Source organism: Roseovarius sp. AK1035 (genome assembly GCF_003288315.1).
Classification (GTDB): Bacteria; Pseudomonadota; Alphaproteobacteria; order Rhodobacterales; family Rhodobacteraceae; genus Roseovarius; species Roseovarius mucosus_A.
In genome coordinates this window covers 1,185,051-1,241,891 of sequence record NZ_CP030099.1, presented here as the reverse complement: position 1 = coordinate 1,241,891, position 56,841 = coordinate 1,185,051, and the positions used below count along the sequence as shown (strand labels likewise).

Here is a 56,841-nt window from a genome sequence, read left to right as displayed (position 1 = left end):
AGCGTAAAGACCGCGCCGCCGCTGACCACACCGTAATCATCGCGCGCGCCAAAGGGCTGGCTCATTTGCCCGTCAAAGGCAGTGCGGGCGTCGCGCTCGATGACCTCGACCGTCGGGGCCGCATCGGCGAGCGCTTGGACGGCCCAACTCCGACCGCCCGGCCCGTCAATGCGCAAGTCGCCAGTGCGGGTAACGTCAAAGTTCTGCTCTGGATCGGTGATTGCGGCCTCGGTGCTACCGCCTGACACTGTCTCAAACAGGCTGAGCGCCCCCACCTCGCCATAGAACCGCAAGGTGATGCGGCTGCCCTCGGGCACTTCGATCACCGCGCCCTGATCGGCCAGATAGAGGCTCGGAAGCCCGGTGTAGGCAGGCGGCTCTATCCAGCCTTCCCATGTCGGACCAGAGGCCAGCGCCGCCGCACCCCCACCTGGCACCATTTGAACGACAGACCCCGCGCGCCAGACCGAACCAAAAAGGAGGGCCACGATAAGACCCAAAAGCGCGATATAGCGGACGCCAAAGGGGTCTTGTCGTGACAAACGCAAATCCGGCTCGACCGCGCGTGCCTGCGCCGCGCGTGCCGCCATGCGCGCCTGATGCGCCTGCCAGAGTGCTGCCGACCCGGCATCGCCCGCGCCAATCGCCTGCACATCGCCAAGTGCTGCCAACGGCCTGCCGGGCATCGCTTCATCCAGCCGCGCCAGGGCCTCGGCCCGACGCGGGAACCGAAACCGGGCCATGCCCAGCACGCCAAAGGCGAGCACGGCTAAAGCGGCCAGCATAGCCGCACCCCAGACCACCTCGAATGCGGCCATATCCTGAAGGCCCAGCATCAGCGCCGCTGCGCTCAACGCGATCACGCTCCAGACCGGCCAAAAGGCGCGCACCAACCGCTCGGCGATCAACCCCGCCCATGTCAGCATGAGCGGTCGCCGCAACCGCGCGGTCATCACCTTCAAGGGGTTTTCGGTCGCAGCCATGCGCGGCACCTCATCTCGGCCCCGCGCGCCCATCGCGTCAGAGCCATTCAGGAATGGTATCGCGATTTATCATTTCGTCAAAGGTCGGTCTGCCCCGGATCACGGCAAAGTCACGCCCATGCACCAGAACTTCGGGCACCAGAGGCCGCGTGTTATACTCGCTCGACATCACCGCGCCATAGGCACCAGCACTGCGGAACGCCACCAGATCACCTTCGGCCAATGGCGGCAGCATGCGCCCTTTGGCAAAAGTATCGCCCGATTCGCAGACCGGCCCCACCACATCATAGGGGCGTTGCTCGACCCCCGGTGCCGCCTCGTGCAGGGGCACGATATCATGATGCGCATCATACATTGCCGGACGGATCAGGTCATTCATCGCGGCATCGAGGATCAGGAAATCCCGCCCTTCGCCGGATTTTACATAGATCACTTGGCTCACCAGAATCCCAGCATTGCCAGCGATCAAGCGGCCCGGCTCGATCTCGATCTCGCAGCCCAGATGCCCCAGCACCTCGCGGATCAGCGCGCCATATTCCGTGGGCAACGGCGGGGCCTCGTTCGAGCGGGTATAGGGTATACCCAGACCGCCACCCAGATCGAGGCGACGGATATCATGCCCATCGGCGCGCAGAACCTGCGTGAGTTCGGCGACCTTTTCATAGGCAAGGCGGAACGGTGCCAACTCGGTCAGTTGGCTGCCGATATGAACGTCGATCCCGATCACCTCGAGCCCCGGCAGGGCCGCAGCCTGCGCATAGACCTCGCGCGCTCGGGCAATCGGAATACCAAATTTATTCTCGCTCTTGCCGGTGGCGATCTTGGCATGGGTCTTGGCATCCACATCGGGATTGACACGAATTGTGATCGGCGCACGAAGGCCCAATTCCAGCGCCACGGCATTGAGCACCGCCATTTCCGGCTCGCTCTCGACGTTGAATTGCCGGATGCCGCCGATAAGCGCCATGCGCATTTCGTCCCGCGTCTTGCCCACACCCGAGAACACGATGCGCTCGCCCGGCACGCCTGCGGCACGCGCGCGCGCATACTCACCGCCCGAGACCACATCCATGCCAGCGCCCAAACCCGCCAGCGTCTTGAGGATCGCTTGATTGCTCGCCGCCTTCATGGCGTAGCAAACCAGATGATCCATACCTGCCAGCGCCTCGTCAAACAGGCGGAAATGCCGAGACAGGGTAGCCGTGGAATAGCAGTAAAACGGCGTGCCAACCGCCTCAGCGATCTCTGAAAGCGGCACATCTTCGGCGTGCAACACGCCATTATGATAGAGAAAGTGATCCACGCGCCATCCTGCCCCGTTTCATCGTTCCAAAAATACTCAAATGTCGCGTAGGCCGCCCCGCGATGCCCGCAAGAACAAATAGAGCGGCAAACCGCAACTCACCCCAATGCAGAACGTCGCCGGAATGGCGATCAGGCCCAGCCAGTGCCGGTGCTTTACGGCCTCGGCAATCACCCAAACGGTAAGCGCCACGGCAGCAATCGTGAGATCCCAGACCAGACCCGAGCTCGCGGCGTTGGCGTGCCAGGCATCAACCATACCCATGAGATCATATCCGTTTTGCCCGAACCATTGCAGGAACCAGTACATCGGATGAATAGCGCCCCATATGGCCAGCGCCGCAAAAACCCATCTCACAGACCCAACCCCACGCCAAGATTAACGCCGCCGACGCGAACACCACCGCCGACACCGACATTGACCCCATTGGTGCCAACACCAACGTTCACCCCCGCCGATGGGCGCACCGGCTCTCCATCGACGCCGCAACCTGACAGAATCGCTAGGCCTAGCAAAGCAAATCCAAGTCGTTTCATCCCAACCGTTCCTTCCACCGCGCCACTTGCGCGCGCACCTGTGACGGTGCCGTACCCCCATAGCTTACGCGTGAGGCAACCGAATTATGCACGCCCAAGACATCATAGACCGACGCGGTGATTTCGCCATGCACCTCTTGCATCTCGGTCAAGCTCAGGTCTGGCAAATCGCACCCCTTGGCCTCTGCCTTGGCCACCAAGGCCCCTGTCACGTGATGCGCCTCGCGAAATGGCATATCGAGTACCCGCACCAACCAATCCGCAAGATCGGTTGCGGTCGAAAAGCCAGACCCGGCTGCGGCCTCTAGATTATCCGTCCGCGCCGCCATGTCGCGCACCATGCCTTCCATCGCGGCCAGCGCCAGCATCAGGTTGTCGGCGGCGTCAAAGACCTGTTCCTTGTCTTCCTGCATATCCTTGGAATAGGCCAGCGGCAGGCCCTTCATGACCATCATCAGTGCCACATTGGCCCCGAAAATCCGCCCCACTTTGGCGCGGATCAACTCTGCTGCATCGGGGTTCTTCTTTTGCGGCATGATGCTTGACCCGGTGGAAAACCGATCGCTCAGCGCCACAAACCGAAACTGCGCCGACGACCAGATCACCAACTCCTCGGCAAAGCGGCTTAGATGCATGGCACAGATGCTGGCCGCGCCCAGAAATTCCAGTGCGAAATCGCGGTCGCTGACAGCATCCAGGCTATTGGCGCAGGGGCGGTCAAAGCCCAGCGCCTTGGCTGTCATCTCGCGGTCAATCGGAAAGGACGTGCCCGCCAGCGCCGCCGCGCCCAAGGGGCATTCATTCATCCGCGCCCGTGCATCGCGCACACGGCTTAGATCGCGGCCAAACATCTCGACATAGGCCATCATATGATGCCCCCATGTCACCGGTTGTGCGGTCTGCAAATGGGTGAACCCCGGCATCACCCAGTCTGATCCTGCCTCTGCCTGCACCAGAAGGGCATGCATCAACGCCTGCAACGCCTGATCCACCGCATCCAGTTGATCCCGCACCCAGAGCCGGAAATCGGTGGCCACCTGATCGTTGCGCGACCGGCCGGTGTGCAGCCGCCCAGCAGGCGCGCCGATCAAATCCTTGAGCCGCGCCTCGACATTCATGTGAATATCCTCAAGCGCCGTGGAAAAGGTGAATTCCCCCGCCTCGATTTCTGACAAGACCGTGAGGAGGCCTTCCCTCATCGCGGCGGCATCACTATCACTGACGATACCTGTTGCCGCCAACATCGCGGCATGGGCCCTCGAGCCGGCAATATCCTGTGCCGCCATCCGCTTGTCGAATGAGATCGAGGCATTAATTGCCTCCATGATCGCATCCGGCCCAGCGGCAAAGCGGCCGCCCCACATCTGGTTCGAGGTCTTGTCAGTCATGTCTTTGGCCCTTCGGAGGGAATTATGAAACGCATTCGTCAGATCGTCCTTTATATGGCCGTGGCCCTTGGTGCAAATGCTGCCATGGCCGATATTGCCACGCTTGAGGCGCTGCGAGACGGCGACATGAAAAAACTGAATTTCCACTCTTCGCCCGCGCCCGTTCCTGAGACAGAATACACCCGCGCTGATGGCACCATCGGAACGCTCGCCGATTTTCAAGGGCGTCATGTCTTGCTGAATTTCTGGGCCACGTGGTGCGCCCCCTGCCGCGCCGAAATGCCCACGCTCTCGAATCTGCAAACTGAAATGGGAAGCGAGGATTTCGAGGTTGTGACCATTGCCACGGGCCGCAATGCGCCCACCGCCATGGCCAAATTCTTTGACGAGATCGGTGTCGACAATCTGCCACTGCACACCGACCCCAAGAGCGCGCTCGCCCGCGCCATGGGCGTCTTTGGCCTGCCCATCACGGTCATCATTGATCCGGAAGGCCATGAGATCGCGCGCCTGCAAGGGGATGCGCATTGGGACTCGGAAAGCGCCAAGGCGATCATTGCGGCCTTGGTGGAAGGCGATAGCGGCAGTTGAGCTTGGGCCGGAAGTGTGGCTAGAATCGGGGATTGCAGAAAGGTAACTCTCCGATGAACACCCGCATAGCATCATTGATCAAGGTGGTCTCTCTGGGACTGCTGGCCGCCTGTGCCACGCCGCGAGAGCAATGCATCTCTGGTGCAACCGAGCAATATCGCAGCGTTGAGGCCGCTATCGCAACCGCCCAGGGAAATATCGCGCGCGGCTATGCGCTACACACGCAAACGGTGCCCTACACGGTGCCGTCGACCTGCTATCGTAACGATCCGTACCGGAACATCGTGATCCCCTACCCCTGCCCCACAACGCAGTACCGCACCCAGACCACGCCAGTCGCAATTGACGTATCTGAGGAGCGCCGCAAATTGGCGGATTACCAGAAAATCCTCCCGCAACTGAGAAAGCAGGCGCAGGTTCAGGTCCAGCAATGCGTGGCGCAATTCCCTGAAGAATAAAAGCCCGATTGCTGCATTGTGCTGAAAGGTCCTTTGCTCTGCAAAGGTCGGTTTCAGACACTGAGCCTTCGCAATCGCGCGATATGCCGAAATCGGGCAGGTGGCATGCCGTAAACGCATGGATTTTCGCCAAAATACCCATTGTGCAAACGCAGAAATCTATTATGTGCGCCCTGTGATCGTGAAAGCGATCCGGGGACGCAACGCTATAACGGAGGCAAGCCGATGACCCGCGACGAATTGAACCGCGAACTGCGCGCGCATAGTGCCTCTTGGCAGGCAGTGGTGATCGTCTATGGCGCGATCATCGGCACGTTCGTTTTCTCTGCCATGGCGATCCTGTAACGCCGCATCATCCATAAATCAGCGCATAGTGGCGCGGAGGGAGAGCCCCCTCCGCACCCGATGTAATATCAAAGGTTCGCACCCGAGACCTTGGGATCGTTTGGATCGATTCGCGCTGCGGCGGCATCGCCGACATTGTCTATCCCGCGCTCTTCGAGCAACGTGGTTAGCCAATTGGGGTCCATCTCTGGCACCGAGCTGAGCAGCAGATCAGTGTAGGGGTGGTGTGGCGGTGTGAACATCTCGTCCTTGGGGCCCTGCTCAACCACTCTGCCATGCTGCATCACCACCACCTCATCGGCGATGGAACGCACCGTTGCGAGATCATGGGTAATGAACATATAGGCCAGCCCCAACTCGTTCTGCAGCCGGTCGAGCAGGCGCAGGATACCTTCGGCGACCAGCTGATCAAGGGCCGATGTCACCTCGTCGCAGACGATAAAGGTTGGTTCCGCCGCAAGGGCGCGGGCAATACCGATCCGCTGCTTTTGGCCGCCAGACAATTCAGGCGGATAACGGTTGTAATATTGCGAGGGTTCCAACTCGATCAGATCGAGCAATTCGTCCACCCGGTTCTTAAGCGCGACCCCTTTGAGCCCCGAATAAAAGGCGGCCGGACGCCCGATGATCTCGGAAATCCGGACCTTGGGATTGAGCGCGGTATCCGCCATCTGATAGATCATCTGGCACTGGCGCAATTGATCCTTGGTGCGGTCCTTGTAGCTGGGTGGAAAGGGTTTGCCCTTGAACAACACTTCGCCCTTGGAGGGCGGCAAAAGACCTGTGATCACCCGCGCTGTTGTGGATTTACCCGAGCCGGATTCACCCACCACCGCAACGGTCATGCCTTCATAAATGTCGAAACTGACATCATCCAGCACCTTGGCCCCGCCGGTGTAGGAGGCATCGACATTGCGCACTGAAATCAGGGGCACGCCATCCTTGGGGCGATGGCGTTGCGGGCTTTGAAAGCTGCGCACAGCCCAGAGGGATTTGGTATATTCTTCCTGCGGATTGTCGAGCATCTGCTTGGTGGGCGCTTCTTCGACCTCGCGCCCTTTGAGTAGCACCTTGATCGTGTCGGCCATCTGCGCCACCACGGCAAGGTCATGGGTGATGTAGATCGCGGCGGTGTTGAATTGATCGACGATGTCGCGAATCGCGGCCAAAACCTCGATCTGCGTGGTCACGTCGAGCGCGGTTGTGGGTTCATCAAAGATGATCAGATCAGGCCGACAGGACATGGCCATCGCGGTCATTGCACGCTGCAACTGCCCGCCAGAAACCTGATGCGGATAGCGAAAGCCGATTTCCTTGGGGTTGGGCAGGCGCAACCTCTCATAGAGGTCCATGGCATCCTCTTGCGCCTCTAGCCGCTTTTTCAGACGGTATTGCAGCGGCGCTTCGGTGTGCTGGTCGATGATCTTGTGCGCCGGATTAAAGGAGGCCGCCGCCGATTGCGCCACATAGGCAATGCGCGAGCCGCGCAGCATGCGCCGCTCACCCTCGGAGGCGGTGGTCAGTTCCATCCCGTCGAACTCGATCGAACCGTTGGAAATGCGCGTGCCATCGCGGGCATAGCCCATGCAGGCCGCGCCGATGGTCGATTTACCCGCACCCGATTCACCGATCAGGCCCATCACCTCGCCACGATGGAGGGTCAGGTCCACGCCCTTGATGATGTCCACCCAGGTTTCGTCGGAATAGCCCTGAATTTTCAGGTCACGGATTTTCAGAAGTACGTCTTTGCTCTTGATCATGGGGTCACACCTTCAGGCCGGAGGAACGGTAGAGCATCCAGTCCACCACGAAGTTAACCGCAACGGTCAGAAGCGCGATGGCCGCTGCGGGGATGAGCGGGGTGATATCGCCAAACGAGATCAGCGTTGCGTTCTCACGCACCATAGAGCCCCAGTCGGCGGTGGGCGGCTGAATGCCAAGCCCGAGGAAAGAAAGCCCCGCGATAAGCAAGAACACGAAGCAGAATTCAAGACCGAATTCCGCGATCAAAGGGGCCGTGGAATTGGGCAGAATCTCGCGGCGGATGAGATACCATCTGCGTTCGCCACGCAGTTTCGCGGCCTCGATGTAATCCATCACAACCACATTGCCCGCCACCGCCCGCGTCAGGCGGAAAACGCGCGGGCTATAAATGACCGCGACCACAAGAATAAGGATGATCTCAGAGGGGTTGAAGATCGTCAGCATAAAGCCACCAAACAGTGCCGCGACCCCCGCAAGGATCGCAAGACCAATGACCCAGCCCATCAGGCTGCGCTCTGCAATTGCCGAGACGAGCAAAAGGCCCGTGATCCCGGTGAACGTCGAAAGCAGCCAAAAGCTGGTGGTATCGTTCGCAAGGTCGCCACCAAAGATCGACAGCATCAGCAGGGCAAAGATCAGGGACGGAATCGACATGATCACATCCGAGGTCCGGGCTAGGAATTGGTCGAACCAACCACCCGAGGTTGCGGCCATGAGACCGGCGAGCGCCCCCAGAAGAAACGCCATGACCGTGCCCGCCAGTGCCAGTGCCACTGTGTTGCGCGCGCCATAGACCAGCCGGCTAAAGATGTCGCGGCCCAGTTGATCCGCGCCAAGCAGCATGTTTGCATCCGCCGGGGCAAAGGCCGAGGTGATAACCTCTGCCTCGCCATGGGGTGCGATGAGCGGAGCAAAGATCCCCGCGACGGCAACGGTAAAGATCACAAACATGCCAAAAGCCGCCGTGAGCGGCGCCGTGCGCAATTCCTTGGCAAGGTTCTTGGACGCTATCGCGACCAGAAACTCGCGGAAGGCATAGGAAACCATGGCCGAAAGGGCCAAGAGCCCCGCGAGAATGGCCACGATGCGAAGAGCCGAAACGCCGCCGATGATGCCCAGAACAAAGGAGACCAACGTCAGGGAAAAGAGCAGCAAAAAGGCCGACCGCTTGTTGAAATAGGCTGCAAGGCAGGATGCACCGAGCAACAGGGTATAGTAGGCGATGACGAATACACTCATATCTCTAGACCCTTACTTCGGATGCCGCAGGCGCGGATTGGTCAGGATTGAGCCCACATCCGCTGCGAGGTTGAGAAGGATGAAGGTCGCGGCAAAGATCAGGCAACACGCCTGAACCACGGGGAAATCCCGTTTGCTGACCGCATCGACCAGCGCCTGACCAATGCCCGGATAGACAAAGACAACCTCAACCAGCACCACGCCGGTGATGAGATAAGCCAGGTTGAGCGCCACCACGTTGATGATCGGAGCCCAAGCATTGGGCAGGGCATGTTTGACAATGACCTTCCAGGGGGGCGCACCCTTGAGGCGGGCCATTTCGATATAGGGCGACGCCAAAAGGTTGATGATCGCCGCGCGGGTCATCCGCATCATATGCGCAGTCACAACCAGAACGAGGGTCAGCGCCGGCAGGAATGTGCGGTAGAGCAGGTCACCAAAGCTCATGTCATTGCTGAGGCTGGCGATTGCGGGAAACATCCCCGTCTTGACCGCGAGATAAAGAATAAGAATGTAGCCCAAAAAGAACTCTGGGCTTGAAATCGAGGTGAGCGTCGCAACATTCGCCACCCGGTCAAAGATCGAGTTGCGCAGAAGCGCCACAAGGACACCCAGCACAATGGAAATCGGCACGGCAATCGCGGCGGCGTAGGCGGCCAGAAAAAGCGTATTGGCAAAGCGCTCGCCAATCGTTTCGGCCACGCTGGCCCCCGTCACGATGGAATTGCCGAAATCGAGCATCACCGCCCCAGAGAGCCAATGCAGATAGCGAATGATTGCGGGCTGATCGAGGCCCATTTCCTTGCGCAGTGCCGCCAGATTCTCGGGCGTTGCGCCCTGTCCCAGCACCGCCTGCGCGATATCGCCGGGCAAAAGCTCGACCATAAAAAATATGATCACGGATATGACCAGTAGAATGATCAATCCCAATCCGAGCCGTTTTGCGACGAGCCCAAGGATATCCCCCATCTTTCCCTCCTGCTGTTTTTGCCTTTCGCCTTGTCACGTGGCGCGGCCTTTATGGCTTAGGCTAACAGTGTTTTGGGTCTCGGCGGAAAATATTTCCGCATCAGACCCATCGCAGTGACGCAAAATGCCGAAGCGGGCTTGCCCAAGCTTCGGTGGTTGAAAACCCGGCACCCTATGGTGCCGGGTCTTGAAAGTGGCGTCAGGCCTCAAACCACCAGCGGCTTGCGGCGCGTGCGCCGTCACAGCCCCAGCTTGCCGCAACCTGTTCCGGGCGCTTGACGCCCTTGCCGCGCGCATAGACCCAGTTGTTGAAGAACGGAAGAAGGGTGCCACCGTCGTCGCGCATCAAAAGGCACATCTCACGATACATCTCGGCGCGCAGGGTCTGATCCAGTTCGGCCTTGGCCTTGAGCAGCAATTCGTTGAAGCGCTCGTTCTGCCAACGGCTTTCGTTCCAGGCGGCATCGTTCTTGTAGGCCAGCGTAAACATAACGTCGGGCGTCGGGCGTGCGCCCCAAGACACGGCGCTGAACGGCTTTTTCAGCCAGACATCAGAATAATAGCCATCGCTTGGCTCGCGCACGACCTTGATGTCGATCCCTGCCGCCTTGGCCTGTTCGGCATAGAGCACGCACATATCAACCGCGCCCGTATAGACGCTCTCGGCCACCGAGAGATTGACGGAAAGCCCCTCTTGCCCTGCCTCTTTGAGCAGTGATTTGGCCTGATCCGGATCATATTCCCGCTGCGGGATATCCTCGGGCCAATAGGGCTGGACCGGCGAAAGATGGAAATCGTTGCCCTTGGTCGCGGCGCCAAAAGCAATCTTTTCGATAATTTCATCCCGGTTCATCGCAAGTTTCAGCGCGGTGCGCACGCGCACATCGCTAAAGGGTGCCGTGTCGCAGAACATCGGCATCGTGATTGCGCCGCCAGAGGGGATGTTGTCGACCGATATGTCGGGATTGCGCTGCAAGAGCGCCAGCGTCTTAAGCTCGATCAGCGACACGCAATCCACATCCCCCGTCACTAGCGCAGTTTGGCGTGCATTGGGATCGTTGAGGACGATCATCGTTACCTTGTCAAAATAGGCACCATCGCCGTGCCAGCCATCGTGGCGCGTCAATTCCCAGCGAATGCCGAATTCGCCAGAGTCGATCTTGTAGGGGCCAGAGCCGTCACCCGACTGCCAATCAATCGTGCCATCGCCATTCGAGGGACAGATCGCAAAGTGATAGTCGGTCATGAGCCAAGGCAAATCGGCATTGCCACGGGCAAGGCTGATTGTAACCGTGTGGTCGCCATCAGCGGTGATGTCGGTCACATCCGTCAAAAGCGCCTTAGCGGCCGAGGTCGAGGCGTCGCCCCGGTGATGATTGAGGCTGTCGATCACATCCTGCGCCGTCACCGGCTTGCCGCTATGAAAGGCAGCATCTGGGTTGAGCGTGAAGGTCCACTGCATGGCGTCCGGCGTCGCCTCCCATCCGGTGGCCAAATCGCTACCAAGAGAGTTGTCCGGCTCAATCAGGGTCAGATAGCTGCGATGTGTGTGGGCCAAAAAGATCATCTGACGGGTCACATACGTCCCCGGATCATGGGTGTCCGAGGTGTTGCCATCGTGAATGCCCCAGCGGAATGTGCCGCCCGGTGTCGGGTTGGCGGCGGCGGATGTGCCCCAAAGGCCGGTCGCGGCAGAGGCGGTCAGACCCGCAGCAGAGGCAAAATGCAGGAACGACCGGCGAGAGATTGCGCCGGTGCAAGCAGCCTGCGCAAGCCGGTCCAGAAGGACTTGATCAATATTCTTTTTCATAGGGTTTCCCTGTCTTGTTTTGTTTCTTGGATTTGCGAAGACGCGACATCAGCCCATCCAGAAACCTTGGGTTTCGGAGGGTCAACAAGGATGCACAAAAGCGACATTCTTATAATGAAACACGAAACGCGGCGCGTTTCCAGACCTTAATCGCACCCTGCCTGTAGATAAAAAGGTCATAAATTCTGAGGTTTTATTGGTTTCCTCAGGTGCGACGCAGACGGAGCTTGGCGAAATACTCGAGTCGTTTTTTGAGCTCGCGTTCGTAACCGCGCTCGACCGGTTGATAGAGAACCGGGCGTTTCATGCCATCCGGAAAGTAGTTCTGGCCAGAGAAACCATCCTCGGCGTCATGGTCGTAGGCATAGCCCTCTCCGTAGCCCTGTTCCTTCATCAACCGGGTGGGAGCGTTGAGAATATGCTTTGGCGGCGGCGCGCTCCCGGTCTTTTTCGCCTCGCGCAGCGCGGCCTTGTAGGCTGCGTAACCTGCGTTCGATTTGGGTGCGAGCGCGAGATAGGCCACCGCCTGACCCAATGCTAATTCGCCTTCGGGGCTGCCGATCCGCTCATAGGTTTCCCACGCATGCAGGCAGATGGATTGCGCCTGCGGGTCGGCGAGGCCAATATCCTCGATCGCCATGCGCAGGATGCGCCGTGCAAGATAGCGCGCGTCCTCGCCCCCTGTCAGCATGCGCGCCAGCCAGTAGAGCGCTGCATCCGGGTCCGATCCACGCACGGATTTATGCAGCGCAGAGATGAGGTTGTAATGTTCATCTCCCGACTTGTCATATTTGGCGGCTCGCTTCATCAAGCGCGTGGCCAGAGCGGCGCTGTCCAGCTTGCCTTCGACTTTCCACGCGGCGACTTGTTCAATCAGATTGAGAAGCGCGCGCCCATCCCCATCGGCCATGTCAAGCAGCGCCTCTCGCGCCGGACCGTCGAGCGGCAAGGCGCGGCCCAACTCTTGTTCGGCGCGCTGTGCGAGGCGTTCCATATCTGCCAGAGTGAGGCGCGTCAGCACCAAAACTTGCGCGCGGCTGAGCAGCGCGGCGTTCAACTCGAAACTCGGGTTCTCCGTCGTGGCGCCAACCAATAGGATCGTGCCATCCTCCATATGCGGAAGGAACCCGTCCTGCTGCGCCTTGTTGAAGCGGTGGATTTCATCGACGAAAAGCAGCGTACCCCGGCCCTGAGTGCGGCGATGCTTTGCCTCGTCGAACACTTTGCGCAGGTCTGGGACGCCGGTGAAGATTGCGCTGATCTGAACAAAATGCAGGTCCGTCTCATCCGCCAAGAGCCGGGCAATGGTGGTCTTGCCCACACCGGGTGGTCCCCAGAACACCAGCGACGAAAGGCTTCCTGAGGCGAGCATCACCCCAAGCGGGGCCTCAGGGCCAAGCACCTGTTCCTGTCCGATTACATCCACCAGACGGCGCGGCCGGAGCCTGTCTGCCAGCGGACGGGGGCCAGTATCCGGGCGAGGCGTAGCGCCGCTATCGAAAAGATCTGCCACCACTTAGATCCTAAACCGCAGCGCCATGCGCCGCCCATCCCGCAAGACATCGAGGCTAAGGGTGGTCATCGCCTCTTCCAGCGCGTCCTTTGCGGCACGGCTGGTGCCGACGGGCACGCCGTTGACCGCGCGGAGAATGTCGCCGGGCCGCAATCCGGCCCGCGCGCCAAATGGGCCGGGATCTTCCACCAATGCGCCCTCTGACATCAGCGGCAGCCGATATTGATCAATCACGACCGGATTGATGGTCACAAGGGTCAGTTGCGGGATTGCGGCGCGCGGACCGGTTTCCAAAGGGTCGCGCGGCGGGCTGTCGGGCGCGGCGATCATCGCAATCTCGATTTCCTGCTCTGTCCCCCCACGCAGGCGGGTAATATTGGTCGTTGACCCAATACCAGCGACTGACATGCGATAGATCACCTCGGCCGGGCTGTTGACGGGCTGGCCACCGACACGGGTGATCACATCGCCGGGGCGAATATCAGCGGCAAAGCTGCTTTGGGGATGTACCTCGGAAATCACGACACCATCAGGGCGGGCGATACCCAGCCCCTCGGCCATGTCGGGCGTCACGGGCTGGCCCCCCAGACCGGCCCAAGGCCGCTCAAACTCCGTTTTGCCCGCGCGTGCCTGTGCCACGAATTGCGCCACAAGGCCGGCGGGGATTGCGAAGCCGATGCCGTTCGAACCGCCTGAGCGCGACAGGATCGCCGTGTTAATGCCGATAAGGTCGCCGTTCACATCGACCAGCGCCCCGCCGGAATTACCCGGATTGATCGGCGCGTCAGTCTGGATGAAGTAGCCGCGCGCATTGCCCGTAGCCGTGCCCGACCGCGCAAGACCCGAGACTATGCCGCTTGAAACGGTCTGGCCCACACCAAACGGGTTGCCGATGGCCAATACCAATTCGCCCACTTGAACGGTGTCACTGTCGCGCAGGGTCAGGGCAGGCAGACTTGGGGCATTCTCGACCTGCAACAGCGCCAAATCCGCCTCTTCATCGGCCAATAGGACGCGGGCGGCATATTCACGGCGGTCGTTCAATACCACGCGGATATCCGTAGCCTCACCCACAACATGATAGTTTGATACGACGATACCATCCGCCGAGAGGATCACGCCAGAGCCCAGGGAATTTTGCACACGTGGGCGGGTGCTGCCGAAATCGTTGAAGAAGCGCTCAAAAAACGGATCTCCGCGAAATGGGCTGCGGCGTGCCTCGACGATGCGACTGGCATAGATATTGACCACCGCCGGAGCGGCCTCTTGCACCACCGGAGCAAAGCCGAGCTGGATTTCAACCTGCGAGGTTGGCACGCGGGTTTCGGCGCGCGGCAGGCCGGGAAGGGCCAACAGAACAAGGCAGAGAAAGCGGAACATGACAGGCTCCCCAAGGATTTTCTTGGCCTTTGAGATATGCTGGGAGTGACGCGGCAATGCAAGGCTTTGCGGCGCCTAGTGGTGGTCTGTTCCCGATGCCAGACATGCAAAACCCCCGCCGGTGAGGGCGGGGGTTAATCTGTAACCATCTGAAATGGTTATGATCTTATTCGTCGTCTGCCATCTCAAAGGCCGCATTGCGGGCCTTGTCCGATGCGCCTTTGGCATCAACGTCACGGTCCACGAATTCGATGATCGCCATCGGTGCCATGTCACCATAACGGAAGCCGGCCTTGAGCACACGGACGTAACCGCCCTGACGGTCCTTGTAGCGGGGTCCGAGAATGTCGAACAGCTTGGCCACATAGGCGTCTTGCTTGAGTTGGCTTGCGGCCTGACGGCGGGCGTGCAGGTCGCCACGCTTGCCCAAAGTGATCAGCTTTTCGATGATCGGGCGCAGTTCCTTGGCCTTGGGCAGGGTGGTCTTGATCTGCTCATGTTCGATGAGCGAGCCAGCCATATTCGCCCACAGCGCCTTGCGGTGCTCATGGGTGCGGTTCAGGCGGCGGTAGCCTCTTGCGTGACGCATTTTCTATCTCCTTAGCGTGTTTTGCTTTGTCCGGCGGTCTGATGCGTGTCAGCCGCTCTCCTTGGGGCATTGGCCCGTATTTTCCCCGGCATTCCGGGCATTACCCCACCCTACGAAGCTCTCCGTAGGGTGGGTGTATCGCACGCGTATATCAGAACGCGTCTTCGAACTTCTTGGCGAGGTCCTCGATATTGTCTGGCGGCCAATCCTCGACATCCATGCCAAGGTGCAGGCCCATGCCCGAGAGCACTTCCTTGATCTCGTTGAGCGACTTGCGGCCAAAGTTCGGCGTGCGCAGCATCTCGGCTTCGGTCTTTTGGATCAGATCGCCGATGTAAACGATGTTGTCGTTCTTGAGGCAGTTGGCAGAACGGACCGACAATTCCAACTCGTCCACTTTCTTGAGCAGGAGCGGGTTGAATTCGAGACCGTCATCGTCATCCTGACGGCTGGCCGACTCGGGTTCGTCGAAGTTCACGAAGATCGACAGTTGATCCTGCAGGATGCGCGCGGCATAGGCCACGGCATCATCCGGGGTGATCGATCCGTCAGTTTCGATTTTCATCGTCAGCTTATCATAGTCCAGAACCTGACCTTCGCGGGTCGGTTGAACCTCGTAGCTGACGCGCGAGATCGGCGAATAGATGGCGTCGATCGGAATAAGGCCGATAGGCGCATCTTCAGGCTTATTCTTGTCAGCCGACACATAGCCCTTACCCTGATTCACGGTCAGTTCCATGAAGAGGTCAGCGCCTTCGTCGAGGTGGCAGATCACATGATCCTTGTTGAGAATCTCGATACCCGCGCTGTCAGAGATGTCACCGGCAGTGACAACGCCCGGACCCTTGGCATTGACCGAAAGACGCTTGGGCCCTTCGACTTCCATGCGGATCGCAACACCCTTGAGGTTAAGAACGATGTCGGTCACGTCTTCGCGGACACCGGCCACCGAGGAGAACTCGTGCAGCACATTGTCGATCTGCACGGCGGTGATGGCCGCACCTTGCAGCGAAGACAGAAGAACGCGGCGCAGCGCGTTACCCAGCGTGAGACCAAAGCCGCGCTCGAGCGGCTCGGCGATCAGAACCGCCTGACGCAGCGGGTCATTGCCGGGTTTTACTTCAAGCTGTGTCGGCTTGATCAATTCAGCCCAATTCTTGTGGATCATGCGTCCCTCCATTCTTGCCCTGTTCCCATGTCCAAAGGTTCAGAGCGCCCGAGGATGTAAAATGACGAAAGCGGGACCGCGCCAAGGCGCGGCCCCACCAAGAGATGTATCGGATCAGACCCGGCGGCGCTTCGGTGGGCGGCAGCCGTTGTGCGCCATCGGTGTCACATCACGGATCGACGTGATGTTAAAGCCGACAGCTGCCAAAGCGCGCAGCGCCGATTCACGGCCCGAACCCGGTCCCTGAACTTCGACGTCAAGCGAGCGCATGCCGTGTTCCTGTGCCTTGCGGCCAGCATCCTCAGCGGCCATCTGCGCCGCGTAGGGCGTGGATTTGCGCGAGCCTTTGAAGCCCATGGTCCCAGCCGAGGACCATGCGATGGCATTGCCCTGCACGTCCGAGATCAGAATCTTGGTATTGTTGAAGGAAGAGTTCACGTGAGCAACGCCAGTGGCGATGTTCTTGGAAACCTTTTTCTTGGTGCGTTTGGTATCGCGTGCCATATCTGCTGCCCTCCCTTATTTCTTCTTGCCGGCAATGGCTTTTGCCGGGCCCTTGCGGGTGCGGGCGTTGGTGTGGGTCCGCTGACCACGCACCGGCAGATTGCGACGGTGACGCAGGCCGCGGTAGCAGCCAAGATCCATCAAACGCTTGATGTTCATCTGGGTGTCGCGGCGCAGGTCGCCTTCGACAGTGTAATTCGCGTCGATATGTTCGCGCAGGGCCAGAGCCTCGGCATCCGAAAGCTCGTTTACGCGACGCGAAACGTCGATGCTGAGCGCTTCGCAGATGGATTTGGCCGAGGCATGGCCGATTCCGGTGATGTAGGTAAGGGCGATGGGAACCCGTTTGTTGGTCGGGATGTTGACGCCGGCGATACGTGCCAAGTGTAGCTTCCTTTTTCGTTGCGGTTCCGTAGCACCAGAACCTTTTTTCACAACGTAAGCCCGAAGCGATCACGCACCGGGCCGCGGCTGATTCCAAATGAGTGATTCGCATACCGGGTGCGACCCGGAACCAGAATCAATCTCGTGTTCGAGATAGGGCTGGTTATGGGGAAATGGTCGGGGCGTCAAGGCCCCGAACCCCTATCAATCGCTATTTGTCAAGCGCTTCTGCAATCTCAGCCTGCACCGCGTCAATCTCAGCCAGACCATCAACCGAGGTCAGTTGACCATGGGCATAGTAATAGCCAAGCAGCGGCGAGGTTTTCTTGTAATATTCCATCAGACGATTCCGCAGCGCGTCTTCGTTGTCATCCGCACGGCGTTTGACATCTGTAGAGCCACACTTTGCGCATTTGCCATCCGCAGGCCACGGCTTGGTGATGTCGTTATAGACCTCGCCACACCCACCACAGGTTGAACGCGCCGTGATGCGCTGAACGAGCGCTTCGTCATCGACGCGCAATTCGATCACGGCCACCAAGGTCTCGCCGGTTTCTTCGAGCAGATCGGCCAAGGCATCCGCCTGCGCCAGTGTGCGTGGGAAGCCGTCAAAGATGAAACCGCCTTTGCGCGCGCCTTGCAACTGCTCGCGGATCAGGCCGATCACGATTTCATCGGTCACCAGATCGCCGCGCGCCATGACATCTGCGACGATGCGCCCCATCTCAGAGCCGCTGTCCTTGGCGGCGCGCAACATGTCGCCGGTGGAGAGCTGGATCATATCCCGGCTTTCGACAAGATAATGCGCTTGCGTGCCCTTGCCTGCGCCCGGCGGTCCGAGAAGGATGATATTCATCGCCGCGCCGGTGCCTTTCTGCGGCTGCGTTTCTTGCCCTTGCCGCTCAGTTGGGATTTCTCGATCAAGCCCTCGTATTGATGGGCCAGAAGATGCGACTGAACCTGCTGAATAGTATCCATCGTCACGGAAACGACGATCAGAACCGACGTGCCGCCAAAGTAGAAGGGAATGGCGAACTGGTTACGCAGGATCTCTGGCAGAAGGCAAACCGCAGCGAGATAGGCAGAGCCGATGACCAGCACACGGTTCACAACGAAATCAAGATATTCCGCCGTCCGTTTGCCCGGACGAATACCGGGAATAAAGCCGTTCTGGTTCTTGAGGTTCTCGGCCACGTCATCGGTTTTGAACGCAACGTTGAAGGTGTAGAAATAGGCAAAGAACACGATCATGATCGTGAAGAACAGCAGATAGAGCGGCTGTCCAGGGCCGAAATAGGCCATCACGGTCGAGAGAACCGGATTGGTGGTATTTCCGGAGAACGTCGTGATCGTGGCCGGAAGAAGAAGAAGAGACGAGGCAAAGATCGCCGGGATCACGCCCGCCGGGTTGACCTTGACCGGCAGGTGCGACGAGCCGCCATCGTAGATCTTCATACCGACCTGACGGCGGGGATATTGAATGTGGATCTTGCGCAAAGAGCGTTCCATGAAGACCACAAAGGCGATCACGGCCACGACCATCAGCATGACACCCACGATCACCGCAGGGCTGACCGCACCAGACCGGCCCGATGCGAAAAACTGTGCCAGGGCCGCGGGAACTTCGGCGATGATACCGACAAAGATGATCAGCGAGATGCCGTTGCCCACGCCGCGCGCGGTAATCTGCTCGCCCAGCCACATCAGGAACATGGTGCCCCCGATCAGCGTGATCATGCAGGACGCGATAAAGAACATGCCGGGATTGGAGACCATATCGCCCGACTGCAGCGATACGGCAAGCCCGTAGGATTGCAGCGTTGCAAGCGCAACCGTACCGTAGCGGGTATATTGGTTGATCTTCTTGCGACCCTGCTCGCCTTCTTTCTTGAGTTGCTCAAGAGCAGGCACCATTGCGGTCATCAGCTGAACAATGATCGACGCCGAGATATACGGCATGATGCCCAGAGCAAAGATGCCCATCCGTCCGAGCGCGCCGCCGGTAAACATGCTGAGCATGCCGCCGATTGAGGCCTGCGCGCCCTCCATGAATTCGCGCAGCGCCACACCGTCGATACCCGGAACCGGGATGAAGGTGCCCAGCCGGTAGACGATCAGCAGGCCGAGGGTGAACAGGATTCGTTTGCGCAGTTCGGTGGCTTTGCCCAGCGCGGACCAGCTGGTGTTGGCCGCCATTTGCTCTGCTGCAGATACCATTCGCGGGTCTCTTTCATTTGACAACGCCGCCTTGGGCTGTTTTCCAGCTCAGGCGGCGTCAAAGGAAAACTTGGGCTATATGTAAGCGGCACAGATGCCGCTCACAACCTCTTATTCAGCCGCTTGCGCGGTTGTGACCGAGAGGGAGCCGCCGGCCTTTTCGACCGCTTCAATCGCAGCGCGCGAGGCACCTGTGACCTGAATGGTCAACTTGGCGGTCACGTCACCCTTGTTCAGGACGCGGATACCATCAAGTTTGCGACGTACGAGACCCGAGGACACCAGTGTTTCTTCGGTGATCGGCGCAGAGCCGTCAATCTTGCCAGCCTCAACGAATTTCTGGATCAGGCCAAGGTTGATGACAGCAAAGGATTTGCGGTTCGGCTTGTTGAAGCCGCGCTTGGGGAGACGCTGATAGAGCGGCATCTGGCCACCCTCGTAGCCACCGATCGAAACACCCGAACGGGATTTCTGCCCCTTGATACCCCGGCCAGCGGTTTTACCCATGCCGGAACCCGGACCACGGCCAACGCGCTTCTTGCGCTTGGTGGCACCGGGATTGTCGTGCAGTTCATGCAGTTTCATGTCGCTATCTCCTTGCCGGATGCGGCCCCCAGCGACGGGAGCGGCCGAACGCGGCGTGTGTGGGTTGAGTCGGACCCCAGTACGAGGCCACCGGGGGCGTATAGACGGTGCCGAGGTCCTTGACAAGAGCGGCGCATCGCGTCCGAAATCGCGGTACCCTCGCTGGAAATTCTCGCGATAACCCAGACTTTGCGCTATCCGTTGAACGCAACGCAGGCAGGAAAAGACAAGCCACTGAGCCAGTCGGCGGTCGCGCGGGTAGCCTGATCAGCGGAATACCAGACTCCTCGATTTTGTCGCGGGCTGTGTTCGCTCAACAGAGCTTGGGGTCGAAATCGGACCATTTGGAGGCCCCCTGCTGACCGGACCGGATTGGAATGTGCGCTACGCCGATGTCAGCACCACAAACGAGCTGAGACGCCTTGCCAAGAGCAGCCCGCTGAGGCGCGCAGATCGGGTGGTTGAGGTCGATTATGTGCTCTGGAACATCACCCTGCCGCAGGCAATTCCGGGCGCAGGGGTGCGCTTTGTCTTTGGGTCCCATGTTTATGAGCATATAGCCAATCTGCTTGGGTTTTTTCGGCAGCTTGCGGCTGAGATGGGTCCGGGCGGTGCCATCATCGGGGCGTTTCCCGACCGTCGTTATACCTATGACATTGATCGCCCCAGAACGACACTTGGCCAGTTCATCGACCGCGAGACGCGTGATGTCGCCAGCCCGGACGCTCAGACGGTTTTTGACCATTTTTATCATTTCAGGCCGGTCAAAGCAGGACAGGTCTGGCAGCACGGCGCCAATCATGGTGTCGCGCGCCAGTTCTCGTTGGCCCATGCGCTTAAGATGAAGAAAACCTCCGCACCAGCTATGTCGACGTGCATTGCAACATCCCGACGGATCAAGAGCTTGTCGAATTGACCGAGACGTTTCCAGAACTTGGCATCAAGCTTAGTCTTCACAAAATGGTCGAAACCTTTCGACCGATGAACGAATTTCATTTCTGCCTGAAAGTCGTGTGACCGGTCGGAGAAAGCCCGTGCATGCTGCGCAAGTTTGGCAGGGTCAGTTCTCTGGACATATGCTGAGACCGCGATAGGCTAAGGGTGCGATCCTGAGACCGGAGGCCCCTGATGCGCGCGATTGCTCTCTGCCTAGCCCTCGCTGTTCTGCCGGGCCCAACGCCACAGGCGGCCACGGGCTGTGCCGCTGATGCGATGCTGGTATTTGACGGGTCTGGGTCCATGGCCGAGGTCGGACATGATCCAACTGCCGCAACCCGGATCATCGAGGCGCGCGCGGCACTGCGGCGCGTGATGCCCGACGTTGCGCCCTATCGGCGGATTGGCCTCTTGTCCTATGGGGCTGGGGGTAGTCATCCCTGTTCGGGGATCACCCGGCATTTTGCCCCTATGCCGGATGCGGCGGCTGCGGTGGTGGTGGCGGTCGACGCGCTGATGCCCGGCGGCCTGACCCCGATTGCCGCCTCGGTGGCGGCGGCGGCAGAGGTGTTAGAGTATCGCACACAACCCGGGATCGTGGTCTTGGTTACGGATGGCAACGAGACCTGCGGCGGTACGCCCTGTGCGCTTGGGGCCGCTTTAACCGCAGAGGCGCGCGATTTGACGGTGCATGTGATCGGATTTCGCGTTGTGCATGACCCGTTCTCGTGGAACAGCCCCGAGGCGCAGGGCTATGACGGGCAGACCGTCGCAAAATGTCTGGCAGATGCGACGGGGGGAGTTTTTGTATCGACCGAAACAGTCGACGAACTGGTCGAAGCCCTGCGCGAGACGCTTGGTTGCCCGCTGATTGGTGGGCTTGGGGCAGGCGCCCCGCCGCGTGGGCGGGGCTGATCGTTCAGGCCGTCAGGCCCTCTGGCTCGGCCAGACCATTGGCGCGGCAGCAGGCGGTGAGGGTATTGGCCAAAAGGCAGGCGATGGTCATAGGGCCGACACCGCCCGGCACTGGGGTGATCGCCCCGGCAACAGCGGCGGCCGAGGCGTAATCGACGTCGCCGACCAACACAGTCTTGCCGTCCCGTTCGATCCGGTTGATGCCCACGTCGATCACGGTAGCCCCCGGCTTGATCCAGTCGCCCGGCACCATTTCAGGGCGACCGACGGCAGCCACGACGATATCGGCGCGACGGCAGACATCGGCGATATCCTTGGTCCGGCTATGAGCAATCGTGACAGTGCAGCTATCGCCCAAAAGAAGCTGTGCCATCGGCTTGCCCACAATGTTCGAGCGGCCAAGCACCACAGCATCCATGCCCGCCAACGAGCCGTGATGGTCGCGCAGCATCATCAGGCAGCCCAAGGGCGTGCACGGCACCATGGATTTCTGGCCAGTGCCCAAGAGGCCGACGTTGGAAATATGAAAACCGTCCACATCCTTGGCCGGATCAATAGAGTTGATCACCAGATCGGAATCGAGATGCTTTGGCAGCGGCAATTGCACGAGGATGCCGTGCACGGTGGCGTCTTTGTTGAGACGGTCGATCAGTGCCAGAAGATCAGCCTCTGACGTGTCAACATCCAGCTTGTGCTCGTAGGAATTCATGCCCACTTCGACGGTCTGCTTGCCCTTGGAGCGGACATAGACCTGACTGGCCGGGTCTTCGCCCACAAGCACCACCGCGAGGCCCGGCGTGATGCCGTTTTCCTCTTTCAGGCGCGTCACATGCGAGGCCACCTTGGTCCGCACCTCTGCGGCAAAGGCTTTGCCGTCGATCACTTTAGCCGTCATTCCCAGCCCTTTCATCGTGCTTTAAATCGTTCTGCGCAACGCGCAAGGCCGCCCAGAGCGCGATACTCTGGGCGGCCTTATTTGGTGAGGTTTAGAACAGGCCTTCGATTTGGCCGTCGTCGTTGAGACGGATCGTCTCGGCAGCAGGTTTGCTGGGCAGACCCGGCATTGTCATGATCTCGCCACAGACGACGACGACAAAGCCAGCACCGGCCGAAAGACGCACTTCGCGGACCGGTACGGAATGGCCGGTGGGCGCACCGCGACGGTTCGGATCGGTGGTAAAGCTATACTGCGTCTTGGCCATGCAAACTGGCAGATGGCCATAACCCTGCGCTTCCCATTCCTTGAGCTGGCTGCGGATCTTTTGATCGGCCAACACCTCGTCAGCGCGATAGATGCGCTTGGCGATGGTTTCGATCTTTTGGAACAGCGGCATGTCATCGGGATAGAGGGGCGCGAAATTGGCATTCCCGGCCTCGGCCACTTCGACCACTTTGCGCGCCAGAGGCTCAGAGCCTTCGGAGCCCAGTTCCCAATGGCGCGACAGCACGGCTTCGGCACCATGATTGGCGACAAAGGTTTTGACGGCCTCGATTTCTGCTTCCGTATCGGTGACGAAATGGTTGATCGCCACAACCACCGGCACGCCGAAGGATTTGACGTTCTCGATGTGGCGCCCAAGGTTCGGGCAACCCGCCTTGACCGCATCAACGTTCTCGGCACCCAAATCTGCCTTGGCGACGCCGCCGTTCATCTTCATCGCACGCACGGTGGCCACGATGACCACGCAATCGGGGGCTAGGCCCGCCTTGCGGCATTTGATATTCATGAACTTTTCTGCACCAAGGTCAGCGCCAAAGCCCGCTTCGGTCACAACATAATCGCTGATCTTGAGCGCGGTCGTGGTCGCGATGACCGAGTTACAGCCATGCGCGATATTGGCGAAGGGTCCGCCATGCACGAAGGCAGGGTTGTTTTCCAGCGTTTGCACAAGGTTGGGCTGCATCGCATCTTTGAGAAGCACGGTCATCGCGCCTTCGGCCTTAATATCGCGGCAGAAGACGGGGCTGCGGTCGCGGCGATAGGCCACGATCATAGACCCAAGACGCTCCTCAAGATCCTTAAGGTTCTTGGAGAGGCAGAGGATTGCCATGACCTCGGACGCGACAGTGATGTCAAAGCCATCTTCGCGCGCAAAGCCGTTGGAAACACCGCCCAGCGACGAGGTGATCTGGCGCAGCGAGCGGTCGTTCATGTCGACCACGCGACGCCACACTACGCGGCGGGTGTCGATGTTCTGCTCGTTACCCCAATAGATGTGGTTGTCGAGCATGGCGCTGAGCAGGCTGTGTGCGCTGGTGATGGCGTGGAAATCGCCGGTGAAGTGCAGGTTCATGTCCTCCATCGGGACAACCTGTGCATAGCCGCCGCCGGCTGCGCCGCCCTTCATGCCAAAGTTTGGCCCAAGGCTGGCCTCGCGGATGCAAACGGTGGCCTTCTTGCCGATGCGATTCAGGCCGTCACCAAGACCAACAGTGGTCGTGGTCTTGCCTTCGCCTGCAGGGGTGGGGTTGATCGCAGTCACGAGGATCAGCTTACCGTTCTTGTTGCCCTGAACGGAGTCGATGAATTTCTGGCTGACTTTTGCCTTGTCATGGCCATAGGGCAGAAGATCGTCGTTCGAGATGCCCCGCTTTTCGCCGATCTCTTGGATCGGTCGCTTCTTGGCCTCCCGTGCAATCTCGATGTCGCTCTTGTAACCCATAGTCGTTTCCTTCCCTCGTCTGTTGGGCTTGATCTGACCACGGTGATAGCCAATTCTCGGCATCCCACAGCATGCGAATCCGACACATGGGCCTGTGCTTGCGGCGGATCACCGCAGACGGTGTCGGATCGGAAACCGAGAAAGGGGAGTCAGAGCAACGTGGCGCGCACACGCGAGAGTTCGGACCAGACCGGCTGATCGGGAATATGCAGGCGCAGCATTTGACCCAAGGCCAGCCGCCCCTCACGCTCGACCCAAGCAGTGACACCGCGCCGCCCGAGAGCCGCGCGCTTGAACCGTGCACCAAAGCCCGGGGCGTGGGTCTCGATCACCTTGGCAGGCAGGTGACAGGGGCGATTTTCCATATCAATCACCAGCGTCACCCCATCCGGTCCTTGCAAGCGCGATGAGGGAGGTAAATGGCTGAGGTCGGGAATACCACTGATCACCAGCGAGGCACCCAGCCAGCTTGGTTCAAGCCGCGCAACACCCATGGTGGCGGCGATGGCTGTCAGCTCTTCGTCTGAAAGGACAGAAAATTGCCGCGCATTGCGGATTTCGGTGCCTCTGGGGTGCTGGGAAATAACGCGGCTACATGAAGGGCGGGTCAGGCCCGCGTGCTCTTCGCCCGCGACACCGGCAAAGGTCACGTCGACCGCGTCGAGCGGTTCGGCTGCCAGAGACGCATCGCGCTGCGCCACTCGGCCCAGCCAAGTGATTCGGCCCTCATACTCGGTTGGCATCAATGCGGGCATTGATCTTTGCGCCCCGTTTCTTCTTGGTGGAAAATACTCGCCCCGCAGGGCCGTTCAAATTCAGGTCAGACGGTCAGGGTAAAGAACATGCGGCGGAACGGGAACAGCACAGTACCATCGGCACGAACCGGGTAGGCGCTATGCATCACCTCTTCGTAACGACGAATGAGATCGGCCTTTTCATCCGGCTCGAGCGCGGCCAGAACCGGACGGGCATAGGTGCTTTCGGTATAGCGGCGCACCGGGTGGCTCCCGGGTTCGGCGGTCAGCCTTTGATAATAATCCGTTTCCCAGAGGCGGAATTGACCGAGCGGCGCCAGAAGTTCCTCGTATTTGATCGGAGACATCACACCGGGGGTGCCCATCTTTTCGATCCGCCCGGCAAAGAGTTCCTCTGCCAGCGAGAGCCAGACACGGTGCGAGGGGGCCTTGTTCTGGTGCGGCATCTGCACAGCCAGCGTCCCGCCCTTGCCCAGCATGCGGACGAGCCGGGGCATAAGTGCTTCGTGATTACCAACCCAATGCAGGGCCGCGTTGGAATAGATCAGGCCCGGCGCGCGGCGCGGGTGCCACTCGGCGATATCGGCCTGTTGGAGGGCATCATAACCCGTCCCTTGTGCCTTTTCGAGCATGGCGGGGCTGGCATCGACCCCCACAACCGCGCGATTGCCCGCGCGGGCACGCAGGGTTTCGATCATCACGCCGTTGCCGCATCCAAGGTCCACCACATCGCCCGCGCCCATCTGACCGACGGCGTTCAAAAGATCGAGGGCAGGCCGCAAGCGTTGATCCCGGAACCTTGCATAGGCTCCGGGATTCCAATCCTGTTTCGCGGCATTCGTGCTCACGTTGAGGGCTCTGGCTCCAGCCCGCCGTCGCCGGGCGTGGATTTGGGCTTGGTTTTCGGGATTGCGGTGACAGAGGGCTTGCTGGCTTCGGCACTGCCGTCGTCATCGTCATTCGCCGAGGGAAGTTCGCCCCGCATCACGCGCTTGATCTCGTCTCCGGTCAGTGTCTCGTATTCCAAGAGACCCTGCGCCAGACGTTCCCAATCTTCCTGACGATCAGTCAGGATTTTCTTGGCCCGAATATAGGCCTCGTCGATCAGGCGTTTGACCTCTTCCTCGATCAGCTCTTTGGTATGTGCGGAAATCGAGAAGCCACCGGCACCATTGCCCATGTAGCCTTCGTGCGCCTGCTCATAGTCGATATTGCCAACCTTGTCGGACATGCCCCAGCGCATCACCATGGCGCGCGCAAGGCCACTGGCCTGTTGAATATCGCCAGCAGGGCCGTTCGACACGTTATCCTCGCCGTATTTGAGGATTTCGGCGGCTTTGCCTGCCATGGTCATGGCCAGCTTTTCCTCGCACTCGGAGCGGTGCCAATTGAGCCGGTCAATCTCGGGCAAGCTCACAACCATACCGAGGGCACCACCGCGCGGAATAATCGTAGCCTTGTAGACAGGGTCACATTTGGGCAGGGCAAGACCCACCACCGCATGCCCGGCCTCGTGATAGGCGGTCTTTTCCTTTTGATCGTCGGTCAGCACCATCGAACGGCGCTCGGCCCCCATCATCACCTTGTCTTTGGCGTTCTCGAAGTCGACCATAGTCACAAAACGTCGACCGACACGCGCAGCCATCAGCGCCGCCTCGTTGACGAGGTTGGCAAGGTCCGCGCCAGAGAAACCGGGCGTGCCGCGCGCAATCAGGCGCAGGTCCACATCGGGGCCAAGCGGTGTCTTGCGGGCGTGAACGTTAAGGATTTTCTCGCGGCCCTTGATGTCGGGATTGGGCACGGTCACCTGACGGTCAAAACGACCGGGGCGCAGAAGTGCGGGGTCAAGAACATCCTTGCGGTTGGTGGCCGCGATGATGATCACGCCTTCGTTGGCCTCGAATCCGTCCATTTCAACAAGCAGTTGGTTCAGCGTCTGTTCGCGCTCGTCATTGCCGCCGCCATAGCCCGCCCCACGGTGGCGGCCGACCGCGTCAATCTCGTCGATAAACACGATACAGGGCGCGTTTTTCTTGGCCTGCTCAAACATATCGCGCACGCGGGATGCACCCACACCCACGAACATTTCCACAAAGTCAGAACCAGAGATGGTGAAGAAAGGAACGCCCGCCTCACCCGCAATGGCGCGGGCAAGCAGCGTCTTACCAGTACCCGGAGGGCCGACAAGCAGCGCGCCCTTGGGGATTTTACCGCCAAGCCGCGAGAATTTCTGCGGGTTGCGCAGGAATTCCACGATTTCCTCAAGCTCTTCCTTGGCCTCGTCGATGCCTGCCACATCATCAAATGTGACGCGACCGTGCTTTTCGGTCAGCATTTTGGCTTTGGACTTGCCAAAACCCATCGCGCCACCTTTGCCGCCGCCCTGCATGCGGTTCATGAAATAGATCCACACGCCGATCAACAGAAGGAAGGGCAGAAGCGAGACAATGAAGGTCTGAAAGCCGGATTGCTGCTGGCTCTCGGCCTTGACCGGAATACCCGCATCAATCAGACGTTGGGTGATTTCTGCATCCTCAGGCTTGATCGTTGCATAATCCTGCCCATCCGCGCCGCGATAGCGCACAGTCTCGCCATCCAGCGTTACCTGGCTCACACCGCCACTGTCCACTGCCGCCACAAACTCGGAATATGGCACTGCGCGGCTCTGGAGGGTGTTGCCCGACCCGCTGAACAGGTTGAACAGCGCGAGGATCAAAAGGAACAGCACCAGCCAGAAGGCGATATTTCTTGCGTTACCCAAGGGTTCTCTCCCAAAATTCGTATCCCCGTGCGTCTAGCACAGGGCGCATGGATCATAAATAGAGATCACGGCCCTATCTTCAATGACATAATATGGACATCAGCAGATTGTCCTGCTCAGGCTTGAGGATCAGCGCCCAGCCATTCGGGTGACCCATGAGCGGGGCGGCGATCAGAGTATCCCCTTGCCAGAGGCCAGGGGCGCAGAGCGCAGAGGCATGCGGCAGGCCACTCTGGCGCCAATCCGGGCAAGCCTGCAGTCCGTTGGGTCCAAGCGCGGCTATCTCGACACCGGGGGATGCGGGGCCGCTCGCCTGCCAGCGATTATCCCAGAGGGTGTTTACGGGCGCGCGCAGTCCCTTGACCGCGGCATATTCCCGCGTGAGGCGAAGCTGGCCGTTCTTGGGCGGCAGAAGAAGGCAGCCGTGCAGGGGCATTGTGTGGCCATCACGGGCGGCTTTGATAAAACTCGCGAGAGCGGTGCCGCGCGGCGGATACTCCTCCCCCGCAAGCCATTGCAGCATAGCCTGCATGAGACGGCGCGCGATTTCCTCAGGGAGATCATTAAATCCGGGGTGGTCGATGAGAATATCCCCAGACTGCACCTGAAGAAGTGCGCGGGCGGCGGTCAGAGTGGCATGATCCAGCGCCGTGCGAACCCCGGACAGGGTGCGCGCCACATCGGCCAGCGTCGCGGCACCAAGCCCCATGGGCGCGAGGGCCATGAGACTCTGACGTGCGCGGGGGCGCAGGTAGGTGGTATCATCGTTGGTTGGATCATCGATCCACGATTGACCAAGTCTGCGCAGATGATCGCGCAGGGCCTCGCGGGATAGGTCGAGTAGCGGGCGGTGAAAGGTCACCCCCGACTGCGTCCAGCGCGGGCGCATCGCCGCAAGCCCATCCACACCCGCGCCGCGTGCAAGACGCATCAAAAATGTTTCGGCGACGTCGTCTTGGGTATGGCCAATGGCAATATCATGTAGGTCATTTGCGCGTGCCCAGTCAGTGAGGAGCGCATAGCGCGCCCGGCGGGCGTGGTCAGGAAGATTTCCGGAGCCATCCCAACCTTGCCAACGCACGGTGTCGTGCGGGATCGCCAGACGGGCGCAGATCTGTGCCACGTCCACGGCCTCTTGCGCAGAGGTGGGGCGCAGCCCGTGATCAACGGTGACAGCGGCGGGCGTGGGGCCACCCACAAGGGACCAGCCGTGAAGAAGGTGCAAAAGCGCCAGCGAATCGCTGCCGCCGGACACGGCAACGCCCAGCCGGGTAGGGATATGCCCCGCGAAATGCGCCGCGAGGCTGCTTTGTAACGACGCGTCTGGCGGGATCACGAACAGCCCAGACGGCCCATCTCGGATTGCGCCGAAGAGACCGCCGCCGCAGTGGGATAGCGGGCTTCGACCTGGCCCAAAGTCACGCAGGCCTCTTGGGTTTGGCCCAGACGACCCAGCGCACGCCCTAGACGAAAGAGCGCCTCTGGGGCCTCTGACCCGTCAGGGGCTGCGCTGAAACTGTCAAGATAGGCGCGCGCGGCCTCGCTCTGCTGGCCAGCCGCCTCGAGCGCCTCACCGCGCAAAAGACCTGCGCGGCCAGACAACGGGCTGCCCGGATAGGTCGACAGGAAGGCGGCAAAACCTGCCGCCGCCTCGCTGTTATTGCCTGCCTGCAAGGCAGCTTCGGCGCGGTCGAAATCGTCTCGCTCTCCGATGGCAAGCTGCGGATTGTCGCCGGTGCTGACCTCTGGGGTGGTCGGAAGTGGAACCGCCCCGCCACCCGCCGTCACAGGATCGACCCCGCCTAGCGTGCTGCCGGGTTCCAGCGTGGCAATGTCACAGCTGGGTTCCAGTTCGCAGAGGCGGAATTCTAGATCGCCGACGCGATTGGTGCCATCGGACACCACGCGATCAATGCGAAATTCCAGCTCTTCAGTCTTGGAGGTGAGGCGCTGCACCTCGCTTTCAATCGCATTCACGCGGTCCACCAGAGACCCGCCGCCACTCAGTTGGCCCGCAGCACCGGTGGTGCTGAGTTCACGCTTGAGATGCTGCAAGGTGACGAAAAGCACTGACAGTTCCTGACGGATGTCGGCCAGCGTCTGATCCGTCTGCGCCGGAGCAGTTTGCGGCGCAACAAAAAGACCTGCTGCCAGAATGAACGCGAAACGACGCATGGTGCGGCCCTCTTCCTAGGTTAGCTGCCTAGACCGGCGGCCAGCACAGTCACGGCGCGCCGGTTCTTGGCATAGCACGCCTCGTTGCTGCAAATCTCGATCGGGCGCTCCTTGCCGTAGCTGACCACGCGCAAGCGGTTCGGGGAAACACCGCGACCAATCAGATATTCCTGAACCGCGTTGGCGCGACGCGCACCAAGGGCAAGGTTGTATTCGCGGGTGCCTTGTTCGTCGGCGTGGCCTTCGATCACGGCAGTGAAATCACGGTTGGTGGTCAGCCAGTTGGCCTGACCGTCAAGCGTGGCTTGTGCGTCTGAGCCGAGCGTGGATTGATCGACGGCAAAAAGCACGCGATCCCCCACCGTCTGCTGGAAATAGGCCGGCGAGGTGGGATCTTGCGCCGAGCCGGCAAAGCCAGCCCCAGAGTTCGCGCCATTGTTGAGATCGACAGCACTGCCGTCGTCAAATCGGTTGGGATTGGTACAAGCGGCCAGTGCCAGCCCTGCACAGAGGATCAGTGTCTTGCTCAGATAGGTCATTTTAGCCCCATTCGTTTCTGCCTTGGCCTGTCATATCACAGCCCGCGTCCCAAGGAAACGCGGGCCTTGTGGGTTCAATTCTGAAGCGGTGACCACGAAGGATCGCTGGCCCCGGTATTGGTCGGGACCTGTTTTAGATTACGCCCGGTGATATCCACCGAATAGAGGCTGGCCTGACCCTGTTCGCCTTGGGTTTCGCGGGTGAACATGATCACGCGGCCATTGGGGGCCCATGTTGGGCCTTCATCGAGGAAGGAGGCGGTCAAAAGACGCTCTTCGCTGCCATCGGTGCGCATGACGCCGATGTGAAAGCGCCCCTTGGACTGTTTGGTAAAGGCCACAAGATCGCCGCGCGGCGACCAGACGGGCGTGCCGTAGCGCCCCTCGCCAAAGCTGATGCGCCGGGCCTCGCCGCCACCTGCGGACATGATGTAAAGCTGCGGTGTTCCGGAGCGGTCGCTCTCGAACACGATCTGGCTGCCATCGGGGCTATAGCTGGGTGCGGTTTCGATAGAGGGGGCGGTGGTTAGCCGGGTACTGGCACCACTGCCGATGTCCATCGTATAAAGATCGGTATTGCCGCCTTGGGTCAGCGAATAGACCACGGTGCGCCCATTGGGGGCAAAGCGGGGCGCAAAGCTCATGGTGGCGTCCTGTGTGGGCAATTCGCGACGCCCCACATTGGCCACGTCGAGCACATAGATGCGCGGAAAGCCAGTTTCATAGCTGGTGTAAAGCACCCGGTCGCCGGTGGGGGAAAAGCGGGGTGCCAAAACAATGCTGGTGCTGTCGGTCAGATACTGCACATTGGCACCATCATAGTCCATGATGCCCAGCCGCTTGGCGCGCTGATCCTTGGGGCCGCTCTCGGCAACAAAGACGACACGGCTGTCGAAATAGCCGCCTTCGCCGGTGATGCGGCTATAGACCTGATCAGCAACCTTGTGGGCAATACGCCGCCAGCCGTCCTGTGTTCCGACAAGCTGTTGACCTGCGCCCAGTTCCTGACCGGAAAACACGTCATAGATGCGGAATTTGGCGATGATGCGCCCGGCACCATCCGTGCTGACCGCGCCTGTAATCAGGGCCTGTGCATTGATCGCGCGCCAGTCGGCATATTGCACCGGGCTTTCAAAGCTGGTGATCCGGCTGATGTGGGCGGAACTCGGGATCTGGCGAAAGAGCCCTGTGCCGTTAAGATCGGCGGCGATCACGCTGGCGATGTTGCGGCCAAGTTCCTGACCCGCCGCACTATCCGAGACGAAATCGGGCACGGCAAAGGGCAACGGTTCGATCACACCTTCAGTGATCTCGATCCGAAGCGGGCCATTGCCCTGCGCCAGAACGGGCATGGCCCAGAGTGTGAGGGCCGCAAGGAGGGTCATCATAAAGCGCATCATTTGATCCTCATACTCTCCGGATTGAATGTCATTTCGATGTCACGCCACTGGTCGTATTTTTCCGGCGGCAAGTTGAAACCATTGGCGCCGCAGCGGATGATCGCCCGCCGTGCGGCCTCGAAAGCCTGACGCGCTGCCGCATCGCCCCCGCCGGAAAAGCTGTCCATACGGATCGAACCATTGTCCGGCCTGCCATCCTCGCCCATACGCACCGAAACCACAACCGTAGTGCCCAGCGCCTCGGTGCTGAGCGAGCCTACGTTCCAGCATTGCTGCACAGCGACACGCAGCGCATCCTTTTCGCCAGACGTGAGCGGCGGGCCGCTGGGGGCGGTGTCGGTCTGCTGACCGGTACCAAGGGCGGCGGCCAGTGCATCGTTGACGGCGCTCTGATCGGTCGCGGGCGCAGCGGGTCTGGGTGTTTCGGTGGTAGCTGGCGCCGGAGTTTCGGTGGGCGTTGGTGCTTCGGCCTGAGCAACCGGGCGCGCGGGGCGCGGTTTGGGTCGCAGAGAGGACGTGGGCGCGGCGTCTTTCGACTCTTCCGCCTCGGTCACGATCTCGGTTGCCGCCTCTTCCTGTGCCGTAGCCTCGGCGGGCTCTTGCGGCACTTCGGCACCTTCCTCGGGCGCGACCTCGGACTGGGCCACCTCATCAATGCGCACATCCGGTTCCGGCGGTGCCACGGCCTCGGGAGCAACGCGGGGCGCGGGGCGCGGCTTGGGCCGGGGCGAAACCTGCGGAACCACGACCGCCACATCCTCTTGCGGGGTTTCAAGCACCGGCGCTGTATCCGTCACCTCGGCGGGCGCAGGCGGGGTGATTTCCGAGACATCGGGCGCGGGATCAGGGGGCGCGGTTTCCTGTGCCGGGGGCGGCGTGCTCTCAGGCGGGGTATCGGGGATAGAGGCAAGCGGCGGCGCAGAATCGCCGGGCGCGGGCGGCTCTGGTGTGTCGACATTGGCGACAGCCTCGGGGGCGCTCTGACGTGCGAGCAGGGCCGCGAATTCCTCAGAGGAAATAGTTGTGGCCTCCACCACCTCGAAGGGGGGCGGATCAGAGCGGAACACGCCCCCAAGCAGGGCCCAGCCGATCAATGCCAGATGGCCCGCGCCCGATATGATCTGTCCGGTGTTCACCAGATGCGCCCCTAGCCGCCCTGCCCGTCAAGTGCTGGACCGCCAGCATCTGTCACCAGCCCAATATTCGCAAAGCCGCCGTTGTTGAGTGCGCCCATGACCTGCATAACGTCTTGATAAGGCACTGACCCATCGGCGCGCAGGAATACGCGGGTACTCTCGCGTTCTGTCGCAATGGCGCGCAGACGGGCGACCAGTTCTTCGCGCGGCACCTCAGAGGTCTGGATCATCACGATACCCTCGGCGGTGACAGTGACGGTCAGCGGCTCTTCTTCTTCGCTGGGAAGGGAATTGGCGGCGGTTTTGGGCAATTCCACCGGCACGCCCACCACCATAAGGGGGGCGGCCACCATGAAAATGATCAAAAGCACCAACATCACGTCCACAAAGGGCGTGACGTTGATCTCAGACATCGGGCGCGAGCGGCCACGCCCGCGCCTCCGACGCCCTGAATCGCCTGATTTCTGAACGACACCCGCGCCCATGGTCTAGCTGTCCAACTGTCGGCTGAGAATGGTCGCGAACTCGTCGGCAAAGGCCTCGTATCCCGCTACAATCCGGTCGGCATCGGCGCTGAGCTTATTGTAGAAGATAACCGCCGGAATGGCCGCGATGAGGCCGAGGCCGGTGGCCAAGAGTGCCTCGGCGATGCCGGGTGCGACAACGGCAAGGTTGGTATTCTGCTGCTCGGCAATTTCGACGAAGGCATGCATGATGCCCCAGACGGTGCCAAAAAGCCCGATGAACGGCGCGGTAGAGCCGACTGTCGCCAGCACCTGAAGCCCACTCTGAAGGCCCTCGGATTCTTTGGCGATGGCCACGTCCATACTGCGGTCGATACGCGCCGTAGCCCCAGCGATGAGATTGCCGTCATTGCGATGGCTGCGCCGCCATTCTGTCATGCCGGCGGCAAAAATCCGCTCGGATTGACCCGCGGGTTCTGGCCCGATTTCGTCGAACAACCCATCGAGCGGCTCACCGGACCAAAAGCGGCGATCAAAGATTTCAGCCTCAAGCTGTGCCTTGCGATAGATGATGATCTTTTGAATGATGATCGACCAGGCCCAAAACGAGGACACGATCAACATGAACATCACCAGTTTAACGGTGAGAGTGGCGCGTGCGAAAAGCGCCCACATGGAGAAATCTATCTCCTGTGCCAATGCCAGGGTTTCTGCTTCCATTTGCCTGCTCTTTGTGTGTCTGGCCGTTCTCCGGCCTTATTGCAGAGCAAACTATCCTATTTGAAACGGGAAAGCCAACACCATCCGCAAGCCAGCGCTGGTTTACAGCGGAATTCGCCTCAGGATCGGGCGGATATTTGCCGGAACGTGGCGGCGGGGTCAGACTTCGTCCAGCATTTGCGCTTCGAGGAGCATATAACCTCGACCATGAACGGTCTTGATGCGGCGGTTTCCTTCCTCGCCCGCGAACAACTTGCGACGCAAGCGGCTGATGATGCCATCCACGGAACGGTCGCTGATCGACCACTGATCTCCGCGTACCGATTTGATAATCTGGTCGCGCGACAAGATCGCATTCGTATGGGCCACCAGCACCATCAGCACGTCAAATTCAAAGGTGGTCAATTCAATGGGCTGCCCACCAATTCGAACAGAGCGACGCACGCCGCAGATTTCCACATTTCCTACCCGGCGCAACGACGGGCTTGGCATTGGACGGGTCCCATCGGCATCGGGTGCCGCAGCCGCTATCCGTCGCACCACAGCCCGCACACGGGCGCAAAGTTCGCGGGGGCGCACGGGTTTGACCATATAGTCATCTGCCCCCATTTCCAGCGCAAGAACGGCGTCGATCTCGTCTTCGGAATTGCCCAACAAGATTAGCCCGGCACCGGATTTGTGGCGTAACTGGCGCACGATATCATAGCCATCTACGCCACGATACCGGGCCCCCACCACGCAGATGTGTACGTTGTTGCGCTCTACCGCGTCCAAAACAGCAGAAATATCCGGACACAGCACCGTTTCGTAACCCTCTTCGGCAAGGCGCTCTGTCACAAGAAGCTTGGTTGCGCGGTCCTCTTCAAGAACCATGGCCCTTAGTGGCATATTGTCTCGCATCGATGTCTGGGGATGAATATATCGCGAGGCGAAAACCAAGGACGACTGCGCGGGGTGAATTGGGACCGAACCAAAAATCCCATGCACTCAGGACATTTAGAAGAGTACTATCAAAGTCACCTTTTAGACACAAGCATCTACGACCGATGGGCGATTTTTGTGTTAAGACATAACGTTAAATGCCTTTGCCCGATTTTAAACACATTTGGTTTCAATCCTCTCACTGTTGCAGGCATCAACAACTTTCAATCAGAGGACGATGGGGCGCTGGCATGACCATACAATTCTTTACTCCACGCGGGCCGGGAAACGAGGTTTTGAAACTGCCCAGCTCGTTGCGCAAAACTGTAAAGTGGCTGCCGCAGATCGGAGACCTGTTTCCCGATTTTGCTGTCGAGACCACACAGGGGACTTTGCGCTTTTGGGATTGGGCTGAGGGCAGTTGGGTGCATCTGTTCAGCCATCCCGCCGCATTTACGCCGGTCTGTACCACCGAGATCGCGTCACTGGCCAGCTATTCAAGATCCTGGACTGCGTGTGGGATCAAGAACCTAGCCCTGACTGCCTCTTCGATCGCAGAACAGCAAGCGTGGCATGCAGAGATCGAGGATATGTTCGACGTGAAAGTCGATTTCCCCTGTGCCTGTGATCACGGCATGCGACTTGCGCGGATATTCGGCATGGTCCACGAAAAGGAATCCTCGGAATGGCCCATTCGCAAGAGTTTTCTGATTGATCCGGCGCAACGGATACGGATGATTTTCGAGTATCCTGTATTTGTTGGCCGGAATACCGACGAGGTTCTGCGTGTGGCCAAGGCGCTGCAACTGCGAGACAGGACCGGCGCGGCCACCCCTGCGGATTGGTATGATGGGGATATAGCGATTATCTCTGACAACCGACCAGAGGCAGATGTGATCCGCGAGTTTGGTGTGGGTTCAACGCAGTTACGCCCGTATTTACGGGTAGTCGGTCAATGCCCGTGACGCGTCGAGCGGGCGCGCTCAGCCGGTCGTACGCAGAGGCGCAGGCAGTTTGACCGGCTTTCCCGCAAGGGTCAGGCAAGCGATCGTGACCTGCGCGGTAAAGATGACATCGGTGCCGCGCAGCACAGATTGCTCGATCACCAACCGCGCGCCAGTTCCGGCAACGGCGCGCGTTTCAACCGTAAGCCGATCATCAAGCCGCGCGGGGCCAAGATAATCAGCCTCGACCCGGCGCACGGCAAATATGAGGCCGTCACGATCGCGCATGGCGTTCTGATCAATGCCCTTGTCGCGCACCCAGGCGCTGCGGGCGCGTTCTATGTATTTCAGATAATTTGCGTGATAAACGATCCCGCCCATATCGGTGTCTTCGTAATATACGGTAATAGGAAAGCTATGTAGGGGGCTGGTCACTGTCGGATCCTGTGTTGGGTGCGCTTGCAGCAGAGCATCCCAAGGACCTGCGTTCAAGCGTCGCGGTTTCACGAGGTGGAAAATCGTCACAAGCTGGGTTGTGGCGCGGCAATGCCGCCGTATATTACGCTGGATCAACTGAAACGGCACGTAAAATGCACCCGCGACGTGGTGCCAAGGCCGAGGCAGAGAACAGGGAGAGGGGCGGGAGACGGATGGACAATGCCGCAGGATTTTTGCCGATCATCGCGGCGTTGCCGTTTTTGGGAGCTTTGTTTCCCGGCCTGATGATCCAAGCCGGGCGCAACACCTGCGCCGCCTTTACTGCAGCGCCCACGATCCTTGCGCTCATATTGCTGCTGCTTTGCGCGCCTGCGGTGATGCGGGGCGAAGTGCTGACCTTTGGCATCGAGTGGTTGCCGTCGCTTGGTCTTAACGTCAATTTCATGCTGGATGGTCTGGGGCTGCTCTTTGCCGGGATGATCCTTGGCATCGGCCTTTTGATCATCCTCTACGCGCGGTTTTACCTGTCACGCGAAGATCCGATGGGGCAGTTTTATACCTATCTGCTGCTGTTTCAGGGCGCGATGGTGGGAATTGTCCTGAGCGACAACATTTTGTTATTGTTGATTTTCTGGGAACTGACGTCGCTGTCATCCTTCCTTTTGATCGGATATTGGAAACACCTGCCCGAAGGGCGGCAAGGCGCGCGAATGGCGCTGACGGTGACGGGCCTTGGCGGTCTTGCCATGATCGCGGGCATGTTGATCCTTGGGAATATCGCCGGAAGCTATGATCTCAGCGTGATCCTGACGCAGAAAGACGCGATTCAGGCGAGCCCGATGTATCTGCCGGCCCTTATCCTGATTTTGCTTGGGTGTTTCACAAAATCTGCGCAGTTTCCGTTCCATTTCTGGCTGCCCCACGCGATGGCCGCACCGACACCGGTCTCGGCTTATCTGCATTCGGCCACGATGGTAAAAGCTGGGCTATTCTTGATGGCGCGCATGTGGCCGGTTCTGGCGGGCACACCGGAATGGTTCTGGATCGTATCCTCGACGGGCCTCATTACCATGGTGATGGCCGCAAAAATCGCGCTCTTCAAGGATGATCTCAAGGCGCTTTTGGCCTTTTCGACAGTGTCGCATCTGGGCCTGATCACCATGCTTTTGGGACTTGGCACCAAGGCGGCGGCGGTGGTCGCGGTGTTTCACATCATCAATCATGCCACATTCAAGGCCGCGCTGTTTATGACAGCGGGCATTGTAGATCACGAGGCGCATACGCGAGATATCAAGCGCCTTGGCGGGTTGCGGCATCTGATGCCAATCACCTTTACGATTGCCACTATTGCAGCACTGTCGATGGCTGGGATTCCGCCCTTCAACGGGTTCCTGTCCAAAGAAATGATGCTGGCAGAAGTGGCCGAGACCCATTGGATCGGCCCACATTGGATGATGGGCGCGTTGGCAACTTTGGGCGCGCTTTTCTCGGTGGCCTATTCGTTCCGATATATCGCTCATGTGTTCCTTGGCCCCAAGCGCGACGATTATCCGGCCAAGCCGCATGATCCGGGTTTCGGCATGTGGGCCGCGCCTGCATTCCTGACGCTTCTGGTGATCCTGATTGGGATTATGCCAATGACCTTTGCCGGCGATCTGGTGCGGGTCGCGGCACATGCTGTGACACAGTCTGATCCTTACGTGAAAATCTATCACATCCATGGGCTGGTGCCTGCATTCTGGATGTCGGTGATCGCGGTGGTTGGCGGCGCAATCCTGCTACGCCTGCATGCGCCACTGATGGCGATGTGGAACGCAACGCCACGGCCCGAGGCGAAGGTGATGTTCGACGCGGTGACGCGGGCTGCCACGGCCCTGAGCACGGCGCTGACAGATGGTGTGCATAATGGCGCGCTCACCCGCAACGGCGCGATTTTCGCGGTCACGGTGATCGGCGCGGGTGTGCTTGGTTATATGGGCGGCGGCATGGCTGCGCCCACGCGCGAGATGTTGCCCGTAACGTTGGTGCCTGCGATTGGGTGGCTCTTGCTAGTGTTGGCGACAATCTGTCTGGTCGCGTTCCATCGCAACCGCTTTTTGGCGCTGGTCCTGATGGGGATTGTGGGCCTGATTGTGTCGATGGGCTTTGTCTATTTCTCGGCCCCAGACCTTGCGTTGACTCAAATCTCGGTCGAGGTGGTGACGATCATCCTGTTGCTTCTGGCGCTGAATTTCCTACCGCGCGAAACCCCGGCCGAAAGCAGTGTTGCCCGGCGGATGCGCGATGCTGGCATTGCTGCCGTCGGCGGTATTGCAGTAGCGGGTCTGACCTATGCCATTCTTCTGCGCGATTTCGCGTCAGAGAGCATCTCGGTCTTTCACCTCGCGAATTCCTACAAGGGCGGCGGCGGCACCAATGTGGTCAACGTGATCCTCGTCGATTTCCGGGGCTTTGATACCTATGGAGAAATCATCGTTCTGGGCATCGCCGCGCTTGTCATCTACGCGCTGACAGAAACCGTGCTCAAGGGACCGGGCGGGCGCTGGCTTTCGCAATGGAAGGCGGATCGCTATCCCGAAGCGGGGGATCGCCACCCGCTGATGATGGTTGTAGCCACCCGCGTGATGATGCCCATCGCGCTGATGGTCGGGGCCTATATTTTCCTGCGTGGTCACAATCAGCCGGGCGGTGGATTTATCGCCGGTCTGATCGTAGCGATTGCGTTTCTCATGCAGTATATGGCCTCTGGTTTTGCTTGGGCCGAAGCACGGCAGCGCGTGACCTACCATGCCACAATCGGTGTGGGTGTGCTGATCGCCAGCGTGACAGGAATCGGGGCATGGCTGGCAGGGCGACCGTTCCTGACATCCGATTACGGCTATCTGCATTTCCCGCCGATCGAGGAATTCGAATGGGCTACGGCCATGGCGTTTGACACCGGCGTGTTTCTGACCGTGGTAGGCGCGGTGATGCTGGCACTCAACAGCCTGTCAAGCATGGCGCGGCGGTCGGGTGAGACGGTGAACGTCGCGCCCATGGACATCAACCCGGCCCTCAGCACCGCGCCGGGCGAGAAGGAGGCGTGAGATGGAGCTTCTGTTTGCAAGTGCAATAGGCCTCTTGACCGCTGGTGGGCTGTATCTGGTTCTGCGGCTGCGCAGTTTCCCGGTGATCATCGGCATCTCGCTGCTCAGCTACGCGGTGAACGTGTTCCTGTTTGGCACAGGGCGGCTGGTGGTGAATATGCCGCCCATCTTACAGGACGGTGTAGAAAGCTATACGGATCCGCTGCCGCAGGCCTTGGTTTTGACAGCCATCGTGATTTCTTTTGGCATGACGGCGGTGGTGGTTATGCTGGCGCTGGGGTCGTTCCTCTCATCGCGCGATGACACCGTGAATATCGGATCCGAGACACCGCCAGAGCAGCCCGCGCAGGAGAATGAGGCATGAGCCACTGGATTATTGCCCCGGTCATCCTGCCGGCAGTGCTGGCCGCGATCCTTACGCTGTCGATGCGGCACCATCCATCGTTGCAGCGGGTTTTTTCCATTGCAGGCGTTGTTGCGGTTCTGGCGATTGCCATTGGCCTTACCGTGAAGGCGTCAAGCGGCGCGATTGAAGTGTATGAGCTGGGCAACTGGCAAGCCCCCTTTGGTATCGTTCTGGTTCTCGACCGGCTGTCGGCGCTGATGGTTCTGGTCACAGCGGTTCTGGCACTGCTGGTGCTGCTCTATGCCGTGGGCACCGGCTGGGACCAACGCGGCAATAATTTTCACGCCCTCTATCAGTTTCAGCTTATGGGCATTTTCGGTGCCTTCCTGACTGGCGACGCCTTCAACCTCTTTGTGTTCTTCGAGGTGCTGCTGATCGCCTCTTACGGTCTGATGATCCATGGTGGGGGTCGGCGCAGGCTCAAGGCGGGTGTGCAATATGTCATCTACAACTTGCTTGGCTCGACCCTGTTTCTCTTTGCGCTTGGCACGCTCTATGCGGTGACAGGCACGCTCAACATGGCCGATCTGGCGGTGCGGGCAGCAGAGATTCCAGTTGAGGACAGTGCGCTACTTCGGGTTGGCGCGATGCTGCTCTTCCTTGTCTTCGCCATCAAGGCTGCACTTTTGCCGCTGCATTTCTGGCTGCCAGAAACCTATGCCGAGGCCCCTGCCCCGGTGGCGGCGCTGTTTGCCATCATGACCAAGGTCGGGGCCTATGCGATTCTGCGCACGTACACCTTGGTCTTCGGCCCCGATCTTGGGGCGACTGCGGCGCTGATCGACCAAATGCTGATCTATGCCGCGCTGATCACGCTTGTGGCCGGGATGGTGGGTATTCTGGGGGCCAAGCGGCTTGGGCGGCTGGCTGCCTTCGCCGCAATCGGCTCTATGGGCACGCTGCTGATTGCACTGGCCGGGTTCCGGCCCGAAACTACGGCTGCGGCGCTCTATTACATGATCCATTCCACCCTGGCCGGAGCGCTCTTGTTCCTTGTGGTCGATCTGGTACGCGAGCGGCGCGGGTCTTTGGCAGGCGCTATGCAACCCGGACCGCGCATGGCGCAGCACGGGATGATTGCCGCGCTCTTCTTTGGGTCGGCGATTGCCACGGCTGGTATGCCGCCGCTCTCGGGATTTGTTGGCAAGCTGCTCATTCTCGACGCTGTGCGCGGAATGGAGCAAGTCTGGCTTATCTGGGCGGTGATCCTGGCCACGTCGCTGGTTGCGATCCTTGGTTTGGGTCAGGCGGGCAGTGCGATTTTCTGGAAGCTGGCACCTGAGACGGGCGAGGAACCCGCCCCCGCGCCACAACCCGCCCTGCCATTGGTCGTATGTTTCGCAATGCTGGGCGGCATTGTGGCGCTGTCAGTGCTGGCGGGACCGGTGATGGGGTATATCGAGGCCACAGCGCAGCAATTGCATGCGCCAGAAGGCTATATCGCCGCCGTGCTGAACGGTGGTTGAGGGAGGAAAGACGATGCTGCGCAAGATCCTGCCCCATCCGTTCCTGACGCTGACCCTGATCGTGGTCTGGCAGATGATGGTGAACAAGCTGACCTTTGGTAACCTTCTCTTGGGGACGATCCTCGGGCTGATCATCCCGATCATCACCTCGCCCTATTGGCCCAACCGCCCGCGCCTGTCGAGCCTGCCCCGGATTGTAGAATTCGTGCTGGTGGTTCTGTGGGATATCTGCGTGGCCAATGTGCAGGTTGCCATGATTATTCTGTTCAAGGCCAATGCCAACACCAAGCCTGCTTGGATCACGATCCCATTAGATCTGCGTACACCGGAGGCGATCACAGTGCTGGCAGGCACGATCACCATGACGCCCGGCACGGTCTCAAGCGACCTGTCAGCGGATGGTCGCAGCCTGCTCGTGCATTGCCTCGATGCGCCCGATCCGGACGCGGTGCGCGATGACATCAAGGCGCGCTACGAACGCCGGCTCAAGGAGATTTTCGAATGATCGACTATGCGCTGTTTTTTGCCTTTGGCTGTTTTGGTCTGGGATTGCTGCTCAATATCTATCGGGTGATCAGTTCACCCACCGTGGGCGACCGGATTCTGGCGCTGGATACGATGGTGGTGAACATGATCGCGCTCTTGGCGCTGTTTGGTATTCTCAAAGGCACAATGATGTATTTTGAGGTGTCGATGATCATTGCCATGACTGGCTTTATCTCGACCGTTTCTTACACGCGCTTTCTCTTGCGCGGCGATATCATCGAATAGGGGGCGGAACATGGTTGTAGACATTCTCATTTCGGCCTGTCTGGTGATCAGCGGCGTGTTTGGCTTGGTGGGGTCTTTTGGGCTAATCAAACTGCCAGACCCGATGATGCGCCTGCATGCGCCGACCAAAGCCACGACGCTTGGGGTGGGCGGAGCGCTGATTGCCTCAATGATGTATTTTTACTTTGTCGTGGGGCAGTTCTCATTTCATGAACTGATGATCACGCTGTTTCTATTGCTGACCGCGCCAATCACCGGGCATTTCATCGCCAAGACGCATCTGCATCTGGTGCATAAACCCAGTGATCTGCCGCCCACAGGCACAGATCGCCCCTGGGCCAGCTATGAGAGCGATGCCGAACGGGCGCGGATCGAAGCAGAGGCAACAGGGCCGCAAAACGGCTAAAGCGCGTTCACTTAGGCCGTGCCGCGATGCGCTCTGTTGAATTCCTCTCGACGTCGATCAGATCACAGAACGCCCAGCTACAGGCAGTCAGCGGCATTTAGAAATGATGCGCATCTATCTCTGCTTGTAGGTCACGCGCGCGCGTGACCACGTCAGACGGAAACTGTGAAATGTCATGCTCTTTGCTTCGCCCAATGGTGGTGGGCCGCAAAAGGTTGGCAGGCAGTGACGTGTGATCTGGTAAGTCCAAGAAGCGGCGAAGGCGTGGCCAGTGTCTTTCCGGATCAGCGCAATAGGCCTCGTATGACATAACAAGAAACCGTCCGGGCATGTGAGCCCTGCCAAAATCTATTGCTGCGCTATTTGCAGCTATCCAATAGCGCAACTGATGCAACGCAAGTGAGGTATCCGGGTCCTGTGGCAGACCGAACAAATGGCTCCAATGCCGAGCTTGCCATGTGTTCTTGCTGAACGCCATGTCGAGCCCGTCCCGCACGACGTGAATATAGCGGCATTCAGGGAAGACTTGGGCGAGATGCGGAAGAAACACATGGGTGTTTGGCTCTTTCCAGCCCCAAGGCTGATCGCTGCCCACTTGCGGTGGACCACTATTGATCAGGCTCTCGACATCCGCTGCGCGTGCGCCGTTTTGCCAAGGGCCATTTGGCGGAAGCAGATCGCGCAGGCGCATCAGAAGCGCGTGTTCCTCAACGCTTAGGGTGCCGCACAGCCCGGTTGTCATGGCGCGTCGCAGAAGCTTTGCGGCTATCTCGACCTCTGCCGCTGGCGGGCCATGCTGAATCCAATCCGCACGCTTGAAAAGCACGGTGAACCAGAGGTTATCAAGCGGCACGTTGAGCTGCGCCCCAAGCCGGATACCCGCTTCGGAGAGTGTGGCTGCAAATACCCGCGTTCCTGAACCGCCAAGGCCACCAATCGCGACATGCGGATTTGTGACGGGCGGGGTTGCGACACGGATGCTTAGATGTGGGTGCGAAACCCCGTATTTTTGGTCAGTCATCAAAACCTTGTCATGCACCACATCCGATCGGATCTCGGACCAGGCCTTTGGCCTGAAACGGCGCTTTTTTGGCCCCGAACCTTAAGAATAGTTTTTGCGTTTTATTGGGAATCGTAAGACACTAAATACTCAACTTTGAGTTTAACATATTTTTGGAGATGTCGTATGAATTGTCTGAAAAAATCGACCGCTATTTTGGTACTAGGACTTGGACTCCTAGCCGGGGGAAGCCTAGTGCCACATCGGGCAGAGGCCGGTCTTAACCCATTTATTGGGGATATCATTGCTGTTGGCTACAATTTTTGTCCGCGTGGCTGGATGAGTGCGGAAGGACAAATTCTTGCGATTTCCAGCAACACGGCACTTTTTTCTTTGATTGGAACAACCTATGGCGGCAACGGTACAAGCACCTTTGGCTTGCCCGACTTGCGGGGTCGGGGTGCAATGGGAGAAGGAACCGGACTTGGCCTGTCACCGCGCAGCCAAGGTGAAATGACCGGAGCAGAGTCTGTCACGCTAAGCGCTGCTCAAATGCCGCTGCATAGTCATGCGGTGAATGCAAACAACCTCGATGGAGATCTACCGGGACCGGGTAACAAGCTCTTGGCGGCAGCACCGCCAAGCGGGGTGGGCTCTGAGACGATCTATTCTGATCAGGGGCCCACGGTCACGATGGCGCCGCCGATGATCGGCGTTTCCGGCCAAAGCCAGCCATTCAATGTCGAAGATCCGGCGCTCGTGATGCAGTATTGCATTGCTACCCAAGGGGTATTTCCGTCGCGACCCTGAGCATAACCCAAGGCCCCGGCTGACGCTGCGGGCGCGATTTTTTGCGGATATCAGACACAACTTTAATATTTGGAGTCAGCAATGAAGAATTTGAAGAAGAGCATGCTTGCGGCAGTGGGAGCCCTGAGCCTGACTTTGAGCCTTGGCACCACGCCGAACCAAGCAAAGGCTGGATTAGAGCCCTTTCTTGGGGACATCATGATCGTCGGCTTTAACTTTTGCCCACGCGGTTGGTCCGAAGCGGCAGGTCAATTGTTGCCGATTGCACAAAACCAAGCACTGTTTTCCCTACTCGGCACGCAATTTGGCGGAGACGGGATCACGACATTTGCCCTGCCGGATCTGCGCGGCCGGATTACGGTGGGCCAAGGAACCGGGAACGGCCTGACACCACGGCTGGCGGGGCAAAGGTTTGGCTCTGAGACCAAGGTCATGACAGAGGCAACGATGCCGCAGCATAGCCATACGGTGCAGGCGAACAATCTGGACGGCGATTTGCCTGGTCCGGGGAATAAGCTGTTGGCGGCGGCACCGACCGGCGGCAGCGGCAACGAGACAATTTATTCTCAGGCAAACCCGAATGTCACGATGAGCGCGGCAATGATCGCCCCCGCCGGGGCAAGCACCCCGATCAGCACTCTGGATCCGACCTTGGCGCTCTACCACTGCATTGCCACAGTGGGTGCGTTCCCATCACGTAATTGATCCCACCTTTGGACGAGCGACAGGTTGCCGTTCCGTATCAAGACTTTGGAGACTTTGATGACACATTTGAAAACGAAATCCCGTGACGCGCTGATGGCGATTGGGCTTGGCATTGCCGCATGTGCAGCGCCGCAAGCAGCACTGGCAGACGCAGACCCCTATGTTGGCGAGATCGCACCGATGGGTATCGTCAATTTTTGTCCGACTGGCTGGGCAGAAACCAACGGCCAACTTCTTGCAATCAGTGAAAATAGTGCACTCTTTGCCCTGATTGGAACGACGTTTGGTGGCGATGGGAACGTATCCTTTGGCCTGCCGGATTTGCGTGGTCGTATTCCGGTTGGCCAAGGCACCGGCACCGGTCTGAGCCCGCGGTCTTGGGGGCAAAGCAGCGGACAACAGACAGTGACACTGACCACAAATCAGTTGGCCGCGCATAGCCACGCGGTGAACGCGACCAACAGCGATGGCAATTTCCCCGGACCGGGGGGCAAGATTCTAGCGGCGGCACCGGATGGTGGTTCCGGACAGGAGACGATCTATTCGGACCAACCCGCCAATGTGCAAATGTCGCCGCAGATGATCGTGCCCTCAGGGGGCAACCAGCCAGTTGCTGTGCAGGACCCAACGCAGGTCATTCGCTATTGCATCGCCCTTGAGGGCGTATTTCCATCGCGCAGTTAGGCGCACTAATACACCTCTTGCGGCGGGAGATATCCGCCGCAGGGGGCAAGAATGTCCTTAGACGACCGGATAGACAAACCCGCCCAAACGGGGCGCAGGTTTATCAGGGGGCGCGAGATCGAGCCGACCATTCTCAAGCGCGACCTGCAGGGCGCTGAGCAAGGCCGCCATGCTCTGCTCGCCGTCCTCCATGGCACGGATGGCTGTCTGCGCAAGCAGTCCCTCAGCACCGTAAACCTCTGCAAAAGGACGCGGGGCGGCATTCAGCTCTGCCATTGGCGGTACAAGGCCCGCTGTTTCGACGGGGCCCTCTACCGGATGCGCACCAAGAAGGGTCATCATCCGCTCTAGAAACTCAGGGTGGTCAATCTGCGGCAAAGTGCATCCTCCCTATTTTCTTGTGAACCCAATCCGGCTGGGCAGATTTTCGAACGATCACCCCGCCGATGGCAAGAAGGTCCAGATGGGTGTTGAGAAAACAGTCAATAGCGTCCTTGGGGCTACAGATGATCGGTTCCCCACGTACGTTGAACGAGGTGTTGAGCAGCATCGGACAACCAGTCATCGCATGGAACGCAGCGAGGATCGCACCTGCCCGTGTGCCAATACCGGGTGTTACGGTCTGCAACCTCGCGCTGAAATCCACATGGGTGACGGCGGCAAAATCGCTGACAACGGCGTTCTGCAATTGCATCGGGCTGTGCAAGCCGCGCCCACGTGCGTCTGACAAGGTAGTTTTTCCGGAAAATTCCGGCCTGAGTTGCGCGACAAGCAACATATAGGGGCTATCGGTTGGGTCCTCAAAATAGAGGGGCGCCTGATCGGCCAGCACGATAGGGGCGAAGGGACGCCAGTCTTCACGGAATTTAATTGATTTGTTAACGCGGCTTAACGTGTCCTTGCCGCGCGGATCGGCAAGGATCGAGCGGTTCCCCAAAGCACGCGGTCCGAATTCCATCCGCCCATGAAAATGACCGACAATCTGCCCCTCGGCCAGCGCCTGTGCGACCGTATCGGCATAGGTCGTTGGCTCGGGCAGCTGCTGATAGACTAATCCCGCAGTCTCTAACGCCGCGCAGATGTCAGCATCGGTGAACTGTGGCCCAAGAAAGCCGCCTGCCATGGTATCGTTTGGAATAGGCTGCGCCTCGGTTGCAGCGTCATCGCGCGCCACTTCTAGCGCCGCGCCCAAGGCACCGCCCGCGTCACCGGATGCAGGCTGAATCCAGAGATTGCGAAGGCCGGGCAGGTCGCGGATCAGCCGACTATTGGCCACACAATTCAGCGCAACACCCCCCGCAAGGCAGAGGTTCGTGCTTTGCGCACGGTCCAAAGCGGTTTTGGCAAGGGCCAACACCGCCTCTTCCAGCACCGCTTGGGCAGAGGCGGCGAGGTTCATGTGGACCTGTGTCATCGGATCAGACTCTTTGCGCTGCGGTTGACCAAACAGCATTTCAAAAAGCGGCGATGTGGTACTCAGCCCCCGGTCAAAGTCGAAATATGCCATGTTGAGGGCAAAGCTACCGTCAGGTTGCAGCTCGATCAGCTCATCAAGGATCTTTTGGCGGAATTCGGGCGTGCCAAAGGGGGCGAGGCCCATCAGTTTATATTCGCCAGAATTTACCTTGAAGCCGCAGTATTGCGTAAACGCGCTATAAAAGAGACCGAGTGAGTGCGGAAAGCTGATTTCTGCCTCGGCCTTTAACCCTGTGGCCTTGCCTGACCAAAGTGTCGTGGTGGAATATTCACCGACCCCATCCAACACCAGCACTGCCGCCTCGGCAAAGGGCGCAGGATAGAACGCCGACGCAGCATGTGATCGGTGATGCGGGACAAAGATTATTCGGTCTGTATCCTCGGCGATCTTCCTCAATTGCATCGGCAGCTCTTCTGCAAGGCTTCGCAGGGTTTCCACCATCCGCGGCCAGAGCCGCGCACCGGTCGGAAGCCGGGTTTGAGCGGATTGCAGAATGCGCCGCAGTTTGAGTCCGGGATCCTCATAATAGGCGACGCGATCAAGCGACGCGCCTTCCGGAAGCTGCGACAAACAATAGGTGATTGCGTTTATAGGAAACTGCCAATCAGCCTTTCGCCGGGTGAAGCGCTCTTCCTGCGCGGCGGCAAGGATGTGTGTGCCCTGCACGAGCGCCGCCGCAGAATCGTGGAAATGCGACGAGATGCCAAGCGTGTAACGGGGGGCGGTCACGGGTCGCTCCGACGGCCGAGATCCGCGCCAATCAGCCGCCTGATGAGCGGCTGCAGCCGATCAGCAAACAGGCTGTTGGCTCTGGCGTTTGGGTGAATATCCCGTGGCAGAAATGTGTGATCCCGGTCGTGAGGATTTGAAATATCGGTAGCTTCTGGAAACCGGCTGAAAACAGCGGAGTTAAAATCGGGGTCCAGCGCATCCAGCAGGACAATCTGCAAAGGAATGCTTGCCGCCTTGGCCGTCTCGCAGACCATGCCGAGCACTGCACATGTGGCAAGGTTGATCATATGGTCATCCGGTAGAAAAACTCCGAATTCAACGTCACGCAGCGCCGGTTGCCAAATCTCGCGATACACGATCTGAATCTGGCCCTTTCCATCAAATCGCGCAACGGGCACATGTTCGACCCTCAATTTATACCAATCTTCGCTGAGATACTGCCGCATGCGTTGTGGATGGGCGATGTTGCGAAACCGATGATCGCTGATCATGGCGAAAACGGCGGCATCCATTGTTCCTGCGGCAATGTCACGACGTAGCTGCAGAAGGTTCTGCACAGTACCATGCCCGCCAATGCCACGATTCAAAATCTGGACACCTAGCATGTCGCGCTGGAGGAGGGCGGTAAAGGTTTCATCATCCGACAAACCGGTGCCATAGGTAAACGAGCAGCCATAAATTGCGACACGCGGTCCCTGCGCGGTCTGGGATCCAGGGACATAACGCCAGCCATCAGCCGCAATGTTCTGAAAAATGCCACTGCGAAACGCCACACGGACCGTATGTTCGGGCGACAGCCGCCAACCCAAAACGGGATCCGGGCGAAACATGAGCCGGGGCTTGCTCACGATTTTGCGTGTTTCAAGATGGGAAAATGGCATGATGTGATTGTATCGCTGCTCGTCTTGTGTCGCCACTCATAAGGTCAAATTTCAGGCTTTCCAAAGTTAATCGGCCAGATCCCCATATCCCGAACGCAGCCTTTAGCGCATTCGTTCGCAACGCTGCTGATCCTTGTGACGGCTCAACTTTTACAAGTTATGTACCACAGTCCACCGCTTTTAGCTGAATTCGACGCAAAAAATCATGGAGCGCTTTATGCACTCCTGCAATACCTCCGGAGAGAACAATATTTCATTGGTTTTGTGGTGACCCCGGCAGGATTCGAACCTGCAACCTGCCCCTTAGGAGGGGGCTGCTCTATCCTGTTGAGCCACGGGGCCACGCGGGGAACTGATTAGCGCGAGCGAGGGCCTTTGTCATCGTCCGATTTCCCTGTCAGCGTGTTTTGCCGTGGATTCACGCAGGCAGCTTGATCCTGTCAGGGTGTTCGCGGTAACAAAGGCGTAGGACCTTGTGGACATCCCTCCGTGACCCAGCATGACAGACATCCCCTGACCCTTCGCGACGTGTCCGAGGCCGCGGGCGTGTCTGAAATGACGGTAAGCCGCGTTCTGCGCAATAAGGGCGATGTTTCGGAGGGCACGCGGCAACGGGTGCTCGAAGCGGCCAAGCGGTTAGGATACGTGCCCAACAAAATTGCGGGGGCTTTGGCCAGTCAGCGCGTCAATCTTGTTGCGGTTATCATTCCGTCGATGTCGAACATGGTTTTTCCCGAGGTGATGACCGGAATTAGCCGGGTTCTTGAGGAAACCGAGTTGCAACCCGTGGTCGGGCTGACAGGATATCGGCCTGAGAAAGAGGAAAAAGTCCTCTACGAAATGCTGTCCTGGCGCCCGTCTGGCGTGATCATCGCAGGGCTGGAGCATTCGGATGCAAGCCGCGCCATGTTGCGGGCAAGCGGGATTCCCGTGGTCGAGATCATGGATGTGGACGGCACACCGATTGACTCGGTCGTGGGGATTTCACACCGGCGCGCCGGGCAGCAGATGGCGCAAGCTATCATCAAGGCAGGCTATCGGCGGATCGGGTTCATGGGCACCAAGATGCCACTCGACCACAGAGCGCGCAAACGCTTTGAGGGATTTACCGAAGCTCTGGCCAAGGCTGGGATCGAGATGGCGGATCACGAGTTTTACTCGGGTGGATCAGCGCTGCTCAAGGGGCGGGAAATGACCGCTGAGATGCTACGGCGTACACCGGATCTGGATTTCCTCTATTATTCCAACGACATGATTGGGGCGGGCGGGCTGCTCTATCTGTTAGAGCAGGGGATCGACATTCCCAATGATATGGGGCTCGCTGGCTTTAATGGCGTCGAACTGTTGGAAGGGTTGCCGCGGGCACTTGCAACGATGGACGCCTGCCGGCTGGAGATCGGGCGGCGTGCCGCCGAGATCATCGCGGCCCGCGCGTCAAACCCCGAGGATAGTGCCCCGGTGCGCATCACGCTCGAGCCGACGCTGAGCCTTGGCGATACATTGCGGCGGCGCTGATCATCTTTTGCCTGAAACTGTCGCAAATGGCTTTGCAATTCGGAACCGAATCGCAAAAGGCTGCGCGGAGTCGTCCAAAGAGCGGCGCAGGGAGAGGATAAAAAAACATGAAGATCGGTTTCATCGGGCTGGGCAATGTGGGCGGCAAACTGTCGGGCAGTCTGCTGCGCAATGGCCATGATCTGACAGTGCATGACCTGAACGCGGATCTGGTCAGTGATTTTGTCGCGCGCGGGGCCAAGGCAGCCACAAGCCCGGCACAGATGATGCGCGACTGCGAGGTGGTGATCACCTGTCTGCCGTCGCCCGCGGCGTCGGATGCGGTAATGCAGCAGATGCTGCCAGAGGTCGGGCCTGGCAAGATCTGGATGGAGATGTCCACCACCGATGCCGATGAAATCCGCCGTTTGGGCGGGCTTGTGATCGCGGCAGGCGGGGCGGCGGTGGATTGTCCGGTTTCAGGTGGGTGCCACCGGGCCGATACCGGCAATATCTCGATCTTTGCGGGCTGCGACCGCGCCACGTTTGAACGGATTCTGCCGCTCTTGAAAACCTTGGGTCGGCGGCTCTTGCATACGGGCGAGATCGGTAGCGCCTCTTTGCTCAAGGTGATGACGAATTATCTGGCGACCGCCAATCTTCTGACGCTGTGTGAGGCGATGGTGACGATGAAGGGCGCGGGGCTGGACCTTGCGACTACTTATGAAGCGATCAAGATCAGTTCCGGCACGTCCTTTGTGCATGAGACCGAAAGTCAGGTGATCCTGAACGGCAGCCGCGACATCAGCTTTACCATGGACCTGGTGAAGAAAGACATCGGCCTGTTTCAAAAGATTGCCGATGACGCGGGCGTCCCGCTCGAGATTTCGCCGCTGATGATATCGATCTTTGATGACGGTATCCGGCGTTATGGCGCACGTGCGCAGTCAGATGACATCATTCGGCGACTGGAAGAGGCGACCGGCCTCGACATTCGTGCGCCCGGCTTTCCGGCCGAGATGGTCGACGACGAGCCCGAGGAACAGGGCTATGAGGTAGTGCCACCGGGGCGGTAGACGGTTAACCACGGTTACAGGAAAGATTTGCCAGATGGGCGCGCCGGGCGTCTAATCGTTGCGGGTCTAGTGAGTGGCGTGCAATGTTGATGTTTGCGAGTCTTTTGGGGATGGTCGCGGTTGGGGCGGCGGCGTTCGTCGGCCTTCAGCCTGCGACCGACGAGCCTGAGGACGAGGGCGACCAGTCGGAGAGTGACAACGAGGGGCCTCGTCTGCTTGATGGTATATTTGGGCAGGATGCGCCCATCGGCATGGGCGAGATTATCAACGGGACGCCCGAGGCAGAGACGCTGACCGGAACCAAGGGTGGCGATCAGCTCCACGGGCAGGGGTCGGACGATACGATTTTCGGCGGCATGGGGGATGACAGCCTGCTTGGTGGCCTCGGCAGTGATCGGATTTCCGGAGATGCCGGCGATGACACGCTCCATGGTGGCGACGGGATGGATTCCCTCTTTGGCGGAGAGGGCGCAGATACTCTCTATGGCCACAATGACGCGGATGAACTCTCTGGCGGCGATGGCGATGACAGTCTGGTCGGTAGCGCCGGAAATGATCTGTTGCGCGGGGATGCGGGCCACGATGCGCTGCATGGCGATATCGGCGATGACACGTTGCAGGGGGGGCTCGGGCAGGACACGCTGTTTGGCGGTTGGGGCGATGATGTGCTGGTCGGGCTGGTCGATGACACCGCAACGCCCACGCTTGATGACAGCGACGCGCGCGACTTTCTGAATGGCGGCTCCGGTGACGATCTTATCCTTGCTGGTCATGGTGATCTGGTGACCACCGGGGCAGGTGCCGATACGGTGCTACTGGGGGATTGGATCGAAGAAGGTCAGGCGGTAGAAATCGTTGATTTTCAACCCGAAGAGGACCGGCTGATCGTATTCTACGATGCGCAAGCTGGCGACGAACCAAGCCTGAGCCTTGAACCGGAGCCAGAGGGAGGGACATCGCAAGCCGTGTTGCTGAACGGGGTCCGGATTGCGACGATTGGCAATGCCACGGGCCTGACCCTTGATCACATCGCGCTCTTGCCACGCGAGGCTCTGCCGATGATCCGCGGTCTCTAGCCGCAGACAAACGGCACATCGCGATTCACGCTTTCCATTTCAGGCGTTTTCCCCTATACGCGCGTATCCTTTGGGCACGGTCCCAAGGGTGTTCCATGGACCTTGCTGGACGACATCCCGGCTTGTGCCCGACACTTTTATGCAAGGAGACCCCGATGTCGATTACTGCCGCAGAAAAAGACCGCGTTATCAAGGAATTCGCAACCAAAGAAGGCGACACCGGTTCGCCCGAAGTGCAGATTGCAATCCTGACCTCGCGTATCACCACGCTGACCGAGCATTTCAAGACCCACAAGAAAGACAACCATGGTCGTCGTGGTCTCTTGATGATGGTCGCACAGCGCCGCAAGCTGCTGGATTACCTCAAGGGCAAGAATGAGGCCCGCTATCAGGACCTCATCAAGCGCCTCGGCATCCGCCGCTAAGACAAAATACCGCGCCCCCAATAGGGCGCGGTTTTCGTATGATCCGATTGCTGTCCCGGTTTGGCTTTGCCGAGAGAGCAGGATGAAGAACCAAAAGCCGCGGGGCAATGCGGCCCCGGATGCAAATGGGCCCGACGGGATACGCCCGGACCGGCCAACTTAGGAAACGTGATGTTCAAAGAGACGAAAAAATCGATGCAGTGGGGGGAGGAAACCCTCACTCTGGAAACTGGCAAAATCGCCCGTCAGGCGGATGGGACTGTGATTGCCACGCTTGGCGAGACCTCGGTCATGGCCAATGTGACCTTTGCCAAAGAGGCAAAACCCGGTCAGGATTTCTTTCCGCTGACCGTGCATTATCAAGAGAAATACTATGCCGCAGGCAAGGTGCCCGGCGGCTTTTTCAAGCGCGAAGCGCGCCCCTCTGAGAAAGAGACGCTGACCGCACGCTTGATCGACCGTCCGATCCGCCCGCTGTTTGTGCCGGGTTTCAAACATGAAACGCTGGTAATGTGCACCGTGCTGAGCCACGATCTGGTGAATGATCCCGATATCGTGGCCTTGATCGCAACCTCTGCGGCGCTGACGATTTCGGGCGCGCCCTTCATGGGCCCGATTGCAGGGTGCCGTGTGGGTTTTGTGGACGGGGAATATATCCTCAACCCCGAAATCGACGACATGCACGATCTGCGCAACAACCCCGAGCAGCGTCTCGATCTGGTTGTCGCAGGCACCAAAGATGCCGTGATGATGGTGGAATCCGAGGCCTATGAGCTGACCGAAGAGGAAATGCTGGGCGCGGTCACCTTTGCGCATGAACAGCTCAAGCCGGTTTGCGATCTTATCATCTCGTTGGCCGAAGACTGTGCCAAAGAGCCGTTCAATTTCACACCGCCGGATTACTCTGATCTTTATGCGGCTGTGAAAGCAGCCGGTGAAGAGCAGATGCGCGCCGCCTTTGCCATTCGCGACAAGCAGGAGCGCACCCATGCGATTTCCGCTGCCCGCGAGGCGATCAAGGCCAAGCTGAGCGATGAGCAGCTTGAGGATCAGAACCTTGGTTCGGCGTTCAAGAAGCTGGAATCGACGGTTCTGCGCGGTGACGTTGTCAAGAATGGCAACCGGATCGACGGGCGTCGTTTGGATGAAATCCGTCCCATCGTATGCGAAACCGGCCTCTTGCCGCGGACCCATGGCTCGTCGCTGTTCACGCGTGGCGAAACGCAGGCACTGGTTGTGACCACCCTCGGCACCGGCGATGATGAACAGTTCATCGACGCGCTGCACGGCAATTTCAAATCCAACTTCCTGCTGCATTATAACTTCCCCCCCTATTCGGTGGGCGAAGCTGGGCGGGTCGGGGCACCGGGACGTCGTGAAATCGGTCACGGCAAACTCGCGTGGCGCGCGCTTCAGGCGGTTCTGCCGCCGGCGACGGATTTCCCCTATACCGTGCGTCTGGTGTCCGAGATCACGGAATCGAACGGTTCTTCGTCCATGGCGTCAGTCTGTGGCGGGTCGCTGTCGATGATGGATGCGGGCGTGCCGCTCAAGACATCCGTGGCCGGTGTGGCCATGGGTCTTGTTCTGGAAGAAGACGGCTCTTTTGCGATCCTGTCGGATATTCTGGGGGATGAAGATCACCTGGGCGATATGGATTTCAAGGTGGCTGGCACCGCAGACGGTATCACCTCGCTTCAGATGGATATCAAGGTCGCAGGCATTACACCTGAGATCATGAAAAAGGCGCTGGAACAGGCGAAAGCCGGGCGTTTGCACATCCTTGGTGAAATGAACAAGGCGCTCTCGGGCGCGGCAGAGTTCAGCGTACACGCACCGCGTATCGAGACCATGCAGATTCCCACCGACAAGATCCGTGAAGTCATCGGGTCGGGCGGCAAGGTGATCCGCGAGATCGTCGAGGTGTCTGGCGCCAAGGTCGATATCAACGACGAAGGCATCATTAAGATCGCATCGCCGAACGGAGAGTCGATCAAGAAAGCCTATGACATGATCTGGTCGATCGTGGCCGAGCCGGAAGAGGGCAAGGTCTATGACGGCAAGGTCGTCAAACTTGTGGATTTTGGCGCTTTCGTCAATTTCTTTGGCAAGCGGGACGGTCTGGTGCATGTCAGCCAGATCGAGAACCGACGCCTGAACCATCCGAGCGATGTGCTCAAGGAAGGGCAGGACGTAAAGGTCAAACTCTTGGGCTTTGACGATCGCGGCAAGGTGCGTCTGTCGATGAAAGTTGTCGATCAGGTCACTGGCGAAGAAATCGTGCCTGAGAAGGGTGAAAAAGAAGCCGAGTAAGAAGGCATCTCAAGACGTGAAAGGAGGCCCCGGTGGGAACACTGGGGCCTCTCTTTTTTCAATCTGGCCAACGGCGGCGCAAAGGTAAGGTTTTCCATACGGGCCTTTAACCTGATTTATTCCCCATGAATGACGGCGTGGTTTCTGCGATATGTATCCATGTGGATAGGTATACTTGTGCTCTGGTCTCTGTTGTTTTGTAATTGGCTGTGCCATCACTCACGTTCTTGCACGCCAATGCGCGCCCCGGTGGAAACACCGGGGTTTTGCATTTCAGGGCAATCGGCACCAGTTGCGCGTGATTTGCGGCCCAGTTAGTTGAGCATCGCCTCAATCTTTTCCGTGATCTGACCGGAGGTTGGGCGCGTGGTAGAGCCCCACGTGCCAGCAACACGGCCATCAGGGGCTATCAATACCTTGTTGAAGTTCCACGTTGGCGCAAAACCGGTCTCGGCCAGAACCGACGCATAGAAGGGGTGCACCGCCTCGCCGCGCACCGAGGTGATCGTCGTCATTGGAATGTCGAGGCCAAAGTTTACCTCGCAAAATTCCTTAACCTCTGCCTCGCTCGACAGCTCTTGCCTAAAGTCATCCGACGGCACCGCAAGCACAACAAGGCCACGGTCACGGTACTGATCATAGAGGGCCTGAAGCCCGTCGTATTGAGGGGTAAAGCCACAGCGCGAGGCGGTGTTGACCACAAGAACAGGTTGCCCCGCCCACTCAGAGAGGCGAATTTCACCGCCGTCAATATTGCCAAAAGGCGCGTCTAGATCGAGCGCCATGGCTGGTACCGAAATAAGGGACGCAAGTATGATCGCGATGACACGCATGGTATCCTCCTGCTTTGGTAAGAGTACGCGACACGCTCGGCTTCGGATCACCACGTCAGGTATTTGATTTTCGCAGCGAAGATCCATCTGTTACCATGGATCTATCACAGGAGGCGCAGACTTGACCCAATATCTCAAGACGTCGGAAAAAATCGCGGCCCTCAGCCCCGAGCAATTCCGGATAACACAAAAGAACGGAACGGAGCATCCCGGAACCGGCAAATACCTGCACAACAAAGAGCCGGGGATTTACGTGGATGTCGTAAGCGGGGAGCCGCTTTTTGCCAGTTCGGATAAATACGAGTCCGGTTGCGGCTGGCCCAGCTTTACCAAGCCGCTGGAGCCTGCGCATGTCAAGGAGTTGCATGATTTCACCCTTGGCATGATCCGGACCGAAGTGCGCAGCGCTCATGGCGACAGCCATCTTGGTCATGTTTTTCCAGACGGTCCGCGCGACCGCGGGGGCTTGCGCTATTGCATCAACTCAGCGAGCCTGCGATTCATACATCGTGACGACATGGAAGCAGAGGGATACGGGGCGTATCTCGATCAGGTGGAGGATGTGACATGAGCGAACGCGCTGTTTTGGCGGGGGGTTGTTTCTGGGGCATGCAGGATCTGATCCGCAAGCTGCCCGGCGTAATCTCAACCAGCGTGGGGTATACGGGCGGGGATGTGGCGAATGCGACCTATCGCAATCACGGAAC

At 59.2% G+C, this 56,841-nt stretch carries 58 protein-coding genes and 1 tRNA gene (2 of these 59 running past the window's edge); 21 read left to right on the top strand and 38 right to left on the bottom strand.

The features are described from left to right. The 5 genes in view from RAK1035_RS05995 to argH are tightly spaced (at most 37 nt apart) and all read right to left on the bottom strand, a layout consistent with a single transcriptional unit that may run on beyond the window. A protein-coding gene (locus RAK1035_RS05995) for a TIGR02302 family protein (protein WP_037297922.1) crosses the window boundary here: on the bottom strand, positions 1-983 show its beginning. 1,618 nt of this gene lie to the left of the window's left edge; 983 of the gene's 2,601 nt are visible here — the first part of the coding sequence; it begins with the start codon at positions 981-983; its stop codon lies beyond the left edge, outside the window. A gap of 37 nt (positions 984-1,020) precedes the next feature. Continuing rightward, a complete protein-coding gene (gene lysA, locus RAK1035_RS05990) occupies positions 1,021-2,286 on the bottom strand; it encodes a diaminopimelate decarboxylase (protein ID WP_008281222.1) in 1,266 nt (421 codons plus the stop codon). A 36-nt stretch (positions 2,287-2,322) separates the two neighbouring features. Further along, complete coding sequence (locus RAK1035_RS05985) at positions 2,323-2,643, bottom strand: DUF2834 domain-containing protein (protein WP_037297828.1); 321 nt, start codon at positions 2,641-2,643, stop codon at positions 2,323-2,325. Further along, positions 2,640-2,822: a hypothetical protein gene (locus RAK1035_RS20140; RefSeq protein ID WP_037297825.1), complete on the bottom strand. Its 183-nt coding sequence runs from the start codon at positions 2,820-2,822 to the stop codon at positions 2,640-2,642. Before RAK1035_RS20140 ends, RAK1035_RS05985 begins: the two co-directional genes overlap by 4 nt. Continuing rightward, the gene (gene argH, locus RAK1035_RS05980) at positions 2,819-4,210 is read right to left on the bottom strand and encodes an argininosuccinate lyase (protein WP_008281219.1); all 1,392 of its coding nucleotides are present in this window, start codon (positions 4,208-4,210) and stop codon (positions 2,819-2,821) included. Before argH ends, RAK1035_RS20140 begins: the two co-directional genes overlap by 4 nt. 24 nt (positions 4,211-4,234) lie before the next feature. Between argH and RAK1035_RS05975 the strand changes: the two genes are divergently transcribed. Next, complete coding sequence (locus tag RAK1035_RS05975; protein ID WP_008281218.1) at positions 4,235-4,801, top strand: TlpA family protein disulfide reductase; 567 nt, start codon at positions 4,235-4,237, stop codon at positions 4,799-4,801. A 53-nt stretch (positions 4,802-4,854) separates the two neighbouring features. Continuing rightward, complete coding sequence (locus tag RAK1035_RS05970) at positions 4,855-5,259, top strand: hypothetical protein (protein WP_008281217.1); 405 nt, start codon at positions 4,855-4,857, stop codon at positions 5,257-5,259. Between the two features lie 413 nt (positions 5,260-5,672). Here the strand turns inward: RAK1035_RS05970 and RAK1035_RS05965 are convergent, their stop codons facing one another. The 13 genes from RAK1035_RS05965 to rplO form a co-directional block, all read right to left on the bottom strand. Next, positions 5,673-7,364, bottom strand: coding sequence for an ABC transporter ATP-binding protein (locus RAK1035_RS05965; protein ID WP_008281214.1), 1,692 nt, complete (start codon positions 7,362-7,364; stop codon positions 5,673-5,675). Between the two features lie 4 nt (positions 7,365-7,368). Then, positions 7,369-8,607, bottom strand: coding sequence for an ABC transporter permease (locus RAK1035_RS05960; protein WP_008281213.1), 1,239 nt, complete (start codon positions 8,605-8,607; stop codon positions 7,369-7,371). Between the two features lie 12 nt (positions 8,608-8,619). Beyond that, on the bottom strand, positions 8,620-9,576 hold the full coding sequence (locus tag RAK1035_RS05955) for an ABC transporter permease (protein ID WP_008281212.1): 957 nt from the start codon (positions 9,574-9,576) through the stop codon (positions 8,620-8,622). A gap of 199 nt (positions 9,577-9,775) precedes the next feature. Beyond that, positions 9,776-11,386, bottom strand: a complete 1,611-nt coding sequence (locus RAK1035_RS05950; protein ID WP_008281211.1) for an ABC transporter substrate-binding protein — start codon at positions 11,384-11,386, stop codon at positions 9,776-9,778. A 205-nt stretch (positions 11,387-11,591) separates the two neighbouring features. Further along, positions 11,592-12,899 carry a replication-associated recombination protein A gene (locus tag RAK1035_RS05945; RefSeq protein WP_037297920.1) on the bottom strand — a complete coding sequence of 436 codons (1,308 nt, stop codon included), beginning with the start codon at positions 12,897-12,899 and terminating at the stop codon, positions 11,592-11,594. A gap of 3 nt (positions 12,900-12,902) precedes the next feature. Then, positions 12,903-14,279, bottom strand: a complete 1,377-nt coding sequence (locus RAK1035_RS05940; RefSeq protein WP_008281209.1) for a trypsin-like peptidase domain-containing protein — start codon at positions 14,277-14,279, stop codon at positions 12,903-12,905. 166 nt (positions 14,280-14,445) lie between these two features. After that, positions 14,446-14,868 (bottom strand): 50S ribosomal protein L17, encoded by a 423-nt coding sequence (rplQ, locus tag RAK1035_RS05935; RefSeq protein ID WP_008281208.1) that lies wholly within the window; start codon positions 14,866-14,868, stop codon positions 14,446-14,448. A 151-nt stretch (positions 14,869-15,019) separates the two neighbouring features. Then, positions 15,020-16,036: a DNA-directed RNA polymerase subunit alpha gene (locus RAK1035_RS05930; RefSeq protein ID WP_008281207.1), complete on the bottom strand. Its 1,017-nt coding sequence runs from the start codon at positions 16,034-16,036 to the stop codon at positions 15,020-15,022. A 114-nt stretch (positions 16,037-16,150) separates the two neighbouring features. Then, a complete protein-coding gene (gene rpsK / locus RAK1035_RS05925; RefSeq protein WP_008281206.1) occupies positions 16,151-16,540 on the bottom strand; it encodes a 30S ribosomal protein S11 in 390 nt (129 codons plus the stop codon). 15 nt (positions 16,541-16,555) lie between these two features. Next, positions 16,556-16,924, bottom strand: a complete 369-nt coding sequence (gene rpsM / locus RAK1035_RS05920; protein WP_008281205.1) for a 30S ribosomal protein S13 — start codon at positions 16,922-16,924, stop codon at positions 16,556-16,558. A gap of 211 nt (positions 16,925-17,135) precedes the next feature. Beyond that, complete coding sequence (locus RAK1035_RS05915) at positions 17,136-17,780, bottom strand: adenylate kinase (RefSeq protein ID WP_008281204.1); 645 nt, start codon at positions 17,778-17,780, stop codon at positions 17,136-17,138. Then, a complete protein-coding gene (gene secY / locus RAK1035_RS05910) occupies positions 17,777-19,141 on the bottom strand; it encodes a preprotein translocase subunit SecY (RefSeq protein ID WP_037297822.1) in 1,365 nt (454 codons plus the stop codon). Before secY ends, RAK1035_RS05915 begins: the two co-directional genes overlap by 4 nt. 111 nt (positions 19,142-19,252) lie before the next feature. Then, complete coding sequence (gene rplO, locus RAK1035_RS05905) at positions 19,253-19,726, bottom strand: 50S ribosomal protein L15 (RefSeq protein ID WP_008281202.1); 474 nt, start codon at positions 19,724-19,726, stop codon at positions 19,253-19,255. A gap of 379 nt (positions 19,727-20,105) precedes the next feature. Between rplO and RAK1035_RS05900 the strand changes: the two genes are divergently transcribed. Both RAK1035_RS05900 and RAK1035_RS05895 read left to right on the top strand, forming a co-directional pair. After that, positions 20,106-20,642, top strand: a complete 537-nt coding sequence (locus tag RAK1035_RS05900) for a hypothetical protein (protein ID WP_008281201.1) — start codon at positions 20,106-20,108, stop codon at positions 20,640-20,642. Between the two features lie 212 nt (positions 20,643-20,854). After that, the gene (locus tag RAK1035_RS05895) at positions 20,855-21,577 is read left to right on the top strand and encodes a vWA domain-containing protein (RefSeq protein WP_037297819.1); all 723 of its coding nucleotides are present in this window, start codon (positions 20,855-20,857) and stop codon (positions 21,575-21,577) included. Between the two features lie 4 nt (positions 21,578-21,581). Here RAK1035_RS05895 and folD read toward each other — a convergent pair whose 3' ends face one another. From folD to RAK1035_RS05830, 13 genes are all read right to left on the bottom strand, one after another. Then, on the bottom strand, positions 21,582-22,472 hold the full coding sequence (gene folD, locus RAK1035_RS05890; RefSeq protein ID WP_037297817.1) for a bifunctional methylenetetrahydrofolate dehydrogenase/methenyltetrahydrofolate cyclohydrolase FolD: 891 nt from the start codon (positions 22,470-22,472) through the stop codon (positions 21,582-21,584). 91 nt (positions 22,473-22,563) lie between these two features. Further along, positions 22,564-24,240: a formate--tetrahydrofolate ligase gene (locus RAK1035_RS05885; protein ID WP_008281198.1), complete on the bottom strand. Its 1,677-nt coding sequence runs from the start codon at positions 24,238-24,240 to the stop codon at positions 22,564-22,566. Positions 24,241-24,389: 149 nt separating this feature from the next. After that, the gene (locus RAK1035_RS05880; protein ID WP_008281197.1) at positions 24,390-24,995 is read right to left on the bottom strand and encodes an MOSC domain-containing protein; all 606 of its coding nucleotides are present in this window, start codon (positions 24,993-24,995) and stop codon (positions 24,390-24,392) included. 65 nt (positions 24,996-25,060) lie between these two features. Continuing rightward, complete coding sequence (locus RAK1035_RS05875) at positions 25,061-25,777, bottom strand: methyltransferase domain-containing protein (protein WP_232279207.1); 717 nt, start codon at positions 25,775-25,777, stop codon at positions 25,061-25,063. A 62-nt stretch (positions 25,778-25,839) separates the two neighbouring features. Next, positions 25,840-27,756, bottom strand: coding sequence for an ATP-dependent zinc metalloprotease FtsH (gene ftsH / locus RAK1035_RS05870; protein WP_037297814.1), 1,917 nt, complete (start codon positions 27,754-27,756; stop codon positions 25,840-25,842). A gap of 79 nt (positions 27,757-27,835) precedes the next feature. Further along, complete coding sequence (gene tilS / locus RAK1035_RS05865) at positions 27,836-29,092, bottom strand: tRNA lysidine(34) synthetase TilS (protein ID WP_008281193.1); 1,257 nt, start codon at positions 29,090-29,092, stop codon at positions 27,836-27,838. Then, positions 29,089-29,931 carry a tol-pal system protein YbgF gene (ybgF, locus tag RAK1035_RS05860; RefSeq protein ID WP_008281191.1) on the bottom strand — a complete coding sequence of 281 codons (843 nt, stop codon included), beginning with the start codon at positions 29,929-29,931 and terminating at the stop codon, positions 29,089-29,091. The genes tilS and ybgF overlap by 4 nt, the downstream gene beginning before the upstream one ends. Before the next feature lie 20 nt (positions 29,932-29,951). After that, positions 29,952-30,470, bottom strand: coding sequence for a peptidoglycan-associated lipoprotein Pal (gene pal, locus RAK1035_RS05855; RefSeq protein ID WP_008281190.1), 519 nt, complete (start codon positions 30,468-30,470; stop codon positions 29,952-29,954). A gap of 74 nt (positions 30,471-30,544) precedes the next feature. Further along, the gene (tolB, locus tag RAK1035_RS05850) at positions 30,545-31,870 is read right to left on the bottom strand and encodes a Tol-Pal system beta propeller repeat protein TolB (RefSeq protein ID WP_008281189.1); all 1,326 of its coding nucleotides are present in this window, start codon (positions 31,868-31,870) and stop codon (positions 30,545-30,547) included. Then, positions 31,867-33,006, bottom strand: a complete 1,140-nt coding sequence (locus tag RAK1035_RS05845) for a hypothetical protein (RefSeq protein ID WP_008281188.1) — start codon at positions 33,004-33,006, stop codon at positions 31,867-31,869. Before RAK1035_RS05845 ends, tolB begins: the two co-directional genes overlap by 4 nt. 11 nt (positions 33,007-33,017) lie before the next feature. Beyond that, the gene (gene tolR / locus RAK1035_RS05840) at positions 33,018-33,491 is read right to left on the bottom strand and encodes a protein TolR (RefSeq protein ID WP_008281187.1); all 474 of its coding nucleotides are present in this window, start codon (positions 33,489-33,491) and stop codon (positions 33,018-33,020) included. Positions 33,492-33,494: 3 nt separating this feature from the next. Beyond that, positions 33,495-34,190 carry a protein TolQ gene (tolQ, locus tag RAK1035_RS05835; protein WP_008281186.1) on the bottom strand — a complete coding sequence of 232 codons (696 nt, stop codon included), beginning with the start codon at positions 34,188-34,190 and terminating at the stop codon, positions 33,495-33,497. 159 nt (positions 34,191-34,349) lie between these two features. Further along, on the bottom strand, positions 34,350-35,063 hold the full coding sequence (locus tag RAK1035_RS05830; protein ID WP_008281185.1) for a response regulator transcription factor: 714 nt from the start codon (positions 35,061-35,063) through the stop codon (positions 34,350-34,352). A gap of 299 nt (positions 35,064-35,362) precedes the next feature. Between RAK1035_RS05830 and RAK1035_RS05825 the strand changes: the two genes are divergently transcribed. Continuing rightward, the gene (locus tag RAK1035_RS05825; protein WP_008281184.1) at positions 35,363-36,076 is read left to right on the top strand and encodes a redoxin domain-containing protein; all 714 of its coding nucleotides are present in this window, start codon (positions 35,363-35,365) and stop codon (positions 36,074-36,076) included. A gap of 18 nt (positions 36,077-36,094) precedes the next feature. Here the strand turns inward: RAK1035_RS05825 and RAK1035_RS05820 are convergent, their stop codons facing one another. Continuing rightward, the gene (locus tag RAK1035_RS05820) at positions 36,095-36,436 is read right to left on the bottom strand and encodes a YbgC/FadM family acyl-CoA thioesterase (RefSeq protein ID WP_008281183.1); all 342 of its coding nucleotides are present in this window, start codon (positions 36,434-36,436) and stop codon (positions 36,095-36,097) included. A 269-nt stretch (positions 36,437-36,705) separates the two neighbouring features. On the opposite strand from RAK1035_RS05820, the gene RAK1035_RS05815 reads away from it, so the two are divergent. Genes RAK1035_RS05815 through RAK1035_RS05790 form a run of 6 tightly spaced genes read left to right on the top strand, consistent with a single transcriptional unit; the run spans position 36,706 to position 42,628 of the window. Then, positions 36,706-39,579 carry a monovalent cation/H+ antiporter subunit A gene (locus RAK1035_RS05815; RefSeq protein ID WP_008281182.1) on the top strand — a complete coding sequence of 958 codons (2,874 nt, stop codon included), beginning with the start codon at positions 36,706-36,708 and terminating at the stop codon, positions 39,577-39,579. 1 nt (position 39,580) lies between these two features. Beyond that, entirely contained in the window at positions 39,581-39,943 is a 363-nt protein-coding gene (locus RAK1035_RS05810) for a Na+/H+ antiporter subunit C (RefSeq protein ID WP_008281181.1), read from the top strand. Continuing rightward, positions 39,940-41,451, top strand: coding sequence for a monovalent cation/H+ antiporter subunit D (locus RAK1035_RS05805; protein ID WP_008281180.1), 1,512 nt, complete (start codon positions 39,940-39,942; stop codon positions 41,449-41,451). The genes RAK1035_RS05810 and RAK1035_RS05805 overlap by 4 nt, the downstream gene beginning before the upstream one ends. A 13-nt stretch (positions 41,452-41,464) precedes the next feature. Then, the gene (locus tag RAK1035_RS05800) at positions 41,465-41,956 is read left to right on the top strand and encodes a Na+/H+ antiporter subunit E (RefSeq protein ID WP_008281179.1); all 492 of its coding nucleotides are present in this window, start codon (positions 41,465-41,467) and stop codon (positions 41,954-41,956) included. Then, complete coding sequence (locus RAK1035_RS05795) at positions 41,953-42,222, top strand: K+/H+ antiporter subunit F (protein WP_008281177.1); 270 nt, start codon at positions 41,953-41,955, stop codon at positions 42,220-42,222. The genes RAK1035_RS05800 and RAK1035_RS05795 overlap by 4 nt, the downstream gene beginning before the upstream one ends. Before the next feature lie 10 nt (positions 42,223-42,232). Next, on the top strand, positions 42,233-42,628 hold the full coding sequence (locus RAK1035_RS05790; protein ID WP_008281175.1) for a Na+/H+ antiporter subunit G: 396 nt from the start codon (positions 42,233-42,235) through the stop codon (positions 42,626-42,628). 97 nt (positions 42,629-42,725) lie between these two features. On the opposite strand, the gene RAK1035_RS05785 is transcribed toward RAK1035_RS05790, so the two are convergent. After that, positions 42,726-43,649: a sulfotransferase family protein gene (locus tag RAK1035_RS05785; RefSeq protein ID WP_162655203.1), complete on the bottom strand. Its 924-nt coding sequence runs from the start codon at positions 43,647-43,649 to the stop codon at positions 42,726-42,728. 165 nt (positions 43,650-43,814) lie between these two features. Between RAK1035_RS05785 and RAK1035_RS05780 the strand changes: the two genes are divergently transcribed. The 3 genes from RAK1035_RS05780 (at position 43,815) to RAK1035_RS05770 (ending at position 45,827) form a co-directional block, all read left to right on the top strand. Next, positions 43,815-44,438 carry a phage tail protein gene (locus RAK1035_RS05780; RefSeq protein ID WP_083803352.1) on the top strand — a complete coding sequence of 208 codons (624 nt, stop codon included), beginning with the start codon at positions 43,815-43,817 and terminating at the stop codon, positions 44,436-44,438. Positions 44,439-44,519: 81 nt separating this feature from the next. Then, the gene (locus tag RAK1035_RS05775) at positions 44,520-45,143 is read left to right on the top strand and encodes a phage tail protein (protein ID WP_008282820.1); all 624 of its coding nucleotides are present in this window, start codon (positions 44,520-44,522) and stop codon (positions 45,141-45,143) included. Positions 45,144-45,200: 57 nt separating this feature from the next. Further along, on the top strand, positions 45,201-45,827 hold the full coding sequence (locus RAK1035_RS05770) for a phage tail protein (RefSeq protein WP_008282819.1): 627 nt from the start codon (positions 45,201-45,203) through the stop codon (positions 45,825-45,827). A 57-nt stretch (positions 45,828-45,884) separates the two neighbouring features. Here the strand turns inward: RAK1035_RS05770 and RAK1035_RS05765 are convergent, their stop codons facing one another. The 4 genes from RAK1035_RS05765 to RAK1035_RS05750 all read right to left on the bottom strand — a co-directional run bounded on the left by RAK1035_RS05765 (position 45,885) and on the right by RAK1035_RS05750 (position 49,259). Further along, positions 45,885-46,205 carry a hypothetical protein gene (locus RAK1035_RS05765; RefSeq protein ID WP_037298678.1) on the bottom strand — a complete coding sequence of 107 codons (321 nt, stop codon included), beginning with the start codon at positions 46,203-46,205 and terminating at the stop codon, positions 45,885-45,887. Then, positions 46,192-48,033, bottom strand: a complete 1,842-nt coding sequence (locus RAK1035_RS05760) for a carbamoyltransferase family protein (RefSeq protein WP_008282817.1) — start codon at positions 48,031-48,033, stop codon at positions 46,192-46,194. The genes RAK1035_RS05765 and RAK1035_RS05760 overlap by 14 nt, the downstream gene beginning before the upstream one ends. Continuing rightward, complete coding sequence (locus tag RAK1035_RS05755) at positions 48,030-48,953, bottom strand: SGNH/GDSL hydrolase family protein (RefSeq protein ID WP_198133615.1); 924 nt, start codon at positions 48,951-48,953, stop codon at positions 48,030-48,032. The genes RAK1035_RS05760 and RAK1035_RS05755 overlap by 4 nt, the downstream gene beginning before the upstream one ends. A 229-nt stretch (positions 48,954-49,182) precedes the next feature. Further along, positions 49,183-49,259: transfer RNA gene (locus tag RAK1035_RS05750), tRNA-Arg, on the bottom strand. 147 nt (positions 49,260-49,406) lie between these two features. Between RAK1035_RS05750 and RAK1035_RS05745 the strand changes: the two genes are divergently transcribed. The 5 genes from RAK1035_RS05745 to pnp all read left to right on the top strand — a co-directional run bounded on the left by RAK1035_RS05745 (position 49,407) and on the right by pnp (position 55,301). Beyond that, the gene (locus RAK1035_RS05745) at positions 49,407-50,432 is read left to right on the top strand and encodes a LacI family DNA-binding transcriptional regulator (RefSeq protein ID WP_008282815.1); all 1,026 of its coding nucleotides are present in this window, start codon (positions 49,407-49,409) and stop codon (positions 50,430-50,432) included. Between the two features lie 107 nt (positions 50,433-50,539). Further along, positions 50,540-51,487: an NAD(P)-dependent oxidoreductase gene (locus RAK1035_RS05740; RefSeq protein ID WP_008282814.1), complete on the top strand. Its 948-nt coding sequence runs from the start codon at positions 50,540-50,542 to the stop codon at positions 51,485-51,487. A gap of 83 nt (positions 51,488-51,570) precedes the next feature. Further along, positions 51,571-52,563 carry a calcium-binding protein gene (locus RAK1035_RS05735; protein WP_008282813.1) on the top strand — a complete coding sequence of 331 codons (993 nt, stop codon included), beginning with the start codon at positions 51,571-51,573 and terminating at the stop codon, positions 52,561-52,563. A gap of 155 nt (positions 52,564-52,718) precedes the next feature. Further along, positions 52,719-52,988: a 30S ribosomal protein S15 gene (gene rpsO, locus RAK1035_RS05730; RefSeq protein WP_008282812.1), complete on the top strand. Its 270-nt coding sequence runs from the start codon at positions 52,719-52,721 to the stop codon at positions 52,986-52,988. Between the two features lie 171 nt (positions 52,989-53,159). Further along, positions 53,160-55,301, top strand: coding sequence for a polyribonucleotide nucleotidyltransferase (pnp, locus tag RAK1035_RS05725; RefSeq protein WP_008282811.1), 2,142 nt, complete (start codon positions 53,160-53,162; stop codon positions 55,299-55,301). Positions 55,302-55,615: 314 nt separating this feature from the next. Here pnp and RAK1035_RS05720 read toward each other — a convergent pair whose 3' ends face one another. After that, complete coding sequence (locus tag RAK1035_RS05720; protein WP_037298677.1) at positions 55,616-56,134, bottom strand: glutathione peroxidase; 519 nt, start codon at positions 56,132-56,134, stop codon at positions 55,616-55,618. A gap of 121 nt (positions 56,135-56,255) precedes the next feature. On the opposite strand from RAK1035_RS05720, the gene msrB reads away from it, so the two are divergent. After that, positions 56,256-56,705: a peptide-methionine (R)-S-oxide reductase MsrB gene (msrB, locus tag RAK1035_RS05715; RefSeq protein WP_008282809.1), complete on the top strand. Its 450-nt coding sequence runs from the start codon at positions 56,256-56,258 to the stop codon at positions 56,703-56,705. Next, positions 56,702-56,841 carry the beginning of a peptide-methionine (S)-S-oxide reductase MsrA gene (gene msrA / locus RAK1035_RS05710; RefSeq protein ID WP_008282808.1) on the top strand. It continues 373 nt past the right edge of the window, so the window shows 140 of its 513 coding nt (coding positions 1-140); it begins with the start codon at positions 56,702-56,704; its stop codon lies beyond the right edge, outside the window. Before msrB ends, msrA begins: the two co-directional genes overlap by 4 nt.

Coding starts and splice junctions, on each gene's coding strand:
- RAK1035_RS05880 (WP_008281197.1), bottom strand. CDS start 24,995: ATGCCCGCATTGATGCCAACCGAGTATGAGGGCCGAATCACTTGGCTG.
- RAK1035_RS05965 (WP_008281214.1), bottom strand. CDS start 7,364: ATGATCAAGAGCAAAGACGTACTTCTGAAAATCCGTGACCTGAAAATT.
- RAK1035_RS05815 (WP_008281182.1), top strand. CDS start 36,706: ATGGACAATGCCGCAGGATTTTTGCCGATCATCGCGGCGTTGCCGTTT.
- RAK1035_RS05795 (WP_008281177.1), top strand. CDS start 41,953: ATGATCGACTATGCGCTGTTTTTTGCCTTTGGCTGTTTTGGTCTGGGA.
- RAK1035_RS05805 (WP_008281180.1), top strand. CDS start 39,940: ATGAGCCACTGGATTATTGCCCCGGTCATCCTGCCGGCAGTGCTGGCC.
- RAK1035_RS05915 (WP_008281204.1), bottom strand. CDS start 17,780: ATGAATATCATCCTTCTCGGACCGCCGGGCGCAGGCAAGGGCACGCAA.
- argH (WP_008281219.1), bottom strand. CDS start 4,210: ATGACTGACAAGACCTCGAACCAGATGTGGGGCGGCCGCTTTGCCGCT.
- RAK1035_RS05810 (WP_008281181.1), top strand. CDS start 39,581: ATGGAGCTTCTGTTTGCAAGTGCAATAGGCCTCTTGACCGCTGGTGGG.
- pal (WP_008281190.1), bottom strand. CDS start 30,470: ATGACCTATCTGAGCAAGACACTGATCCTCTGTGCAGGGCTGGCACTG.
- rpsO (WP_008282812.1), top strand. CDS start 52,719: ATGTCGATTACTGCCGCAGAAAAAGACCGCGTTATCAAGGAATTCGCA.
- RAK1035_RS05950 (WP_008281211.1), bottom strand. CDS start 11,386: ATGAAAAAGAATATTGATCAAGTCCTTCTGGACCGGCTTGCGCAGGCT.
- rplO (WP_008281202.1), bottom strand. CDS start 19,726: ATGAAACTGCATGAACTGCACGACAATCCCGGTGCCACCAAGCGCAAG.
- RAK1035_RS05885 (WP_008281198.1), bottom strand. CDS start 24,240: ATGGGTTACAAGAGCGACATCGAGATTGCACGGGAGGCCAAGAAGCGA.
- tolQ (WP_008281186.1), bottom strand. CDS start 34,190: ATGGAAGCAGAAACCCTGGCATTGGCACAGGAGATAGATTTCTCCATG.
- tolR (WP_008281187.1), bottom strand. CDS start 33,491: ATGGGCGCGGGTGTCGTTCAGAAATCAGGCGATTCAGGGCGTCGGAGG.
- tolB (WP_008281189.1), bottom strand. CDS start 31,870: ATGATGCGCTTTATGATGACCCTCCTTGCGGCCCTCACACTCTGGGCC.
- RAK1035_RS05800 (WP_008281179.1), top strand. CDS start 41,465: ATGCTGCGCAAGATCCTGCCCCATCCGTTCCTGACGCTGACCCTGATC.
- RAK1035_RS05790 (WP_008281175.1), top strand. CDS start 42,233: ATGGTTGTAGACATTCTCATTTCGGCCTGTCTGGTGATCAGCGGCGTG.
- RAK1035_RS05955 (WP_008281212.1), bottom strand. CDS start 9,576: ATGGGGGATATCCTTGGGCTCGTCGCAAAACGGCTCGGATTGGGATTG.
- RAK1035_RS05740 (WP_008282814.1), top strand. CDS start 50,540: ATGAAGATCGGTTTCATCGGGCTGGGCAATGTGGGCGGCAAACTGTCG.
- RAK1035_RS05895 (WP_037297819.1), top strand. CDS start 20,855: ATGCGCGCGATTGCTCTCTGCCTAGCCCTCGCTGTTCTGCCGGGCCCA.
- RAK1035_RS05960 (WP_008281213.1), bottom strand. CDS start 8,607: ATGAGTGTATTCGTCATCGCCTACTATACCCTGTTGCTCGGTGCATCC.
- RAK1035_RS05825 (WP_008281184.1), top strand. CDS start 35,363: ATGACCATACAATTCTTTACTCCACGCGGGCCGGGAAACGAGGTTTTG.
- RAK1035_RS05930 (WP_008281207.1), bottom strand. CDS start 16,036: ATGATCCACAAGAATTGGGCTGAATTGATCAAGCCGACACAGCTTGAA.
- RAK1035_RS05720 (WP_037298677.1), bottom strand. CDS start 56,134: ATGCGTGTCATCGCGATCATACTTGCGTCCCTTATTTCGGTACCAGCC.
- RAK1035_RS05775 (WP_008282820.1), top strand. CDS start 44,520: ATGAAGAATTTGAAGAAGAGCATGCTTGCGGCAGTGGGAGCCCTGAGC.
- RAK1035_RS05785 (WP_162655203.1), bottom strand. CDS start 43,649: ATGACTGACCAAAAATACGGGGTTTCGCACCCACATCTAAGCATCCGT.
- RAK1035_RS05820 (WP_008281183.1), bottom strand. CDS start 36,436: ATGGGCGGGATCGTTTATCACGCAAATTATCTGAAATACATAGAACGC.
- RAK1035_RS05830 (WP_008281185.1), bottom strand. CDS start 35,063: ATGGTTCTTGAAGAGGACCGCGCAACCAAGCTTCTTGTGACAGAGCGC.
- RAK1035_RS05970 (WP_008281217.1), top strand. CDS start 4,855: ATGAACACCCGCATAGCATCATTGATCAAGGTGGTCTCTCTGGGACTG.
- RAK1035_RS05770 (WP_008282819.1), top strand. CDS start 45,201: ATGACACATTTGAAAACGAAATCCCGTGACGCGCTGATGGCGATTGGG.
- folD (WP_037297817.1), bottom strand. CDS start 22,472: ATGACGGCTAAAGTGATCGACGGCAAAGCCTTTGCCGCAGAGGTGCGG.
- RAK1035_RS20140 (WP_037297825.1), bottom strand. CDS start 2,822: ATGAAACGACTTGGATTTGCTTTGCTAGGCCTAGCGATTCTGTCAGGT.
- RAK1035_RS05940 (WP_008281209.1), bottom strand. CDS start 14,279: ATGTTCCGCTTTCTCTGCCTTGTTCTGTTGGCCCTTCCCGGCCTGCCG.
- RAK1035_RS05735 (WP_008282813.1), top strand. CDS start 51,571: ATGTTGATGTTTGCGAGTCTTTTGGGGATGGTCGCGGTTGGGGCGGCG.
- rpsK (WP_008281206.1), bottom strand. CDS start 16,540: ATGGCACGCGATACCAAACGCACCAAGAAAAAGGTTTCCAAGAACATC.
- pnp (WP_008282811.1), top strand. CDS start 53,160: ATGTTCAAAGAGACGAAAAAATCGATGCAGTGGGGGGAGGAAACCCTC.
- secY (WP_037297822.1), bottom strand. CDS start 19,141: ATGGTATCTGCAGCAGAGCAAATGGCGGCCAACACCAGCTGGTCCGCG.
- RAK1035_RS05975 (WP_008281218.1), top strand. CDS start 4,235: ATGAAACGCATTCGTCAGATCGTCCTTTATATGGCCGTGGCCCTTGGT.
- ybgF (WP_008281191.1), bottom strand. CDS start 29,931: ATGCGTCGTTTCGCGTTCATTCTGGCAGCAGGTCTTTTTGTTGCGCCG.
- RAK1035_RS05780 (WP_083803352.1), top strand. CDS start 43,815: ATGAATTGTCTGAAAAAATCGACCGCTATTTTGGTACTAGGACTTGGA.
- rplQ (WP_008281208.1), bottom strand. CDS start 14,868: ATGCGTCACGCAAGAGGCTACCGCCGCCTGAACCGCACCCATGAGCAC.